The following is a 56,516-nucleotide window of genomic DNA, read 5'->3' as shown; positions in this document are numbered from 1 at the left end:
CTTGATGCCGAACAGCGGTTCGATGCGGATCGCCTTCAGCTTCCAGCGGCGGACGATCAGCACCATGACGACGCGCACGATGGCGACGGCGGTGAACATCGAGATCGCGATGCCGAGGAACATGGTCACGGCAAAGCCGCGCACCGGGCCCGAACCGAAGTAGAACAGAAGGGCCGTGGCGATCAGCGCGGTGACGTTGCTGTCGACGATGGTCGAGTAGGCCTTATTGAAGCCCGCATCCATCGCCGCATAGACGCTGAGCCCCTTGCGGTTCTCCTCGCGAATGCGTTCGTTGATGAGGACGTTGGCGTCAACCGCGAGGCCGATGCCGAGCACGATGCCGGCAATGCCCGGCAGCGTCAGCGTCGCGCCGAGGATGCTGAGCGCCCCGAAGGTCAGGATGACGTTCAGCGCCAGCGCAAGGTTGGCGAGGAGGCCCCAGCGGCCGTAGAGCACGAACATGAACATGAAGACGAGGCCGAAGCCGACCAGCCCGGAGAGCACGCCGCGCTGGATGGCGTCGGCGCCGAGATCGGCACCGACGGTGCGCTCCTCGATCACCGTCAGCGGCGCCGGCAGCGCGCCGGCGCGCAGCAGCGCCGACAGCACCGTCGACTGCTCGACGGTGAAGTTGCCGCTGATCTGGCCCTGGCCACCGGTGATCGGCTCGCGGATGACGGGTGCGCTCAGCACCTTGCCGTCGAGCACGATGGCGAAGGGCCGGCCGACATTGGCGCGGGTGATGTCGGCGAACTGGCGCGCGCCGGCACTGTCGAAGGTGAACGAGACGATCGGCTCGTTGGACTGCTGGTTGAAGCCCGGACGCGCATCGGTCAGCCGCTCGCCGGACAGCGCGACGCGGTCCTCGATCGGATAGCTGCGGCTGCCGTCCTGGTCGGGCAGCATGGTGACGCCGGGGGCGTTCTGGTTGCCCTCGTCGGCCAGCATGTGGAAGCTCATCTGCGCGGTCGAGCCGAGCAGTTCGCGCAGCCGCGCCGGATCCTGGACGCCCGGCAGCTGGACGAGGATGCGGTCGGAACCGACCCGCTGGATCGTCGGCTCGGAGACGCCGACCTGGTCGATGCGCTGGCGGACGATCTCGAGGCTCTGCTGGATCGCGAGGTTGGTCTTGTCGGCAAGGCCGGCCTGGGTCAGCTCGACACGGAACTGGTCGGCCGTGTTGGTGACCGCGATGTCGGAATTGCTGCCGCCGAAGGAACCGCTCGACAGCGGCGTCGACAGCGCCGTGATCAGCGGCCGCGCCTTCTCGACGTCGTCGGCATTCACCAGCGTCGCAATGACCGCACTGCCGTCGTTGCGCACCGAACGGATGGGGATCTTGGCGTCGCGCAGCGCCGAGCGGACGCTGTCCTGCATGGCGCGCAGGCGGTCGGCCTTGAGGCCCGCGGCGTCCACCTCGAGCACGAGGTGCGAGCCGCCGGACAGGTCGAGGCCGAGATTGACGCCGTGCTTCGGCAGCCAGCTCGGGAAGGACGCAAGCTGCTCCTTCGAGAAGAGGTTGGGCATCGCCGCGAGGACGCCGATAAAGATGATGATCGCGTAGATCGCGAGCACCCAGCGGGATGTGCGCATGGGAGGGTCCAGACATGAAACGCCTGCCGGCTTTGGCGGCATGGCGGAGAAAAGCAGAGTGTGACGTCGCCGCCTCGGGCGGCAGGAGCGATCAGGCGGCGGGCGGTGCCCGGGCCTCGAAGGCGAGGCGCGCGATGCGGCCAGGCGCGATCTGCTCGGCGGCAGCCGGTACTGTCGCGGAGGCCAAGGCACAGAGCGAAGCGCCAGCGGCGGCAACGAAAGCCGGATCCCCACCGGCCGGCGCGGTTTGCTGCTTGCCGTCCTTGGCCCGAAGTTCCGTGCCCGCCAGCTTGCCGGCATCGCGCAGCTTCGCCAGCGGCTGGGCCGCAAACCCACCGAAGGTCTCCCCTTGCCCGGCACGCTGCTCGATCGATTGCGCCAGCCCCGGCACGCTCCATTGCATCAGCAGCAGCAAGGCCAGCAACCACAGCGAACCGGTGCCGCGCGCAGCGCGACCCCTTCGAAGTTCCCTGAGAGCGGCGAATGGGGGCATCGGTCCTGACGGCATCTCGCCGGTTGATCGGGTTTTCCGGGCTATAGCAAAGGTTAAGCCGCTTTGCACGTCACGATCACGGCGGGCTTTCTGAAGAGCGCGCGCGGCGTCCAAGCTGCCGATCTCCCCCCTTGAGGGGGAGATGTCCGGTAGGACAGAGGGGGGCGAGCTGCCGCTAGCTCTCCATCCCCTGCACGAACCCGCTGATGTTTTGCGGTCGCGCTCTTTGGCGCCCCCCTCTGCCTGCCGGCATCTCCCCCTCAAGGGGGGAGATCAGGCGGTGGCCGGCGTCAGCGCGATCATGAAAAGGCTGGCCCGTCCCGTCAGTCTCCACTCTCCCGCCTCGACCAGCAACACATCACAAGTTGCCAGCTCTGCCGTGCCGGAGGTGCCGGACACCAGCACGCTTCCGGAGTGGCAATACATCAAGGTGGCCCCCGCGCTAGCAGTAACCACCCGCTCGCCGTCCACCACCAGCCGCTCGACGCCGTGCCGGAAGACGCCGCGCCGGGTCATCACGTTGAGATCGGTGATCGGCCCGTCGAGGAGGTCCGCCGAGGTCGGCACGTCGGCGGGGAAGGCGAAGGGCGCGGAGTTTTGCGTCAGCCGCCGGCCGGGCGCGTCGCCGACGAAGAGCGTCAGGCCTTCGCCCTCCAGGATGCTCAGCGTCCGGTCGATGCCGGGGAAGGCGGAGAAAGGACCGTCGGCGGCGACGCGGGCCATGCTCACCCGCCAGCCGAAATCCTCGATGCCGGCGCCCGGCGGATAGACGGCGATCTCGGTGGTCGAGCCGAGGCCGTTCTTCCACGGCATCACGCGATGCCCGCCGGCGCTCAGATGCCGCATCCGCGCGCCCTCCCCGGTCAGCCGAGAATGCCCGGCAGGTTCAGCTGCATCTCGCGGGCGCAGTCGAGCGCGGTCTCGTAGCCGGCGTCGGCATGGCGCATCACGCCGGTCGCCGGGTCGTTCCACAAAACCCGCTCCAGCCGGCGCGCCGCGTCGTCGGTGCCATCGGCGACGATGACCATGCCCGAATGCTGCGAGAAACCCATGCCGACGCCGCCGCCATGGTGCAGCGACACCCAGGTGGCCCCCGACGCGGTGTTGAGGAGGGCGTTCAGCAGCGGCCAGTCGGAAACGGCATCCGAGCCGTCCTTCATCGCCTCGGTCTCGCGGTTCGGCGAGGCGACAGAGCCGGAATCCAGGTGGTCGCGGCCGATCACCACCGGCGCCTTCAACTCGCCGGTCCGAACCATCTCGTTGAAGGCGAGACCGAGCTTGTGGCGATCGCCGAGGCCGACCCAGCAGATTCGCGCCGGCAGGCCCTGGAAGGCGATGCGCTCGCGTGCCATGTCGAGCCAGCGGTGCAGATGCGCGTTATCCGGCAGCAGCTCCTTCACCTTGGCGTCGGTCTTGTAGATGTCCTCCGGATCGCCGGAAAGAGCCGCCCAGCGGAAAGGACCGATGCCGCGGCAGAACAGCGGGCGGATATAGGCCGGCACGAAGCCCGGAAAGGCGAAGGCGTTCTCGAGCCCCTCGTCCTTGGCGACCTGGCGGATGTTGTTGCCGTAGTCGAGCGTCGGCACTCCGGCGTCCCAGAAGGCGACCATCGCCTCGACATGCTGGCGCATCGAGGCGCGGGCGGCCACCTCCACCGACTTCGGATCGCTCTCGCGCGCCGCCTTCGCCTGCTCGACCGTCCAGCCGACCGGCAGGTAGCCGTTGCGCGGATCGTGCGCCGAGGTCTGGTCGGTGACAATGTCGGGGCGCGCCCCGCCGGCCTTCATCCGCTCAACCAGTTCCGGGAAGACCTCGGCCGCATTGCCGACGAGACCGACCGATTTTGCCTCGCCGGCCTTGGTCCACTGGTCGATCATCGCCAGCGCCTCGTCGAGCGTCTGGGCCTTCGCGTCGACGTAGCGGGTGCGCAAACGGAAATCGATGCGGGTCTCGTCGCACTCGACCGCAAGGCAGCAGGCGCCGGCCATGACGGCGGCAAGCGGCTGGGCGCCGCCCATACCGCCGAGGCCACCGGTCAGGATCCATTTTCCCTTCAGGCTGCCGCCATAGTGCTGGCGGCCGGCTTCGACGAAGGTCTCGTAGGTGCCTTGCACGATGCCTTGCGTGCCGATGTAGATCCATGAGCCGGCGGTCATCTGGCCGTACATGGCCAGCCCCTTCTGATCCAGCTCGTTGAAATGATCCCAGGTGGCCCAATGCGGCACGAGGTTGGAGTTGGCGATGAGCACCCGCGGTGCATCCGCATGTGTACGGAACACGCCGACCGGCTTGCCCGACTGTACGAGCAGCGTCTCGTCGGACTCCAGCAGGCGGAGCGCCGCGACGATCTTGTCGAAATCATCCCAGGTCCGCGCCGCCCGGCCGATGCCACCGTAGACGACGAGCTCCTGCGGGTTCTCGGCGACGTCGGGATCGAGATTGTTCATCAGCATGCGCAGTGGCGCTTCGGTCAGCCAGCTCTTGGCGGTGAGCGTGCTGCCGTGGTCGGCGCGGATGGTGCGGGTGTTGTCGATGCGGGTCATCAGGCGATCCTCGGCGTCGGACGGGTGGGATGGTGCGAAGGCGTTTGTGGCTCAGGGCTCGACGGAGGGCAGCGCCATCGGCGCCACGGCATCGGCCAGCGCGCCGCTCTGCACGAGCGCCAGCGCCGCCGCGATGTCCGGGTGGAAATGCCGGTCGTCGTCGAGCCGCGGCACAAGCGCCCGGATCAGCGCGCGCACCGCTTCGAGCGGAGCGCTCGACGTCAGCGTGCCGCCGAGGTCGCAGCCTTGCGCAGCCGCCAGCAACTCGATGGCGATGACGCCAAACGCGTTCTCTGCCATGCCCGGCAGCCGCCGTGCGCCGTGCGCGGCCATCGAAACATGGTCCTCCTGGTTGGCGGAGGTCGGGATCGAGTCGACGCTGGCGGGATAGGCCTGCTGCTTGTTCTCCGAGACCAGCGCCGCGGCGGTGACCTGCGGGATCATGAAGCCCGAGTTGAGGCCGGGCTTCGGCGTCAGGAAGGCCGGGAGACCGGACAGCGCGGGGTCGACCAGCATGGCGATGCGGCGCTCGGCGATCGAACCGATCTCGCAGATCGCGAGGGCGATCATGTCGGCGGCAAAGGCCACCGGCTCGGCATGGAAATTACCGCCCGACAGCGCCTCGTCGGTGTCGGCGAAGATCAGCGGGTTGTCGGAGACACCATTCGCCTCGATCTCCAGCGTCTTTGCTGCTTGCCGGAGAACGTCGAGCGCCGCGCCCATCACCTGCGGCTGGCAGCGCAGGCAATAGGGATCCTGCACCCGCGGATCGTCGGTGCGGTGCGCGGCGCGGATCGCCGAGCCGTCCATTAGGGCGCGCAGCGTCGCCGCCGTCTCGATCTGTCCGCGGTGGCCGCGCAAAGCGTGGATGCGCGGGTCGAACGGCGTGTCGGAGCCGCGCGCGGCATCGGTCGACAGCGCCCCGGTGACGAGCGCCGAGCGGAACAGGCGCTCTGCCTCGAACAGGCCGGCCAACGCATTGGCGGTCGAGAACTGCGTGCCGTTGAGGAGCGCAAGGCCCTCCTTGGCGCCGAGCACCAGCGGCGACAGGCCGGCATCGGCCAGCGCCTGCATTGCCTCCACCTCGACGCCGCCGACGATGAACGCGCCGACGCCGATCATCGCCGCCGTCATGTGCGACAGCGGCGCGAGGTCGCCGGAGGCGCCGACCGAGCCCTTGCACGGCACGACCGGCGTCAGGCCCTTCACCAGCAGCGCCTCTAGCAGCGCGATCGTCGCCGGCTGGACGCCCGAGGCGCCCTGCGCAAGGCTTGCCAGCTTCAGCGCCATCATCAGCCGGGCGATCGGCACCGGCATCGGCGCGCCGACGCCCGCGGCGTGCGACAGGACGATGTTGCGCTGGAGGGTCTCCAACTCGTCGTCGCCGATGCGCACGCTCGCGAGCTTCCCGAAGCCCGTATTGATGCCGTAGACCGGCTCGCCGCGGGCAAGGATCCGCGCCACCGCGGCGGCCGAGGCCTCGACGCCCGGCAGGCAAGCGGGATCGAGCCGCGGCACGACGCCGCGGTAGATCGCCCGCCAGTCGTCGAGGGTTGCTGAACCGGGCGTCAGGACGAGCCCGGGCGTCGATACGGGTGTGGTCACTGGCCTCTCCAGATGCGTTGATGAAGCGGGTTGAAGCCCATGCGGTAGACGAGTTCGGCCGGCCGCTCGATGTCCCACAGGCAGAAGTCGGCGCGCTTGCCGGCCTCCAGCGTGCCGGTCTCGTGCTGCAGCCCCAGCGCCTTCGCGGCCTCGCGGGTGACGCCGGCGAGGCATTCCTCGACGGTCATGCGGAACAGCGTGGCGCCAAGGTTCATCGTCAGCAGCAGCGAGGTCAGCGGCGAGGTGCCGGGATTGCTGTCCGTCGCCAGCGCGATCGCAACGCCATGCTGGCGGAACAGGTCGAGCGGCGGCAGCTTGGTCTCGCGGATGAAATAGTAGGCGCCCGGCAGCAGCACCGCGACGGTGCCGGCCGCGGCCATCGCGAGCGCTCCCGCGCCGTCGGTATATTCGAGGTGATCGGCCGACAGTGCCTTGAAGCGGGCGGCGAGCGCCGCGCCGTGGAGGTTGGAAAGCTGGTCGGCATGCAGCTTGACCGGCAGGCCGAGCGCCGTCGCGGCGGTGAAGACCTTCTCCATCTCCGACGGGGAAAACGCGATGCCCTCGCAGAAACCGTCGACGGCATCGGCAAGGCCCTCGGCCGCGATCGCCGGGAGCATGGCGCAGACGGCATCGATATAAGCTGCCTTGTCGCCTTCGGCCTCGGGTGGCAACGCGTGCGCGCCGAGGAAGGTGGTGCGGATGTCGATCGGCCGCTCCTGCCCCAGCTGGCGTGCCGCGCGCAGCAGCTTCTGCTCGTTCGCAAGGTCGAGGCCATAGCCGGACTTCACTTCGGCGGTGGTGACGCCTTCTGCCAGCAGCGCATCGAGCCGCCGCAGCGACTGCCGGACGATCTCGTCCTCGGACGCCGCGCGCACCGCTTTCACCGAGGAGACGATGCCGCCGCCGGCGCGCGCCACTTCCTCGTAGCTTGCGCCGGCGAGCCGCTGCTCGAACTCGCGCGCGCGGTCGCCGGCGTAGACGAGGTGGGTGTGGCAGTCGATCAGGCCCGGCGTGATCCAGCGCCCCTCGGCATCGACGACCTCGGCGCCGTCGGCCGTTTCCGCCGGCAGCACCGCCGCGGGGCCAGCGTAAAGGATGCGCTCGCCCTCGATCGCCAGCACGCCGTCCTCGACGAGGCCGAGGCCATGCCCCACCATCGTCGCCAGCCGCGCATTGCGCCAGACGCGGCGACGGGAAGAACCGTGTGCCTGATCGTTCGGCATGGGGAACACTCGCTTAAAAATATCTCGCTTGCGATCATGTATAGACATATTATGCCGGCGCGCAAGACGAGACGCCGCGGGAAAGGACCCTTCGATGACGACGATCCACGCAGAGCATGCCCTCCTCCCGGACGGCTGGAAAGCCGATGTGCGGCTTGAGATCGCGGAAGGCCGCATCGCCGCGGTCACCGCCGGGGCGCGGCCGGGGGCGGGCGATGCGCGCCATGCCATTCTCGTGCCGGCCATGCCGAACCTCCACAGCCACGCCTTCCAGCGCGGCATGGCCGGCCTTGCCGAAAGCCGCGGCCCGGGCGTCGACAGCTTCTGGAGCTGGCGCGAGACCATGTACCGCTTCGTACTGTCGATGACGCCGGACGACGTGGAGGCCGTAGCAGCCCAGCTCTACGTCGAGATGCTGGAGGCCGGCTTCGCCCGCGTCGGCGAGTTCCACTATCTCCACCACGACACCGACGGCCGCGCTTACACCGACATCGCCGAGATGGCCGCCTCGATCGCCGCGGCCGCCTCCGCCACCGGCATCGGCCTGACACTGCTGCCGGTCTTCTACGCGCATTCCGGCTTCGGCGGCGCCGCGCCGAACGAGGGCCAGCGCCGCTTCGTCAACAATCTCGACGGCTTCTCCCGCCTGCTGGACGGCTGCTCCGCTGCGCTGAAACCCCTGCCGACCGCCGTTCTCGGCGTCGCCGCGCACAGCCTGCGTGCCGTCACGCCCGAAGAACTCGCCGACATCAGTCGCCTCCGCCCAGACGATCCCTTCCATATCCACGTCGCCGAGCAGGTGAAGGAAGTCGAGGATTGCCTCGCCTGGTCCGGCCAGCGTCCGGTAGAATGGCTGCTCGCCCACGCCGACATCGACCGCCGCTGGTGCCTGATCCACGCGACCCACATGACGGAGGTCGAGGCCCGCGGCATGGGCGAGAGCGGTGCCGTCGCCGGCCTCTGCCCGGTCACCGAGGCCAATCTCGGCGACGGCATTTTTCGCGCCGGCGATTTTCTTGCCGCTGGCGGGCGGTACGGTGTCGGCTCGGATTCGAACGTCTTGATCGGCGTCCCCGACGAGCTGCGCCAGCTCGAATACTCGCTCCGGCTGGAACAGCGCAGCCGCAACGTCCTTGCCGCGCCGGGCGGCTCCACCGGCCGGGCGCTGTTCGATGCGGCGCTCTCCGGTGGCGCTGCGGCGCTCGGCGGCGGCGCGGCCGGCCTCGCGACAGGCGCAGCGGCCGACTTCGTGACGCTGGACGCGAACCACCCTGCCCTCCTCGGCAAGACGGGCGACCAGATCCTCGACGCCTGGATCTTCGCCGCCTCGCGACCGGCGATCGAAAGCGTCTGGGTGGCCGGCTGCCTGCAGGTCGAAGGCGGCCGCCACCGTCACCGCGACACCATCTACCGCCGCTTCAGGGCGACCATCGTGGCACTCCAGGCGCGGCACTGATCGGAGCGAACCTCGAAGGTCATCAAGTGCCGCATTGGGTTTCGTCATCCTCGGGGCTTCAGCCCCGGGGATCCCTGCCGCTGCGTCAAACTTCGCTGAACCAAGCCACGAGAGCAGAGCCATGGGCCACGGGCAAATGCGCGAGGATGACGGAATTGAAAACCCGAGGATCGTCGACGAGGTTCTGCGGCCGAACGCTCAACCCGCTGATGAAATTTTTCGCGTTTTTCCATCTGCTCAATGATTGACATCGCCATTCGTCCCCGCTTGTTATGTCTAGGCTTAATCCGCCAGTTTTCTGGCCTCCCGCTCACCTGGCCGCCTCCCCGGCCCTTGCACTCCACCGGAGACCGCCATGAACAAACGCTTCCTGATGAAAGCCGTGCTCGGCCTGTCGCTGGCCTTGTCCCTGCCGGCGGTCTCGGCACAGGCCGAGGATGCGCTGGTGCGGGTCAAGGCCGCCGGCGTGATGAAGGTCGGCACCGAGACCGCCTTCGCGCCGTTCGACTTCATCGACGAGGCGGGCGAGCATGCCGGCCTCAACGTCGACCTGTTCGAGGAGATCGGCAAGGAACTCGGCGTCAAGATCGAATGGGTCGAGCTGCCGTGGGATGGCGTCTTCCCGGCGCTCGAGGCCGGCCAGTTCGACATGGTCGCTGGCCCCGCCACCATTACCAAGAAGCGCTCGGAGACCTTCCGCTTCCTGTCGCCTATCGCCGAGGCGACCGTCGCGCTGCTGAAGCAGAAGGGCAACACGGCCGTGATGAAGCCGGAAGACATCGCCGGCAAGCTGGTCGGCGCCGGCAAGGCGACCTCGCAGCTCGAGCAGGTCAAGACCTTCGGCGCCACCTTGCCGGGCGGCGTCGAGACGCGTGAATATGTCGGCTTCAACGAGGCCTATGCCGATCTCGCCACCGGCCGCATCGCCGCCGTCGCCAACTCGCTGCCGAACATCGCCTACGTCGCCTCGCAGAAGCCCGACACGTTCGAGGTCGTGCTGCCTTCCTTCGGCACCAAGACCTATTTCGGCTTCATCGGCACCAAGAAGCCCGAGGACGCCGCCCTGCTCGACGCCGTCCAGGCCGCGCTGGTCAAGATCAAGGCCGACGGCCGGATGAAGACCGCTCAGGAGAAGTGGTTCGGGACCGCGTTTGATACGCCGAACGAAGTGCCGACCCCCGCCCTCTGATCACCACTGCAGGGCCGCGCGGGCTTTCCCGCGCGGCCCTTTTTCCGACCGACCGAGCGAGAGGGTCGTAGGCGCATGCCCCCAAAACTGTTCGAGCTGATGCTCTGGGCCGCCGGCTACACCGTCGTCATCAGCTTTGTCTCGATCGCCATCGGCCTGGTGATCGGCATCGGTGTCTGCGCGGCCAAGCTTTCCGCCAGCCGCTGGCTGAGCGTGCCCGCGACCGTCTTCATCAGCTTCTTCCGCGGCGTGCCGATGCTGGTGCAGCTGCTGCTGATCTACAATCTTCTGCCGACGCTGGGCCTTTCCGTGCCGAGCGTCGTCGCGGCGATCGTCGGCATGTCGCTCTGCACCGCCGCCTACCAGGCCGAAAACCTGCGCGGCGGCTTCAACAGCGTGCCGAGGGGCCTGCTCGAGGCGGCCGAGATGGTCGGCCTGTCGCCGGCGCAGCAGCTGCGCCGCATCCGTGCGCCGATCGCCATCCGCCTGACGCTGCCCGCGCTCGTCAACGAGGCGATCCTGATCCTCAAGGCGTCCTCGCTGATCTCGGTGGTCGGCGTGATCGAGCTGACCCGCATGGCGCAGAACCTCTCCGCCAGCACCTACAAGCCGCTGCTCTATTACGCGGTCGCCGGCGCCTTCTACTTCCTGATCAACTGGGTGGTCTCCTCGGGCGGCTTGGCTCTCGAACGCCGCCTGCGGACGGAGCGCGCATGACCCTCGACGTCGCCCTGATCGGCCAGGAGATGCCGGCGATCCTCGCCGGTCTCTCGGTGACCATCGGCCTCTGGCTCGTCTCCACCTTTCTCGGTCTGGTGCTCGGCTTCGTCGTGGCGGCACTGCGCCGTTTCGGACCGCGACCGCTCGACTGGCTGCTGAAGGCCTATGTCGACGTGTTCCGCGGCACGCCCTTCCTGGTGCAGCTGTTCCTGCTCTATTTCGGCGGGCCCTTCATCGGCATCTCGCTCGACCCGATCCCTTGCGGACTGCTCGGCCTGACCGTCTACGGGGCCGCCTATTTCAGCGAGATCTTCCGGGCCGGTTTCAAGGCGGTGCCGAAGGGCCATGTCGAGGCGGCCGAATGCGTCGGCCTCAGCCAGATGCAGATCCTCCGCCGCATCCTGGTGCCGGAGATGACGGTGCTCGTCCTGCCGCAGCTGGTGAACCTTGCCATCATCCTGATCAAGGAGACCGCGGTCCTCTCGATCATCACCGTTCCGGAGATGACCATGGTGATCTCCGCCATCGGTTCGCAGCAATATGCCTTCGTCGAGGCGCTGTTCCTGCTCGCCCTCTTCTACTGGGCCCTGGTCGAGATCACCGGCGCCCTCGGCCGGCTGGCGGAAGGCCGACTGTCCAAATTCAGGTTCGCGCACTCATGATCTCCGCCCCTTCCGCCTCCGGCACCCCGGCCGTTCCCGCCGTCTCCGTCGCCAACCTCAGCAAGCGCTATGGCGCGACCGAGGTACTGCACGGCATCGACCTCGAGATCGCCGAGGGCGCGACGACCTGCCTGATCGGTCCCTCCGGCTCCGGCAAGAGCACGCTTCTGCGCTGCATCGCCTTTCTCGAGGAGGCGACGTCCGGCTTCATCACCGTGCATGGCCAGCCACTTGGGTTTTCGGAAGGACCGGGCGGCAAGCGGGTGAAGCTTCCGGCGCACAACGTGCGCTCGGTGCGCTCGCAGATCGGCATGGTGTTCCAGCAGTTCAATCTCTGGCCGCACATGACCGCACTCGGCAATGTCTGCGAGGCGCTGGTGACGGTGCAGAAGATGTACCGCAAGGACGCCGAGGAGCGCGGCATGGAACAGCTGAAGAAGGTCGGCCTCGAGAACCGCGCCCACCATCTGCCCTCGCAGCTCTCCGGCGGCCAGCAGCAGCGCGTCGCCATCGCCCGCGCCCTGACGCTGCAGCCGCGCATCCTCCTGTTCGACGAGCCGACCTCCTCGCTCGACCCCGAGCTCACCGGCGAGGTGCTGAACGTCATGCGCGCGCTCGCCGCCGACGGAATGACCATGGTCGTCGTCACCCACGAGATCGGTTTCGCCGCCTCGGTCGGGCAACGCATCGCCTTCCTCGACCACGGCAAGCTCCTGCTCAACGGCACGCCGCAGGACGTGTTCTCCAAGCCGCAGCATCCCCGTCTCCAGCAGTTCCTCGAAACCTATCTGGACAGGGGCGCCGCGACGCTCCTGTGAGGGAGGTCGAGGGCACGCCCCCACAGGAACGCGCCGACGGAGGATCGCGCCATGGACGCCGCAGCACCAACATGACCGCCGCCGAGGTTACCGCCGAGGCCACCGCCGACAAGGCGAAGCCGGAATCGCTGCACCAGCGCATCCTCGCCGATATCGAGGGCCGGATCCTCTCGGCCGAATGGCCGCCAGGACGGCAGATCCCGTTCGAGCAGGACCTTGCCGTCCACTACGGCTGCTCGCGGATGACCGTCAACAAGGTGATGACCCAGCTTGCCGCCGCCGGGCTGATCGAGCGGCGGCGCAAGGCCGGCAGCTTCGTGCGCCGGCCGCAGTCCTACTCCGCCGTGCTGGAGATCATCGACATCGGCAAGGAGGTCGAGGCGCTGGGCCTTCCCTATCGCTTCGAGATCACCCGCGCGGACCGCCGCGCCAGCACCCGGCTCGATGCGTCCCGGCTGGAATTGCGGGCGCCGGCGGAGATGCTCGATATCGTCTGCCGCCACTTTGCCGCCGACCAGCCGTTCTGCGTCGAGGACCGCCTGATCAATCTCGACGTCGTGCCGGACGCAGCCGCAGCCGATTTCACCACGCTTTCACCCGGCGCCTGGCTGGTCGCGGAGGTCCCGTGGACGATGGCCGAGCACAAGATCCGTGCCATCGGGGCCGACAAGGCGGCTGCCGAGGCGCTCGGCATTGCCGTCGGCACGCCGTGCCTGTCGATCGAGCGCCGCACCTGGCGCACCGACCGGCCCGTCACCTTCGTCCGCCTGACCTATCCTGGCGACGGCCACGAGGTGCTCGCCCGTTTCGCGCCCTCGCAGGCCTGAACCGGCCGCGTCAGCCGCCAGCGAGCACCGCCAGCGCGCCACCGGCGCCCGGCCGGATCGCGGCACAGAGCGCGACCAGCAGCGCCGGCTCGCTCAGCACGGCGGCGACTGCCTCGGCATCCCGTCCGGGCTCGCGGTCCTCCGTCATCACCGGCACTACGCCGCGGATCGCCGCGAACAGCGCCTGCGTCGCCGGCGCCAGTTGCGGCAGACCGCGGAGGTCGACGGCCTGTGCCGCCGTCAGGGCCTCGATCGCCATCAGCAGATGGAACAGGGCCAGCTGCTCTTCCAGCTTGCGGATGGCGAGGTGGGTGTGCGGCGCGTGATCCTCGACCCCTTCCGACACCGGCAGCGCGTCGAGGCTGGCGGGCATCGCCTTCAGGCGGATCTCGGCGTGCAGGGCGGCCGCCGTCTTCTGCAGCGAGTTCAGCCCGTTCGACGCCCCACCGACCGGCGACAGGTATTTCGGCAGGCCCGACAGCGCGGGGTTCATCAGCTTGGTCGTGCGGTAGAAACTGGCGGTCGCCAGATGCGTCACCGCGATCGCCGCCGTATCGAAGGCCAGCGCAATCGACGGCGTGTGAAAATTGCCGGATGAGAGAATGAGCCCGTCCTCCACCAGCACCAGCGGGTTGTCCGGCGCACCGTTGATCTCGGTTTCGACGGCGATGACCGCCGCCTTGAGGCTCGCCAGCATCGGCCCGGTGATCTGCGATAAAACGCGAAAGCTCAGCGCGTCCTGGATCTTGCGCGCGGCACCCGGCTCGCCGAGCGCGCTGCCGGCGAGGATCGCCCGGAACACGGCGGCCGCCCGCGCCTGCCCGGCTGCCGGCCGGGCGGCGGCGAGGCGGGCGTCGAAGATCGCGGGATTGCCGGCATAGCCTTCGAAGGACAGGCCGGCGGTCACGCTGGAGAGGAGCACGAGGTCGGCAAGGTCGCGCAGCACGGCCGCGCCGTAGGCGGCAGCCGGTGCGCTGCTGTTGAGGAGGCCGAGCCCATCCTTCGGCCCGAGCACGGCCGGCGCGAGTCCGGCAGCCGCCAGCGCCTCGGCCGCGGGGGTGCGGACGCCGCCGACCCAGAATTCGCCGAGGCCGATCACCGCCGCGGCCATGTGGGCGCAGAGGCCGAGATCGCCGCCGCCGATCGAGCCGCGGCCGGGGATCACCGGCGTCAGCCCGACATCGTACATCGCCATCACCGCATCGAGCACTGCCGGCGAAATGCCAGCGCCCCCGGTCGTCAGCCCGATGATGCGGCAGAGGAACATGCCCCGCGAGACGGCTTCACCGAAAGGCTCGCCCATGCCGATGCAGCGGCCGCGCACCACCTGGACCTGAAAGGCGTCGACCTCCTCGCGCGACAGGCGGAAGCCGAGATTGCCTCCAAGGCCGGTGTTGAGGCCGTAGATCGGCTCGTCGCCTTCGGCATAGCGGTCGACGATCGCCCGCGCCGCCGCCACCCGCGCCCGCGCCGCCGGATCGAGCGCCAGCCGCGCCCCCGGCGCGGAGGCCCGTGCCAGCCATGTGAGGTCGACCGGTCCGCCGCCGATGGTGAAAATGCTCATGCCGCTGCTCCCTGTCGGCTGTTCCCGCGTCGCCAGCCTTGCCCGGCGGTCCTCGCAGCACGGCGAGCCTGCTACGGCCGATCCGGCGAACGACCGCCGAGTTCTGTCGGTCATTGCCGCGCTGCCGGCAGGCATACGACCAGTCGGCAGGACCCCGCAACTTGCGCACGCTCGGCCTTGGCAGATCAGGCCAGGAACGCTCTGCGAAAGGCGGCGCCCTGTCCCGTCTCGCACGCCCTTGCTATGCTGATCAAACGAACATCTGTTGCGGAATAGAACCATGATCTCAGCGGCCGACAAGCCGGCGACGTCCGATCTCTTCCGCCAGCGGCTGCAGCAGGTCATCGCCCGCTCCGGACTGAACCAGGCCGCCTTCTCGCGCTTCACCGGCGTCGACCGCTCGACGCTATCGCAGCTTCTCACCGCCGACAGCCCGCGCCTGCCGCGGGCCGACACGCTGATCGCCATCGCCTCGACCTGCCGCATCTCGGTCGACTGGCTGCTCGGCCTCACCCAGCGCGAGGAGGTGGGCGCCGAGATCATCGAGGCCATGTTGCAGATCGAGCCGCACACCCGCGGGCCGATCGACGAGCAGTTCGTGCTCTGGCTGCGCGAGGCCGAGGGCCTGCGCATCCGCACGGTTCCGGAGACCTTTCCGGACTTCCTGAAGACCGAGGACGTGCTGCGCTACGAATACCGCAGCAGGAGTTTCGGCACGCCCGACAATGCGGTGGAGGCGGTGGACGCGCGGCTGTCGGTGATGCGGCGGCCGGACAGCGAGCTGGAGGTCTGCACCTCGGTCCAGGCATTGGCGACGCTCGCCACCGGCCAGGGCAAGTGGGACGGCCTGCCGCGGGCGATGCGCCGGGCGCAGCTCGAGCACCTGATCGCACTCTATGCCGAGTTCTACCCGAGCCTTCGGATTTACTGCTACACGCTGAGCGAGGTCTATTCGAGCCCGTTCACGGTGTTCGGGTCAAAGCGCGTCGCCCTGTTTCTCGGCAACAGCTACCTGGTCCTCAACTCGGTCGATCACGTCCGCCTGTTCGGCCGCCGCTTCGACGAGCTGATCCGGCTGGCCGTGGTCCAACCGCACCAGATGACCGCCTTCCTGACCGAACTGATCGGCGAGGTGAAATAGCGCTTCCGGCAGGCGAGCGGGCTGACACGCTGCCTCCAACGCCGGCTGCCTCGGCTACGCCGCCCTGATTGCGCGCGGATGCACGACGCTGTCATGCCCGCTGAGGAGGAAGCGGCGGGCGACGTCGGCGTAGCCGTCATAGACGTGGCCGCCGTTTTCGCGGATCAGCCGGTCGCGGTTCGCCCGGTACCAGGCGGGGATCTCGTACCAGGGCATGGCCGGCCGCTCGTGGTGCACCGCGTGCAGGTTGTTGAACAGGAAGAGCGGCCCGAGGATCCAGGAATTCTCGACGATGGCCGTGCGCTCGGCGACGCCATCCGCGGCCTTGTGCTCGGCGAAGGACCGGATCAGGAGGAGCGAGATCGCGGGATAAATCACGAGACCGAGATAGGTGCCGAGCGGGAGGTCGCAGACGGCGACCAGCCAGAACACCACCGCGGCGACGCCGATGAGATGCTCGCCCCAGGCCCGCACGGCGACCTTGTCGCCTTGGCGCAGCTTCACCGCCTCGTCGGCAAGGAAATGGCCGACCGCCCAGACCGGGCCGATCACCAGCCGGCCGAGCAGCGTCTTCTGCAGCTTCAGGAGATAGCGGCCGAATGGGCCGAGCGTCGCAAAATCTTCGGCGGTGACGTAGCGCGATTCCGGATCGTCCAGCGGATCGGTCAACCGGTCGTCGCAGTGATGGCGCAGATGCGCCAGCCGGTAGGTCTCGTAGGGCATCCACAGAGAGAGCGGGATCACCGCCAGCATCTTGTTGATGGTCCGCGACCGGGTGGGATGGCCATGCAGGATCTCATGCTGCAGCGAGGAATGCCAGGCCACCAGCCAGGCGCACAGCGGCGCGAAGACGAAGAGCGGCATTTTTGCGTGGAAGAAGGTTAGTCCCAGGAAACCGCCATAGATGAAGGCCGCCAACGCTACCGTCGGCCACTCCACTCCGCGCCGCGCCGCTACCCGTCCCATTCGAATCGTTCCATCCATGAGTCACACTTTCCCGTGAGGTCAATGTCAGGGTGCAGTGCGGGGCATGGGGACGCAACGATGATACGGCGACATCTCGATACGTTAAGAGCGGTAAACCATCTATCTGATGGAATAATATCAATTTGTATGGCTTTGTAATCAATCGTGGATGTTCAGACCGGGTCCCGCACTGGCGCGTCAGCACCGCGCAAGGCAGATCGAGGCGGATTTGCCGTAGACGGGGGCGGTGGCGGGTTGCCGCTCTTCCGTTCCTGCCGGACGCGCGGCATGTTCAGCGGAACAGACCGCACCGGGAGCTCTTCGATGACCGTCAGTGCCCCGTCTGCCCCGGCATCCGCTTCTCACCCGGCAACCGCGGTCGCCAATGCGCGGATGTATGCGTCATCGCCCGGCATCGAGGACGCCTGGCGCGCGCTGCTCGTCCACGTCGCCGAGGATGCGGGCGTGCCGCTGGCCTACCTGCCCTATCCGGCACCGGCGCCGATGGACGTGCTCTGGTCCCGTCCCGATCTCGGTTGCGCGCTGATGTGCGGCTACCCCATCGCCCTCGGCCTGTCGCCGGTGGTGCCGATCGCCGCGCCCGTACCCTCGGCGTCTTGGGCCGCCGGGCGCGCGGTCTACCGCACCGACCTGATCGTCCGGCGCGACGCCCCCTTCCGCACGCTGGAGGACAGCTTCGGCGGCCGCATCGGCTGGACGGTCGAGCACTCGCATTCCGGCTTCAACGCCGTACGCCACCACCTTCTCGCCTACCGCACGCCGGCGCGCCCGGCGCTCTACAAAGTCTCGGTCGGCCCGCTCGTCACCCCGCGCGGTGTGCTCGACGCCGTGCTCGCCGGCACGATCGATGTCGGCCCGCTCGACGCCTACTGGCACCTTCTCATCCGCCGCGCCGACCCCGCGCTGCTCGACGGCATCCGCGTCATCGCCTCCACCGCGACCGCGCCGATGCCGGCCTTCGTCGCCGCCGCGGGGACCGACCCGGCCGCCATCGCCGCCCTTCGCACGGCCCTCGTCGGGGCCTCGGCCCGGCCTTGGTTCGCCGAACTCGCGCTACCGCTCTGCCTCGACGGTTTCGCCGCGGTCGACCAAGCGACCTTTGCCCCGACGCTTGCCTGGGATGTCGAGGCCCGCGCTGCCGGCTATGACCGGCCTGACTGAATCAATCGATCCGGCCGAACGATACCACTTAACCAATCCATTGGATCGATTGACCCCAAGGCTCTAGCATCTTTGAATATCGAGGAGCCTTGCATGTCCGTCCCACGCCCCGTCCAAGCCCGTTCCAGCTTCCTCGCCGGCATCGACTGTCCGATGGAGATCATCCGCCAGTTTACGCCCAACTGGTTCGCGGTCCCCATGGGCACCGGCATTCTTGGCCTGGCGCTGGCGCAGCTCGGCGGGCTCCACCGTTTGATGCCGCTCCTCGGCGAAGCGCTCTGGATCGCCGCCACGCTGCTCTTTCTCGTTTCCTGCGGTCTCTACGCCGCGCGCTGGATCCTCTTCACCGCAGAGGCCCGGCGCGTCTTCGGCCATTCCATCGTATCGATGTATCTCGGCTGCATCCCGATGGCGCTGGCGACGGTGATCAACGGCATCCTGGTCTTCGCCGTGCCGCATGTCGGCGACGTCGCGGTCGCTGCCGCGCATGCGCTGTGGTGGGTCGATGCCGCCCTTGCCGTCGCCGTCGGCATCGCCGTGCCTTTCCTGATGTTCACCCGCCAGGTCCATTCGGTCGAGCAGATGACCGCGGTCTGGCTGCTGCCGGTGGTGGCGTCCGAGGTTGCCGCGACGTCCGCCGGCCTCCTCGCCCCGCATCTTAACGACCCGCAGGCGGCGCTCGCGGTGCTGGTCGCCGGATACGCGCTCTGGGCGCTGTCGGTGCCGATCGCCTTCAGCATTCTCGTGGTGCTGCTGCTGCGAATGGCGGTGCACAAGCTGCCGCCGGCGGCGATGGCCGCGTCGAGCTGGCTGGCGATGGGGCCGATCGGCACCGGGGCGCTGGCGCTGATGCTGCTCGGCGGGGCGGCACCTGCGATCTTCGCCGCCAGTGGCTCGGCGCCACTCGCTGCCGCAGGTCCCGTCGCCGAGGGCATCGGCCTCGTCGGCGGCCTGCTGCTCTGGGGCTACGGCCTGTGGTGGCTGGCGATCGCGCTGCTCGTCAGCGCCCGCCATTTCGGCGAAGGCCTGCCGTTCAACCTCGGCTGGTGGGGCTATGTCTTCCCGCTCGGCGTCTACACGCTGGCGAGCCTGAAGCTCGCCGCCCTCCTGCCGATCCCCGCTCTGCACGGTTTCGGCGTCCTCCTGGTCTGCCTCCTCGCCGCGATCTGGCTCATCGTCGCGGCCCGCACCCTCAACGGCGCCTGGCGCGGCGATCTGTTCAAGGCGCCTTGCCTTGCGGCCGCGCCGTGATCGACCGGTCGCGGAACGAAAAGCACAGTCTCAGCCGCTCTCCGCCACCGCGGCGAGGAACGCCGTCGCCGCCCGGCTTTCATGCCGCCGCACCGGCCGAACCGCGTGGAAGCCCCGCTCTGGCAGCGCGATCGGCAGCACCGCCAGCGTCCCCGCCCGCACCTGCGCGGAGACGACGAGGCTGAAGAGCAGGCTGATGCCCGCCCCCGCCTCCACCGCCGCCCGCACCGCCTCGTTCGACGGCAGTTCCAGCGCGACGGTGACCGGCGGAACACCCCAGCCCGCCAGCGCCGCTTCGAGGATAGCGCGGGTACCCGAGCCCCGCTCGCGCATGACGAAGTCCTCCCCGGCGAGATCGCTGGGTTCGATCGAGCGGCGCTGAGCAAGCCGGTGGCCGGCCGCCACCACCAGCGCCAGCCGGTCCACCGCCACGCGCTCCAGCTGCAGCTCGGGCGAGGCCACGGCATCCTCGATGAAGCCGAGGTCGGCCTCGCCCTCCGCCACCGCGGCGCAGACCCGGCTGGTGTTGGCAATGACCAGCGTCGCCGCAATGCCGGGATGCCGCTGGCGAAAGCGGTGCATCACCGCCGGCAGGACATAGTTCGCCACCGTCTGGCTGGCCGCGAGCGCCAGCTGTCCGCGGCGGAGGCCGGTGAGATCGTCGAGCACCAGCGCTGCCTCCTCCGCCCGCGCCAGCACCGCGCGCGCCTCAGCGAGGAACAACCGGCCGGCCTCGGTCAGCGCGATCCGCCGGCCGATCCGGTCGAACAGCTTCACGTCGTGCCGCTCCTCCAGCGCCGCCACCGCGCTGGAGGTCGCCGACTGCGTGAGGTTCAGACGCTTCGACGCCTCGGTCACATGCTCGAGTTCGGCGACGGCGACGAAGATCCGCAGCTGCTCCAGCGTCATGGCGTGCTCCTGTCCGGTGTCCGCTCACCGCGTGGCGAAACGCCGAAACGGTCGCGGTAGCTGCGGGAGAAATGGCTGGCGCTGGCGAAACCTGTCGCGAGGCCCACCTCGGTCACCGGCAGGCTGGTCTGGCGCAAGAGGTCGCGCGCCCGGTCGAGCCGGAGGCCGAGGTAGAAGCGCTCGGGGCTGGTATCGAGATGCGCCTGGAACAGCCGGTCGAGCTGGCGCAGCGACAGCCCGGCCGAGGCCGCCAGCGCGGCGCGGGGAAGCGGCGTCTCCAGCGCCGCCTCCATCTTCTCAACGACCGCCTCCAGCTTGCGGTTGACGATGCCGAGCCGGGCGCGGGGTCCCAGCCGCTGGTCGCCGCTCCCCGGTCGCACATGCGCCTGCAGGAACCAGTCGCTCACCGCCCGCGCGAGCGCCGGCCCGTGCGCCGCGGCGATCACCGCATGCATCATGTCGAGCGCCGCGACGCCCCCGGCAGAGGTCATCCGCCGTCCGTCGATCGCGTAGAGCGAGGCGACCAGTTGCACCGCCGGAAACGCCTCGCGAAACGACGGCGCATGCTCCCAGTGCACCGTCGCCCGCCGGCCGTCGAGCAGGCCGGCCTTGGCGAGAATGTACGGCCCGCCCGAGACGCCGCCGATGACGGCGCCGCGGCTGGCCATCGCCCGCAGCCAGGCGAAGGCCGCCGCCTCCTCGTACGCCGCCGGATTGCCGCCGGCGCAGACCAGCACCATGCCGGCATCCTCGCGCGGATCGAGGCCACCATCGACGGCAAATTCCATCCCGTTCGAGGCCGCGACCGGCTGCCCGTCGATCGAGATATGCCGCCAGCGGTAGAGGTCCCGCTTCGCCAGCGTATTGGCGGCGCGCAGCGGCTCCAGTGCCGCAGCATAGGACATCAAGGCGAAGCCCGGCACGAGCAGCAGCGTCACCCGCTCCTGCGCTGGCGCCGATGCTGCGGCGACGAACCGCGCCTCGTCGGTTTCGATGTCTTTCTGGATCAAGGAAGCGGCGCTCCTGAGCAAGATCTCCTTCTGAAGTGCCGCATGATGGCAGCCAGCACAAGCACGATCTCCGGGGACGGCCCGCATGCGCTATTCCATCTTCTCGCTCGCGCTGAATGCGCTGAGCGGCCACCGCCGCTGGCAGCCGGCATGGCGAAAGGCCGCGCCGCAAGCGGAATACGACGTCATCATCGTCGGCGGCGGCGGCCACGGCCTCGCCACCGCGCATTATCTGGCGCGGAACCACGGGATCACCCGCGTCGCCGTCCTCGAGAAGGGCTGGATCGGCTCCGGCAATGCCGGGCGCAACACCACCATCATCCGCTCCAACTACATGCTGCCCGGCAATTCCGCCTTCTACGAGCTGTCGATGAAGCTCTGGGAGGGGCTGGAGCAGGACCTCGACTACAACGCCATGGTCTCGCAGCGCGGCGTCATCAACCTCTTTCACTCGGACGCGCAGCGCGACGCCTACATCCGGCGCGGCAATGCGATGATGATGGAGGGGATCGACGCCGAGCTTCTGGAACGCCGCGACCTACAGCGCGAACTACCCTTCCTCGCCTTCGACGATGCGCGATTTCCCATCAAGGGCGGCCTCGCCCAGCGCCGCGGCGGCACCGCCCGGCACGACGCGGTAGTCTGGGGCTATGCGCGCGCCGCCTCCGACCGCGGCGTCGACATCATCGAGAACTGCGAGGTCACCGGCTTCATCCGCAACGCCGCCGGCGCGGTCACCGGCGTCGAGACCAGCCGCGGCGCGATCCGCGCGGGAAAGGTCGGCATGGCCGTCGCCGGCAACTCCTCGCGGGTCGCCGAGATGGCCGGCCTGCGCCTGCCGATCGAGAGCCACGTGCTGCAGGCCTTCGTCTCCGAGGCGATCAAGCCGTTCATCGACACCGTCGTGACGTTCGGCGCCGGACACTTCTACATCTCGCAGTCGGACAAGGGCGGCCTCGTCTTCGGCGGCGACATCGACGGTTACAATTCCTACGCCCAGCGCGGCAACCTGCCGACCGTCGAGGATGTCTGCGAGGGCGGCATGGCGCTGATGCCGGCGATCGGCCGGGTGCGGATGCTGCGCTCCTGGGGCGGCATCATGGACATGACGATGGACGGCTCGCCGATCATCGACAAGGCCCCGGTCGAGGGCCTCTACGTCAATGCCGGCTGGTGCTATGGCGGCTTCAAGGCGACGCCCGCCTCCGGCCACTGCTTCGCCCAGTTGATCGCGACCGGCGCGCCGCATCCCGTCGCCAGCGCCTACCGGCTCGACCGCTTCGCGCGCGGCTACACCATCGACGAGAAGGGCCAGGGCGCCCAGGCGAACCTGCATTGACCGGGCGCGCCGCGACTTGGCCCCGCCCCTCCTGTTCCCGTTCCTGGGGAGTCCTGACATGCGCTTAGACTGTCCCTATTGCGGCCCGCGCGACCTGCGCGAGTTCAGTTTTCTCGGCGATGCCGAAGCCGCCGGAACCGGTCTTCCCGACGCCACCCCGGCTGCCGGAGAGGCAGGCGCTGACGAGGCGGCGCGGGTCTATCTCCGGGCCAATCCGGCCGGCCGGCACCGTGGCCTCTGGTATCACGAGGCCGGCTGCCGGGCCTGGCTCGCCGTCGAGCGCGACACCCGCACGCACGAGATCTACAGCGTCGAACTCGCCCGGCGGGAGACATCGGCATGAACGCCAGACGGGATATAAGCCGGCTTAGCACGGACGGCCTCGTCGACCGCAGCCGGCCGCTCGGCTTCACCTTCGATGGCAATTCCTATCGCGGCTATGCCGGCGATACGCTGGCCTCCGCCCTGTTGCGCTCGGGCGTCAAACTCGTCGGCCGCTCGTTCAAGTATCACCGCCCGCGCGGCGTGATGACGGCCGGCCCCGAAGAGCCGAACGCGCTGGTCGAGCTGCGCGAGGGCGCGCGCCGCGAGCCGAACTGCAAGGCGACGACGGTCGAGCTCTACGACGGCCTCGTCGCCCGCAGCCAGAACCGCTGGCCCTCGCTCGCTTTCGACGTCGGCGCGGTCAACGGCCTCGCCTCGCCGCTGCTGGTGGTCGGCTTCTACTACAAGACGTTCAAATGGCCGGCCGCCCTGTGGGAGAAGCTCTACGAGCCGGCGATCCGCCGCGCCGCGGGGCTCGGCCGCTCGAGCGGGCTCGCCGATCCCGACGTCTACGAAAAGGCCTTCGCCTTCGCAGACGTGCTGGTCATCGGCGCCGGCCCGGCGGGCCTTGCCGCAGCGCTCGCCGCCGGCCGCGCCGGTGCCCGCACGATCCTCTGCGAGGAGGATTTCGTGCTCGGCGGCCGCCTTCTCGCCGAGCGCGACACGGTGGATGGACAGTCCGCCGCGGCCTTTGCGAGCCGCGCGGTGGAAGAGTTGCAGGCGCTGCCGAACGTCACGCTGATGCCGCGCACCGCGGTATTCGGCGCCTATGACGGCGGCACTTTCGGCGCCCTCGAAAAGGTCTCGGACCACCTTCCGGTCCCCGCCGCCGGCCAACCGCGGCAACGACTCTGGCAGATCGTCGCCCGGCGCACGGTGCTCGCGAGCGGCGCCGTCGAGCGGCCGCTGGTGTTTGCCGGCAACGACCGGCCCGGCGTCATGCTGGCCTCGGCGGTGCGGACCTATCTCCAGCGCTTCGGCGTCGTGCCGGGCCGGCAGGCCTCGGTCTTCACCAATGGCGACGACGGCTGGCGCACCGCCTTCGACCTTGCCGAGGCCGGCGCTACCGTCGAGGCGATCATCGACGTCCGCGGCGAGGTCGACCCGGCGCTGATCGAGCGGGCGGGCCGCCTCGGCGCGCGGATCGTTCTCGGCGGCCGGGTGACGGCGACGCACGGCGGCAAGACGCTCGACGAGATCGCCATCACTGGCGCCGACGGCGTGAGGCGGCGCATCCCGAGCGACCTCCTCGCCGTCAGCGGCGGCTGGAACCCGATGCTGGCGCTCTCGACCCATCTCGGCGGCCGTCCCGCCTGGTCGGACAACGCCGCCGCCTTCCTGCCGGGCGCCGCCCTGTCGAAAGGGATGGCGGTCGCCGGCGCTGCCAACGGCACGATGTCGCTCGGGCGCGGCCTCGCCGAAGGACATGCCGCTGGCGTCGACGCTGCCCGGAGCCTCGGCTTCGGCGCCGATCCGGGCGACGCCCCGACGGCGGCCGATGAATCCACCGCGCTCACCGCCTTCTGGCACGTCGCCGGCAAGGGCAAGGCCTTCGTCGACTTCCAGCACGACGTCACCGCCGACGACATCGCCCTCGCTCACCGCGAAGGATTTCGCTCGGTCGAGCTGCTCAAACGCTACACGACGCTCGGCATGGCGACCGACCAGGGACGGCTGTCCAACGTCAACGGCCACGCCATCTTGGCCGAGCTTGCCGGGCGCCCGATCCCCGAGGTCGGCACCACCGTCGCGCGGCCGCCCTATGCGCCAGTGGCGATCGCCGCCTTCGCCGGTCACGCCCGCGGCCGGCACTTCAAGCCGACGCGCATCACGCCCGGCCACGCCCATGCCGCCGAGCAAGGCGCCAGCTTCGTCGAGACCGGTCTCTGGCTGCGGCCGCAATGGTTCGCGCGGGCTGGCGAAAAAGACTGGCTGGAGACGGTGACGCGGGAGGCGCGGAGCGTGCGCGCGGCCGTCGGGATCACCGATGTCTCGACCCTCGGCAAGATCGACGTCCAGGGGCCCGACGCTGCCATTTTCCTCGACCGGCTCTACATCAACGACTTTGCGGGCCTTGCCGTCGGCCGGGCGCGCTATGGCGTCATGCTGCGCGAAGACGGCTTCGTGCTCGATGACGGCACCACCGCAAGGCTCGGCGCCGAGCATTTCCTTGTCTCGACCACCACCGCCAATGCGGCGCGGATCATGAAGCACATGACCTTCGCCTCCGACGTGCTGTGGCCGGACCTCGACGTCCAGCTGGCCTCGGTCACCGACGCCTGGGCCGCCATGGCCGTCGCCGGCCCGAAATCCCGCGACCTCCTGGAGCAGCTGTTCGGCGACACCATCGATCTCTCCAACGCGGCCTTCCCCTTCATGGCGGTCGCCGGCTTCGACTGGGCCGGCGTGCCGGTCCGGCTGTTCCGCATCTCCTTTTCCGGCGAGCTCGCCTACGAGGTTGCCGTCCCCGCGAACTACGGCGACGCCCTCTCCCGCCGTCTCCTGCAGGCCGGCGAGCCTTTCGGCGCCATGCCCTACGGCACCGAGGCGCTTGGCGTGCTCCGCGTCGAGAAGGGGCATGTCTCCGGCAACGAGCTCTCCGGCACCACCACCGCCGGCGACCTCGGCCTCGGCCGGATGATGTCGGCGAAGAAGCACTTCATCGGCAAGCGGCTCGCCGCGCGCGAGGGCCTCGTCGCCGAAGACCGCCTGCGCCTTGTCGGCTTCCGGCCGGTCGATCCCGCCCTTAAGGTCTCGGGCGGCGTGCATTTCGTGCGGACCGGGGCGGAGCCGACGACCGCCAACGATGACGGCTACGTCACCTCCACCGCGTTCTCGCCGGCGCTCGGGCAATGGATCGGCCTCGGACTCCTCAAGCGCGGGCCGGAGCGGATCGGCGAGCGGATGCGCGCCGTCGATCTCCTGCGCCGGACCGAGGTCGAGATCGAGATCTGCTCGCCGCATTTCGTCGACCCCGAAGGGAAGCGCCACCATGCTTGAGCCGCTCGCTCCCGTCTCGGCCTTCGCCGCCCTTGCCCGGCCGACCCCGCCGAGCGGCACCGCCGGCGTCACCGCCGCCGAACGGCTCGGCCTCGGCATCGCCACCGTCACGCTGCGTCGAGGCGCCCGCGAGGGTCTTGCCGATACCCTCGCTGCGGCACATGGCCTGACGCTGTCCGACGGACCGAGCGTCTCGGTCGGCAGAGACCTCGCCCTCATCGGCACCGGGCCGCGCAGCTGGCTCGCTTTGCAGCCGGGCGGTGGCTGGCGTTTTGCCCGCAGTCTCGCCGCAACGCTCGACGGGGTCGCCGCGGTCGCCGACCAGTCCTCCGGCTATGCCGTGCTGCGGCTCACCGGACCGAGCCTGCGTGCCACGCTCGCCAAGGGCGTACCGATCGACCTGCACCCCTCGGCCTTCCAGCCTCGCGACGCGGCGGTGACGCTCGCCGGCCATGTCGGCATCGTGCTCTGGCAAGTCGACGCCGCCCCGACCTTCGACATCGCGATCTCCCGCAGCTACGCCGCCAGCTTCTGGCACTGGCTGGAAGCCGGCGCCGCCGAATTCGGCCTCGCCGTCGCCAGCCAGACCGACTGACAGGCGCGGAGCAATAGTCCCCAAACACCAGGACACCCGGGATCTCGCGATCCCGGGTGTCCTCGTCTCAGATAAATCCGGCCGGAAGCCGAGACGTCAGTGCGTCTCGCCGACGGCCTTTTCCGCCGCGATGATCGTCGCGCGACGCTTCTCGATTTCGGCGCCGATCGGCGGGCCGGCGAAGCGCTTCTGCTCGAAGGCGAACCAGACGATGGCGGCGACGACGAGGAAGCCGAGGGTGATATAGAGGGCATTGCCGTTCGGCGGCTGGACGCCGAGGACGAAGATCAGCGCCATCGCGAGGATCGACAGCACCGCGACCGCCATGAAGGCGCCGCGGCCAATGCTCCAGGGGCCCATCGCCGGCCATTTGGCGGTGCCGTAGGCGAACAGGCCGCAAGCGATCGGGATGGCGAAGGAGAAGAACAGGAAGATCACCGTGCAGGAGACGACGATCGCATAGGCCGACGCCTCGCCGAAGCTGATCAGCGAGGTGCCCCAGACGAACAGCACGGAGGCGATCGAGCCGGCCCAGATCGCCGCCACCGGCGTGCGGAAGCGCGGATTGACCTTGGCCAGCGCCCGCGAGGCCGGCAAGCCGCCGTCGCGCGAGAAGGCGAAGATCATCCGCGAGACCGAGGTCACCGTGGCGAGGCCGCAGAGGAACTGCGAGAGGAAGATCGCGGCGTAGAGCACGTTGCGGATCGCCGCGGGTACCTGGGTGTCCATCGCCCAAAAGAACACGTTCCAGCCCTGCGCTGCCGCCGCGTCCATGTCGGGGATCAGCAGCACGAAGGAGCAGAGCATGATGTAGCCGGCAAGGCTCGACCAGACGACGGCCGAGATCATGCCGCGCGGCACCGAGCGGGCGGCATCGCGGGTCTCTTCGGAGGTGTGGGCCGAGGCGTCATAGCCGGTGATGGTGTAGATCGGCAGCAGCAGGCCGAGGAGGAAGGCCCAGCCGGTCGAGACCTCCGGCCAGACATTGCCGCCGGCCGCACCGGAGTAGTTGTGGAAGGTGAACAGCCGGGCCACGTCGTACGACGGCGCGAAGGCGAGGCAAGCGATCGACAGCGCGATCGCGGTGACGAAGATCAGCGATCCCGAGAAGTCGATCAGTTTCGCGGTCAGGCCGATGCCGACATGGTTGATCACCGCCTGCAGGCCGGTGATCACCACGATGAAGCCGATGCGGGTGCCGATCGTGTCGACCATCCCAAGCATCGGGCCGAAAGAGCCGAAGAAGAAGTAGTAGGTGCCGACGTTGATGGCGCCCAGCACGGTGACGAGGCCGAGCAGGTTGAACCAGGCGGTCAGCCAGCCGATGAAGCGGTTTCCGAGAATCGAGCCCCAGTGGTAGAGGCCGCCCGCGGTGGGATAGGCCGAGGCGATCTGCGCCATGGCGATGGCGAAGACCGCCGAGATCAGGCAGCCGAGCGGCCAGCCGATGCCGATCGCCGCGCCGCCGGCGCCCGAGGTCGCCTGCGCCAGCGAGTTGATGCCGCCCGACAGGATGCAGATGATCGAGAAGGAGATCGCGAAGTTCGAGAAGCCGCCCATCCGGCGCTCCAGTTCCTGCGCATAGCCCATCGAATGCAGGACCTGCATGTCGGCGTGCTTCTCCTTGTCGGAATAGCCCCTCGGTTCCACGATATCCGCCATGCTGCCCTGCCCTCGAAGGAGTGAAACGATCGGGCAAGGCCGCGGAGAAGCCCCTTTCCAGAGACGTTCCCCGCCGCCACTTTTTCGCCCGAATTGGATCAAATCAGAGTTATCTGGGGAATCCAAGCGATCCAACAGCGCCGCAGGCGGTTACGCGGCGATTTATTCGGCAGCCGGAAATTCTGCCTTAAATATCATCATTCTCAGGCGAAGAATTGGGGCGGCTAGACCCGACCATCGGCCATTCCGGGAAGCGTGGCACCCGCAGCTGGCCCTCAGCCCGCCTGCCGCGAGAGGCCGGCGTGGCTACCCTAGCTCTCGCGTTCGCCGGCGCGGCGCGGTGCAACCTCGGCCTGGCGTGCGTCGTCGACTTCGACCTCGATGGAATCCGCATGCCGCTCGGGCGCTGCGGCGTCCGCCTCCACGGTGCGGTAGCCGAGAGCCTCCTCCTCCTCCCGGTTCACCGGGTCCTGCACCAGGAAGTCGTCGAAGCTGGTGCCACCCGGCCGCACCAAGGCCGAGCGACCTCGCCGCCGCCCGGCCCGATCGGCGACGAGGCTGGCACGACCGGTACCGGACGGGCCTGGGCTCGGCGCCGGCACGAACAGCGCCGAGCGGTCGACGCGGCTCTCGGCGGGCGAATGATGGTCCTTCCGGGTGCCGCCCGGCACCGTCCGCCGGTCGCTCGCCCCAAGGCTGCGCCATTTGTCGACGCTCGCCGGCGTCTCAAGGGCACCGCGTTCGCCGAGAATGTCGCGGACCCTGCCGAGACCGGCCGCATGTGCCTGCAGCGTGACAATATAGCCGGTCCGCTGCCCATCCTCCGCACCCGCCTCGCGCTCGTCATGCGGCATGAACAGGTCGCCGAGCATTTCGAAGAAGCCCTTGCGGTGTCGCTCGCCCCGCGTGTCGGCACCTTCGACCAACATGATCTCGTCGCGGGAAACGCCCGCGTCGACGATCCGGGCGATGGCGATCTCGGCGTCCATGCGGCTGCCGAAAAAGGCGGTCAGCATCTGGCTATTGGGGGTATCGGATGGGGACATGGCAGAATCCTCGTGGGGTTGAGAAATCGCGCGGCGTCGTCGACGCCCGCCTGCTGCACTGTGAAAACGTCGATACCCCCGACCGGCTGGACTGGTCCTTCCCGGACGCCCGGACGGGAAGCGGTCAGCGGTAAAGATGGCCGGAACGCCGGGTCATGCTACGCGGGATACTGCCTGCCTGCCCTCGAAGCGCGCGGCGCGGTGGTGAGGTCCCCGCCCGAGGCCGCTGGCCTCCCAGATCGCCGAACCTGTTGCGTCTCGCCGTCTGCGCTCGCCTGTCGCCGGCCCGCCGCAACCCGCGCGGACTGCCGGAACGAACCGTCAAAAGGCTCGTGAACGAGGTGATTCGGCACCGGTGAATGACGGTAACATAAAATTAATAGCCGGCATCTCATCGCCGGAAAAAAACCTGCGCTGGGATCCGACCGGATGCCGAGACGGCCGCGATTTACCGGATCTTAACCATGAAAGGCGACCTTGAAGGCCGAGCGAATCGGAGATTTCAGTCGTGAGGACCATACATCTGGAAGAGAGCCTGCGGATCCGGTTTCCGGGGCAGGACGAGAAGTTCGCCGCCGGCGTCGAGATCGGCATGCTCGGCGCGATGATGGTGCAGGGCCTGCGGGATTTCGCCCGCCAGATCGGCGCCGACAATGTCGACCAGGCCCGCGCGCTCGGCCAGAAGCTCGGCTACCACCTCGCCGATATCGAGACGGTGACGCCGGATGCTGTCCGCGTCACCTTCCGCAACCGCGCGCACGGCCCGAAGCTCACCCTCGTCAAGTAAGCGCGACGCGCGACCTGCCTCAGCGCAGGCCGCGCACCAGATCGACCAGCGCCGCGATCTCGGCCTCGTCGTTGTAATAGTGCGGCGATGCCCGCACGAGGTTCGGCAGCCCGCGCGCCCGCGCATCGAGCCAGGTGCTCGACGGCGCGGAGACGCTGACATTGATCCCCGCCGCCCGCGCCCGTGCCTTCACGGCATCGGCCTCGACGCCCGCGACGGAGAAGGTGACGATGGCCGCCGGGCGCGGCCCGAGATCGTGTACGGTCACCCCCGGAAGCGCGCCGAGTCCTTGGCGCAGTTCGCCGCCAAGCCCCGTCGCCCGCGCCTCGATCGCCTCCAGTCCGATCGCCAGCGCGTAGTCGGCCGCAGCCTTCAGTCCGAGGCGGATCGCGTGGCTGCTCTCCCAGGTCTCGAACCGCCGCGCGTCCGCCCGCAGCTCAAAGCGATCCGGTGCAACCCAGGGCGCGCCGAAATGGTCGATCATCGCCGGCGCCAGCTGCTGGAGCATCGCCCGCCGGACATAGAGGAAACCGCTCCCCCGCGGCCCCCGCAGAAACTTTCGCGACGTCGCCGCCAGCATGTCGCAGCCGAGCACCGCCACGTCGACCGGCATCTGCCCGACCGCCTGGCAGGCGTCGAGGAGGTAGGCAATGCCGTGCGCCCGGGCGATCCGGCCGATGGCTGCGGCGGGATTGACGAGGCCGCCATTGGTCGGCACCCAGGTGACGGCGATGAGCTTGACGCGGCCGTCGATCATCCGCTCCAGCGCGCCAGGATCCAGCACGCCATCCTCATCGCTCGGGATGATCTCGATCACCGCCCCGCTGCGCTCGGCCACCTGCAGCAGCGCGACGTAGTTGGCCGCATATTCCGCCCGCGCGGTCAGGATCCGGTCGCCCGGCCGGAACGACAGTGCGTAGAAGGCGCGCTGCCAGGCGACCGTCGCGCTCTCGGTGAGGGCGATCTCGTCGCGCGCCGCACCGATCAGCCGGGCGACGCTGTCGTAGACGCCATCCAGCGCCCCGGCGCTTTCCTCGGCCGCCTCGTAGCCGCCGATCTGACCTTCCCGCGTCAGATAATCCGTCATCGCCGACAGAACCGGCGCCGGCATCAGCGCCGCGCCGGCATTGTTGAGGTGGATGCGGTGGGCGACCCCCGGGGTGTCGGCGCGAAGGCGGGCGAGATCGATCGGCATGCGGGCTCCTGACGGCGGCGGCGAGCGCTCATTCTGCACGAGACGCCGATGCGAGGCCATGCCGTGCCGGCTTTCGCCGCCGGACCGACAGGGCTGTCCCCCGGCAAGAAGATCGTGGTCCTATGGCGCAGAACAGGGCGATTCGGCACGGCACACGAGGCGGCCGGCGGATCGGAGGCCCCGCAGGCCTTGCCGAAGAGCCCCTTCTATACCGGAGGAAACATGGCCCGCATCACCCGCGTCGAATGCCTGATGGTCGATCTTGTCCCGAAGGTGAAGCGGGTGGACGCGATCCAGTCCTTCGTCAGCCAGGAGACGCCGATCGTGCGGATCACCGATGCCGACGGCGCGGTCGGGACCGGCTATTCGTACACCATCGGCACCGGCGGACCGTCGGTGATGGCGCTTTTGAAGCGGACCCTTGCCCCGGCGATCGTCGGCCGCGAGGCGGAGGGCATCGAGCAGATCTGGCGGGACCTTCTATTCCTGACCCACGCCACCACCGTCGGCCCGCTCACCGCCATCGCCATGGCGGCGATCGACACCGCGCTCTGGGACCTGCGCTGCCGACGCGCCGGGCTGCCGCTGCATCTCCTCGCCGGCGGCGCCCAGACATCCGTGCCGCTCTACACCACCGAGGGCGGCTGGCTGCACCTCGAAACGGAAGCGCTCGTCGAGGACGCGCTGGCGGCGAAGGCGAAGGGGTTCGGCGGCTGCAAGCTGAAGGTCGGCCGGCCGCTGCACGAGGACATCGCCCGCATCGCCGCCGTGCGCGAGGCCGTCGGGCCAGGCTTCGAGATCCTCACCGACGCCAACCAGGCTTTTACCGTCGACGAAGCGATCCGCCGGGCGCGGCAGTATGAGCGGCTCGACATCGGCTGGCTCGAGGAGCCGTTGCCCGCCGACGACATCGACGGCCACCGCCGCCTGTCGCAGTCGACCTCGATCCCGATCGCCGTCGGCGAGAGCCTCTACAGCCCCTCGCATTTCCGCGAATATCTGCAGCGCGGGGCGTGCTCGGTGGTCCAGGTCGATGCCGGCCGCATCGGCGGCATCACACCCTGGCTGAAGGTCGCGCACCTTGCCGAGTGCTTCAACGTCGCGGTCGCGCCGCACTTCCTGATGGAACTGCACGTCTCGCTGGCGGCCGCCGTGCCGAACGCGCGCTGGGTCGAATACATCCCGCAGCTCGACGAGATCACCACGTCCCGGCTGCAGATCGAGGCCGGGCGGGCAGTGCCGCCCTCTACGCCGGGCCTCGGCATCGACTGGAATTTCGCCGAGATCGACCGCCGCCGGATCGACGGCACGACGAGCGTTGCCCGCTGATTTTATCCCCCAACGGCAGCGGGCATGTCGCATTCGATGGCACGCAAACGGTCAGCGGGCTTGACGATGCGACATTTCGCCCGCAGTCTCCGGTCAAATGGTTTGACCAATTGGCCGGAGAGCCAGGTCGGATCGGGAGGAGTCTCGGCGACATGCCGATCACCATCATTCAGCCGCGACGGCTGTATCAGCAGATTGCCGACCAGTTGCGCGGCCTGCTCGATACCGGCGAATATCGCCCGGGCGACCGATTGCCGGCCGAGCGCGAGCTGGCGGAACGCCTCGGCATTTCCCGCCCGACGGTGCGCGAGGCGCTGATCGCGCTGGAGGTCGAGGGGCGGATCCGCATCAAGGTGGGCTCGGGCATCTTCGTCACCGAGCCGGTCGCGACGAAGGCCCGCCGGGAAAGCCCGATCGAGGGTCCGTTCGAACTCTTGCGGGCGCGCGAGCTGGTCGAGGGCGCCGTGGCGGAGGAAGCCGCCAAAGCCGCGTCACCGGACGACATCGCCCGGCTCGACGACGTGCTCCTGCGGATGCAGCGCTCGCAGCACCCCTCGCCCCAGACGCTCCAGCTCGACCGTGAATTCCACACCACAGTCGCCGCCATTCTCGGCAATGCGGTCCTGGTGCGGTTCATCGGCGAGCTCTTCGACGAACGCATCAACCCGTATTTCGAACGGCTCTCCAGCTACTTCGAGAACCCCGGGACATGGGAACAGGCGCTGGCCGAGCACGGCCGGGTGCGCGACGCCATCGCCGCGGGCGATGCGGATGCCGCCAAGCGCGCCATGCAGCAGCACCTCCAGCTCTCGCAGAAACGCTTCTCGCTGAATTTCGGCGAGCCGGAGGACGCCCACCACACCGCATCATGACAAGGGCCGGCGCTGGGAGGCGGACGGCTCGGATTTACCCTGGGAGGAATAGCATGAAGACCTTGATCACCAGCCTTGGCATCACCGCAATGATGGCGCTCGGCCTCGGCACGGCCGCGGCGCAGACGACGCTGAAGTGGGCCCATGTCTACGAGACGTCCGAGCCCTTCCACACCGAGTCGGTCTGGGCCGCCGGCGAGATCGAGAAGCGCACCGAGGGCCGCTACCACATCGACGTCTACCCGGCCTCGCAGCTCGGCAAGGAAGCCGATCTCAACCAGGGCCTGACGCTCGGCACCGTCGACATCATCATCTCCGGCTCGAGCTTCCAGGCGCGCGAATATCCGCCGATCGGGGTCACCTACTTCCCCTACATCTTCCGCAACGCCGACCACCTTCTCGCCTACGCCAAGTCCGACGTCTTCAAGCGTCTGGCGGCCGGGTACGAGCAGGCCTCCGGGCACCACATCACGGCGGTCAGCTATTACGGCGCCCGGCACGTCACCTCCAACAAGCCGGTCAAGACCTGCGCCGACCTCAAGGGCGTGAAGATGCGCGTGCCGGACGTCCCGGCCTATCTCGCGATGCCCCGCGCCTGCGGCGCCAACACCGCGCCGATCGCCTTCGCCGAGGTCTATCTCGCGCTGCAGAACGGCACGGTCGAGGCGCAGGAGAACCCGCTGACCACCATCGAGGCGAAGAAGTTCTACGAGGTGCAGAAGAACATCTCGCTGACCGGCCACATCGTCGACCACCTGAACACCGTGGTCTCCGGCACGCTCTGGGGCCAGCTCTCCGACGCCGACAAGGCCATCTTCACCGAGGTGACGCAGGAAGCCGCGGCCCGCACCGCGAAGATCATCGTCGAGCGCGAGGCGGCTCTCGTCCAGACCTTCAAGGACCGCGGCGTGACGGTGACCGAGGTCGACAAGGCGGACTTCGAGAAGAACGTCATGGAGAAGACCGACATGGAAGCCCTCGGCTACGTCAAGGCCGACTGGGAAGCCATCCGCGCCGTCCAGTAAGGCGCTCGCCGGCGCCCTTCCCCGGGCGCCGGCGGTCTTCCCGCCCGTCTCGCATCTCCCCTTCGCAAGGCACCGTCATGGCCGAAGAAAAACACACCACCACCACGGCCGAGGAACTCGCCCACTTCTTCGAGGAGGAAGGCGCGGGCGAGGTCGATCTGAAACCCTATGCGATCGAGGACTGGATCGTGCAGGCGGTGTTCTGGGGAATGGCGCTCTGCGTCTTCCTGCAGTTCTTCACCCGCTACGTGATGAACGACAGCCTGGCCTGGACCGAGGAGATCGCGATCAATTGCCTCGTCGTCGTGGTCTTCCTCGGCGCCGTGATGTGCGTGCGCCAGTCGCGGCACATCCAGGTCGACGTCCTCTACCACTACATCCCGAAACGCGTCGCCAAGGTGCTGTCGATCCTCGTCGACCTCATCCGCATCGGCTTCTTCATCTTCGCGACCATCCTGTTCTGGCGCTACGTCTCGGTGGTCTACCGGGAGCGCATGGTGACCGTCGACCTGCCGCGCTCGATCGTCTTCTACGCCGTCTTCGCCGCCTTCGCGCTGATGCTCGTCCGGTCGATCCAGGTGTTCGTCCAAAATCTCAGGCGCGGCTATTCGGTGCTCGAGCGGCCCGAAATGTTCGACGGCATCGGAGAGTGACATGCTGCTACTGATCGGTTCCTTCCTCGTCTTCATGCTGATCGGCGTGCCGGTGGCGATCGCCATGGCCGTCGCCTCGGTGCTCTACATCACCGTCTTCGGCGTCGCGCCGAACATCATCGTCGCCCAGCGGATGATCGCCGGCGTCGAGAGCTTTCCGCTGCTGGCCGTGCCGTTCTTCATCCTCGCCGGCAACCTGATGAACATCGCAGGCGTCACCGGCCGCATCTACGCCTTCGCCGTCGCGCTCGTCGGCTGGATGAAGGGCGGCCTCGCGCAGGTCAACATCATCGGCTCGGTGATCTTCTCCGGCATGTCCGGCACCGCGCTGGCGGACGCCGCCGGCATCGGCACGATCGAGATCAAGGCGATGAAGGACCACGGGTACCCCATCGAAGCGGCGGTCGGCGTGACTGCGGCTTCGGCGACGCTCGGCCCGATCTTCCCGCCGTCGCTGCCCTTCGTGATCTACGGCATGATGGCCAACGTCTCGATCGGCGCGCTGTTCATGGCCGGCATCCTGCCGGGCATCGTCATGACGGTGCTGATGATGATCACCGTGGCGATCTTCGCCTACAAGAAGAACTGGGGCTCCGACGCGCCGTTCGAGATCCGCAAGCTGCTCGCTGCCGGGGTCGAGATCCTCATCGTCCTCGCCTTCCCGGCCGCGATCTACGTCCTCGTCACCCTCGGCATGTCGCTGAACCTTGCCGTCGGCCTTGCGCTGGTCGCCCTGATCGCGGTCGACTGGTACTACGACTTCTCCGCCGTCATGGCGCTGATGACGCCGATGATCCTCATCGGCGGCATGACGCTCGGCTGGTTCACGCCGACGGAAGCGGCCGTCGCCGCCGTCATCTGGTCGCTGTTCCTCGGCCTCGTGCGCTACCGCTCGATGAGTTTCAAGGCGCTGGCGAAGGCCGGCTTCGACACCATCGAGACCACCGCCGCCGTGCTGTTCATCGTCACCGCCGCCTCGGTCTTCGCCTGGCTGCTGACGGTCAGCCAGGCCGCGCAGGCGCTGTCGGACCTGATCCTCTCGATCACCGACAACAAGTGGGTGTTCCTGATCCTCGTCAACATCCTGGTGCTGATCGTCGGCTGCTTCCTCGACACCATCGCGGCGATCACCATCCTGGTGCCGATCCTGCTGCCGATCGTCCTGAAGCTCGGCATCGATCCCGTGCAGTTCGGCCTGATCCTGACGCTCAACCTGATGATCGGGCTGCTGCACCCGCCGCTCGGCATGGTGCTGTTCGTCCTGTCGCGGGTGGCAAAACTCTCGGTCGAGCGAACGACGATGGCGATCCTGCCCTGGCTGGTGCCGCTGTTCATCGCGCTGCTGGTGATCACCTTCGTGCCGGCCGTCAGCCTCTGGTTGCCGACGCAGATGGGCCTGATCAAGTGACAAGACGCACCCACGCACAACGGCCTGCGGAGGCGATGCCCCGACCGGGCTGATCCGGGGAACGACGAGCGCCGCGCGGCCTGTGCCCAGCGCGGCGCTCAGCCTTGCGGCATGAAGCGCTCGACGAGGCTGCGGACTCGCAGGAAGGCGGTGTTGGCGCCGTCGACCACCGCGGCCTCGCCCGCCGCATCGAGCGCCACGCCGTCGAGTGCGGCGGTAAAGGTGCGCCAGTGCAGGCCGCGGCCCTCCGGAGCGCCCGCCAGATGCCGGGCGCCGAAGGTCTCGCCGAGGCCGAGCTTCATCGCCTCCTTGAGCAGGATGGCCGCGCCGAGGTTGGAGCCTTCGGCGACGTAGAGCCAGCCGAGCGCCTTCGGAACCTCCACATCGGCGGAAAACGCCGGAGCGGCGTCCGTGGGCGCCGCCGCGAGGCCGAGGTCGGCAAGGTCGTCCTCGATCTTGCCGAGGCGCCGGCGACCGGCAAGGTCGGGCAGCAGCCGATCGAGGGCGGGATCGGCATAGAGCGCATCGATGTCGCCATAGAAGGCGTGCTGCACCTGCAGGAACAGGCCGTAGCGTTCCCGGCTCTCGAACGGCCGGCTGGCCATGATCCGGTCGTCGAGCGTCGCGTGCGCCGCAGTGGTGCGGCTGCGCAGAACCTTCGATCGTGTTTCGCCGGCCGGGGTCTCGCTCATCGACTGTTCCCATTCATCGGCCGTCCGGGCCGCATCCACCGTCGTTTAGGGTGAAATCGACCGCTGCCGCAACGCTTTTCGAGCGTTAGACATCGATCGCCGCAGGGCTGTCGCATGGCATGGGCGAGCCTTGCACCTGCCGCTCGCTGGCTTCACGGCAGCCATGCACAAATGGCTGTGGTGACGAAGACGCGAACCGATTAGATAATGGTCATCGAAGCAACGGAACACACCGTTTGAAGCTTCGGCGAGATCAAGAGAAAAGTCGTTACGATGAACATCGTCCGCTCCTTCAGCAACTGGCGCCGTTACCGCGAGACTTGCGGTGAGCTGAACCGTCTTTCGCAGCGCGAACTGGCCGACCTCGGCCTGTCCCGCTCGGATATTCCGGCGATCGCCCGTCAGGCTACTCTCTAAACACCAGATTTCGCGAGGGCCTTTTCCTCCCAGGGCCCGAGCGAATACGACCTGCGGTTCCTCCCACCGCAGGTTTCCAAACAGCGCCCGCCGGTCCTCCCCCGGCGGGCGTTGCTGTTTCTATTATCTCTCAGCCGTGCCGATGCGGCCCAGATCAGCCGGCTTAGATCAGTCGGCGTAGAACGCAGGGCGATCCGGCATGGTCACCGGCTCGATCGCGCCCGAGCCTTGCGCCTTGACGCAGGCGTCGGCTGCGACCGCCGCCGCATAGCCGTCCCAGGCGGTCGGGCCCGAGGCAGTGCCGCGCTCCACCGCTTCGATGAAATCACGTAGCTCGACGTCGTAGCTGTCGATGAAGCGGTCCTTCCAGTCGGTGAGGATCTCGGTCGAGAGCCTGGCGCCGCTGCGCACCGGGATCGCCATCGGATCCGGTAGCTTCGCGATGCCGGTCTCGCCGACGATCTCGCACTGGATGTCGTAGCCGTAGACGCAGTTGACGAAAACCTCGACGTCGATGCGCACGCCCTTCACCGTCTCCAGCATCACCACCTGCGGATCGCGCACGCCTTCGCGGGCATGCGGCGTGCGGCGGGGGAAGACCACCTGCACGCTTCTGTAGTCGTCCGCCAGCAGCCAGCGCAGCACGTCGATCTCGTGGATCAGCGTGTCGTGGATGGCCATGTCGGTGGTGTAGTTCGCCGCGACCGAGGCGTTGCGGTGGGCGGCATGCACCATCAGCGGGGCGCCGATGCCGCCGCTGTCGATGACATCCTTCAGAAGGCGGTAGCCCGCATCGTAGCGGCGCATGAAGCCGACCTGGACGAGCCGCCGGCCGCCGGCGATCTCGGCGTCGACAATGTTGCGGCAGGCGGTGGCGGTGGTGGCGAGCGGCTTCTCGCAGAACACCGGCTTGCCGGCGCGGACGGCGGCGAGGACGTCCGGCTCGTGCGCTCCGCCCCACGAGGTCACCAGCACGGCGTCGATGTCCGGCGAGGCAATCAGCGCGGCACCCGTATCGAACACCCGGGCGTCGAGGCCGAGCGGCGGCAGCGAGGCTTCCGCGGACTGCCGGTCAACGTCGCTGACGCCGGCGATGCGCGCGCCCGACAGCGTGCGGGTGATGCGGCGCATGTGGTCGCGCCCGATGGCGCCGGTCCCGATGAGGCCGATGTTGAGGGTCATGTCATCTCTCCCAGACGCCTTTCGGCGCGATCATGCAGTGGTCTGTGGGCCGCTTTTTGGGCAAGCCCCTGGAGCAAGCGCTCAGCTTCTGTCGAGGCCGGCCTCTTGGGCGAAGGCCTTCAGCGAGCGGTGGCCGAGCGACTGGTATTCCAGCGGGTTGCGCACCGCTGAATCCTGTTCGGCCTCGATCACCAGCCAGCCGTCATAGCCATGCTCGGCGGCGATCTTCAGGACCGGCAGGAAATCCACCGCGCCTTCCGGGTCGCCGGGCACGGTGAAGGCGCCGCGGCGCACGCCCTCGAGGAAGGAGAGGTTCTCGGCTTCCACCGCATCCGCGATCTCCGGCCGGACGTTCTTGCAGTGGATGTGGCGCACCCGGGCCATGTGCTTGCGGGCGAGCTCGGCGGGATCGGCGCCGCCGAAGAAAGCATGGCCGGTGTCGAGCAGCAGCTTCGTCGCCGGGCCGGTGCTCGCCATCAGCATGTCGATCTCCGCACCGGTCTGGACGATCGAGCCCATGTGGTGGTGGTAGACGAGGTCTATCCCTTGCCCCGCGCAGTAGGCGGCGAGTTTTTCGAGCTTCGCGCCGAAGGCAGCCATCGCATCCTCGGACAGCACCGGCCGGTCGCGGAACACCGCCTTCTCGTCGTCCCCGTGCACGGTGTTGGAGCATTCGCAGACGATGCAAACGGTCGATCCGTTGGCGCGAAGAAGATCGAGATGCGGCTGGATGGCGACCATCTCGGTCTCGACATCGTTGACGAGCAGATGGACCGAGTGCCAGCCGGAGACGAAGACGAGCCCGTAATCGGCGAGCTTCTCTTTCAGCGCCGCCGGGTCGGACGGCATCAGATGGCCCTTCTCGATGCCGTCGAAGCCGATGGTTCGGCAGTCGGCGAGACAGTCGTCGAGGGTCAAATGGGCGCCGATCGAAACGTCGTCGTCGTTCGTCCAGGCGATCGGATTGGTGCCGTAGCGGATCATGGGTTCACCTGGCTCGCGAAAATGAGGGGCTGCACAAAAAGACGCGGCATGGTGCTCAGCCCAGCCGCTGCGACAAGCGGGCGGCATCGTAGCCGTCGCGGGCGGCGTTGACGGCGGCGCGGTCAGACACCTCGGGCACCGCGACATCCCACCAGTGACCGCCGGCGGGTGTGGTGCGCAAATGATCGGTCTCGATCACGATGACGGTCGGGCGCGTGGCCTGCCGCGTCTCGGCCAAAGCGCGCTCCAGCTCGGCGATCGAGCCGACCTTCCGGGCGTCGGCGCCGAGCGCGCGGGCGTGCGCGGCGAAGTCGATCTTCGGCAGTTCGACATGGTGGGCGTCGCTCAGCATGTTGTTGAAGTTGGCGCCGCCGGTGGCCATCTGCAGCCGGTTGATGCAGGCGTAGCCGGCATTGTCGAGGAGGACGACGGTGAACGCCGCGCCGGCCATGACGGCGGAGGACAGCTCCGAGTTCAGCATCATGTAGGAGCCGTCGCCGACCATCACGACGACGTCGGCGTCCGGGCGCGCCAGCTTGACGCCGAAGCCGCCGGCGATCTCGTAGCCCATGGTCGAAAAGCCGTATTCCATGTGATAGCCGCCGGGCGCCTCGGCCTGCCAGAGCTTGTGCAGCTCGCCCGGCAGCCCACCGGCGGCGCAGACGAGGATGGTGGCGTCCGAGTTTCGCGCCCGGTGCACGGCGCCGATCACTTCAGCGTCGGAGGGCAGCACGGCATTGGTCGGCGCGGTCGCAGCGTCCGCAGCCTCCGTCCAGCGCGCCTTGCCGGCCTCCGCTCGTCCCGTCCAGGCGGCGTCGGCACGGTAACCCGCCAGCGCCGCGCCGAGCGCTTCAAGGCCGACCTTCGCATCGCAGACGAGCGGCGCCGCGTCGTGCTTGCCGGCATCGAAGGCCTGGACGTTTAGCCCGACGATCCTGACGCCCTCCGCCTGGAACAGTGCCCAGGAGCCGGTGGTGAAGTCGGCGAGACGGGTGCCGACGGCGAGCACGACGTCCGCCTCGGCGGCGAGCTCGTTCGAGGCGGAGGAACCGGTGACGCCGACGGCGCCCATGTTCAGCCGGTGCGAATGCGGCAGCGACGACTTGCCGCCATGCGTCTCGGTGACCGGAATGCCGTGCGCCTCGGCGAAGGCGGCAAGGCCGACGCTCGCCTCGGAATAGAGGACACCGCCACCGGCGACGATCAGCGGCTTCTTCGCTCCCCGCAGGAGCGCGACCGCCGCCGCCAGCTCGGCCTCGTCGGGGCGGCTGCGGCGCGGCATCCAGATCCGCTCGGCAAAGAAGCTCTCGGGATAGTCGAAGGCCTCGGCCTGCACGTCCTGGCAGAGGGCGAGCGTCACCGGGCCGCAATCGGCGGGGTTGGTCAGCACCTGCATGGCGCGGCGGAGCGCCGGGATGATCTGCTCCGGCCGGGTGATCCGGTCGAAATAGCGCGAGACCGGGCGGAAGCAGTCGGTGGCAGAGACGGTGCCGTCGCCGAAATCCTCGACCTGCTGCAGCACAGGATCGGGCCGGCGGCTGGCAAACACGTCGCCGGGCAGCAGCAGGACCGGCAGGCGGTTGGCATGGGCGAGCGCGGCGGAGGTCACCATGTTGAGCGCGCCGGGGCCGATGGAGGTGGTGCAGGCCATGAAGCGGCGGCGGAAGCTCGCCTTGGCGAAGGCGACGGCAGCGTTCGCCATGCCCTGCTCGTTCTGGCCGCGATAGGTGGTGAGCGTGTCGCGGACGCCGTAGAGCGCCTCGCCGAGCCCCGCGACGTTGCCGTGGCCGAAGATCGCGAAGACGCCGCCGAAGATCGGCACGGTCTCGCCGTCGATCACGGTCATCTGCCGCGTCAGGAACCGCGCCACGGCCTGCGCCATGGTCAGCCGCACCGTCTTGTCCGCCATGTCCGTCTCCTCCCGTCGGCGACGCTTCGTCGGCCGCTCCTTTTTCGTCGCTCGTACCGCCGCTCGTACCGGCGCCCGCGACCTCCCGCCGGCGGCCTCACGCTGGCGTAGATCCGCCCATCAGCCCGTTGTCGGCTCCCCGGCGGCCTGCCAGGTTGCGCAGAGCCGGCCGAAGCGCCCGGCCATCTCGGCGACCGCCGCCGCATCGTCGATCTCGCCCGCCAACCAGCGCCGGGCGGCATCGGCCCAGATCGTGCGCCCCACCGCGAAGCCGCGCACCGACGCCGACGCGCGGGCGGCAGCGAAGCCATCCTGCAGCGCCTTGACCGAGGCCTCCAACCCGAGCAGGAGGACGCCGCGGCAATGCGCATCGTTCTCGGCGATGACCGCGTCGATCGCTGTCCAGGCCGTCGTGCTCGCCTGCGGCTCGAGCTTCCACCAGTCGGGCTTCAGGCCCTGATCGTAGAGCTCCTGCAGCGCCCGCGCGATGGTGTCGTCGCCGATCGGCCCGTTCTTGCCGGCAATGATCTCGATCAGGATCTCGCGGCCGACCTTGCGGGCGGCGTCATAGGCCGCACGGAGGGTTTCGATCTGCTCGGCCTTCAGCGCGGCGGGATCGTCGGGGTGGTAGAAGCAGAGCACCTTGATGCAATGGTCGACGGGCCAATCGACCAGCCGGCTGCCAAGATCCTGGCTGAACTCGAAGCGAAGCGGCCGCGAGCCCGGCCGCTCGACCGGCTTCGCCACCCAGAACGCCGGCAGCTTCGCCGCGGCAAACAGCGCCTCGCGGCCGTACTTGTCGTCGATCAGCATACCGAAACCAGGCCGCCCGGCGGCGACCTCGGCGGCGGCGCGGACGGCGAGGAGCTTTAGCGCCGGCAGCCGCGCGAGCTTTGCGGGATCGCCTGCGGCGAGATCCTCGAGCTGCGAGCGGTGGTCGATGGCGAGCGCGCAGAGCGCCGGGATCGCGCGGCGGCGGGTCGTCGCCCAGTGGATGTGGTTGATCGCCTCGTCCTGGCGCAGCGCGCGGTGCGGGCTGCCCTCTGCCAGGAAGTATTCGAGCTCGGCCCAGGTCGGGATCTCCGGCGCGCAGAGAAGGCGCGACACGGCGAAGGCGCCGCAGGCGTTGGCCCAGGTGGCGGAAGTCGCGTGCGGCTCGCCGCGCAGCCAGCCGCGGAGGAAGCCCGACATGAAGGCGTCGCCGGCGCCGAGCACGTTGTAGACCTCGATCGGAAAACCCTTGCCGACGATGCCGTCCTCGAGGTCGGCGGGAATGGCCGCGTCATAGACGATGCAGCCCATTGGCCCGCGCTTCAGCACGATCGTCGCGGCGGAATGGTCGCGGATCGTCCTCAGCGCGGCGACGAGGTCGCTTTCGCCGGACGCGATCAGCACCTCTTCCTCGGTGCCGACGATCAGGTCGCAGTCGGCAAGCACCGTCAGCATCTTGGCGGAGACAGCGGCTGAAGCGATGTAGCGGTTGTCGCCGGCATCGTGGCCGGCGAGGCCCCAGAGGTTGGGCCGGTAGTCGATGTCGAGGATCACCCGGGCGCCGCTCGCCTTGGCGATCCGCATCGCCTTGCGCTGCGCGGCCTCGGCGTTCGGCTTTGCGAAATGCGTCCCGGTGACGAGCACGGCGCCGGCCGAGCGGATGAAGGCCTCGTCGACATCGGCCTCGCCCAGCGCATTGTCGGCGCAGTTGTCGCGGTAGAACAGCAGCGGGAACGAGGTGTCGCTCTCGACCGACAGGATGGCCAGCGCCGTCAGCCGCTCGGGGTCGGTGACGATGCCGGCGGTCTCGACGCCCTCGCGCGCCAGCTGCTCGCGGATGAACCGGCCGAACTGCTCGTTGCCGACGCGGGTCAGCAGCGCCGAGCGAAGGCCGAGCCGCGCGGTGCCGACGGCGATGTTGGTGGGACAGCCACCGACCGATTTGGCGAAGGAGGAAATGTCCTCCAGCCGCGAACCGATCTGCTGGCCGTAGAGATCGACCGACGACCGGCCGATGGTCACCAGATCCAGCGTGCGCTCCTGCGGCATGGCCCCTCCCCCGGATGCCACCAGGCATCCCGATTTCCACCGACATGACGAAACATAAATGCCGGAGTGTCGTCAAATGGAATATTTATTCCATGCCAGCCAGCTCCGATCGCCGCTGCCGCTCCTCGGCGACGGCGACGGTCAGGGCCATGGCGAAGGCCATGGAGGCCGAGAGCAGACGGAAGCCGGCATGGTCGGCCTCGGCGAGCTCGAACCAGGCCTCTGACGATTCGACCAGCGGCGAGAAAGCCGAGTCGGTCAGCGAGACCACCGGGATCTGCCGCGCGGCGAGGCTTTTTGCCTGCGCGACGGTTTCGGACGCGTAGGGCGAGAAACTCACGGCGAACGCAGCGTCGCCTTGTCCGGCAAAGCGCAGGATGTCGTCATCGAGCCCCGCCGCCGAGCCCGCCATCTGGCAGCGGATGCCGAGCTTGCCGAAGGCGTAGGCCATGTAGCTGCCGATCGGGTAGGACCGCCGCTTCGAGACGAGATAGATCGTCTCGGCCGATGCAAGGATCGCCACCGCCCGCTCGAAGGCTGCGGGATCGATGGCGGTCTCCAGCGTATCGAGCGACCGCCGCGCGGCGGCGGTGAAGCCGGAGAGGATAGCGGAGGCCCCTTGCTCCGGCGTCCGGCGCAAGGCGCTCAACCGGTCGCCATAGTCCGGCCGCCGGTCGCGCAGCCGGGCGCGGAAAAGTGCCTGCAGACTGGAAAAACCCTCGAAGCCGAGGTTCTGGGCAAAGCGCACCAGCGTCGAGGGCTGCACGGCGGCAGCGAGAGCGATGCTGTTGACGGTGCCGAAGGCGATGTCGTCGGGATGGTCGAGCGCGAACATCGCGACCTGACCGAGCCGCTTCGGCAGGCGCGCCTTGCGCTCCAGGATGAGGCTCTTCAACGCCTCGAACGTCTCAGGCAGCGGGGGCGTCTCGGGCGAGAAGGGCGCTTCGCTCATCGATCTGGCTTTCCGCGCGGAATTACGGCGGGACCGCCACGGGCGGAATAAATACTCTGCCTGGCCAGCCCCATCAATCGTTCATTCCAGAAAGCACTCGAAACGTTTGAACCAGCGCGGTAGAAGGAAGCTGAGCCGCGTGGCTGCGTGCGGGCCGTTCGAGCATCGCGATCGAGCAGAGCCGGTCATCGGGAAGAGGCGGCCGGTTCAAAAGAGGTAGCGTCCTGGTGCATCCTGTCGGATGCGTGGCGTTGGGAGGAGAGCGACATGGCGGGTTTTAAGGTGCGGCCCTCGGCGGCCGAGGGACAGGTGCACGACGTGACGCCGGCAAACGCCGGCTGGACCTATGTCGGCTTCGCGCTGCACCGGCTGGCGCCGGGCGACAGGCTGGAAGCCGCCTGCGGCGACCGCGAGGTCTGTCTCGTCCTGGTCTCCGGCAAGGCGATCATCTCCGCCGACGGACAGTCGTTCGGCGAGGTTGGCGAGCGGATGACGCCGTTCGAGGGCGCGCCCTTCGCTCTCTACGTGCCCGCCGGCGGCCATTGGCAGATCGAGGCGACGACGGCGCTGGAGCTCGCAGTCTGCTCGGCCCCGGGCGGCGGCCAGCATGCAACCCGGCTGATCCCGCCCGGCACGCACCCGCAGGCGATGCGCGGCAAGGACACCAACACCCGCTATGTCACCAACATCATGCCGGAGGACGACGGTGCGGCGCACTCTCTGCTGGTCGTCGAGGTGATCACGCCGGGCGGCCACACCTCCTCCTATCCGCCGCACAAGCACGACCGGGACGCGCTGCCCGAGGAGAGCTATCTCGAAGAAACCTACTACCACCGCTTCGACCCGCCGCAGGGTTTCGGCTTCCAGCGTGTCTATACCGACGACCGCGCGCTCGACGAGGCGATGGCGGTCGAGGACGGCGACGTGGTGCTGGTGCCGCGCGGCTATCATCCGGTGGCAGTGGTGCACGGCTATACCGGCTACTACCTCAACGTGATGGCCGGCCCGCAGCGGGTGTGGAAGTTCCACAATGCGACCGAGCATGCCTGGCTGTTCACCGGCGTCTGAGACGCGCCGCCTGCAAAATGAAGCGGCGACCGCCGCAGAAAAGGCGAACTAGCGCCCCTCGCCCGCGGCCTCGCGCCTTCGCAACTCCAGCTCCTCGCTGTAGCGGCGCAGCGTATGGCTCTCGGTGAGGAGGCCGAGCACGGTCTTGGAGGCGACGTCCTCGACCACCGCCAGCGCCTCGCTCTCCGACTTGTCGAAGCTTGCCGCCGCCTCCTTGGCGCTCATCTGCGGCAGCAGCATCACATCCTTCAGCCGGACAAGGCCCTCGATCCCTTCGTCGAGATCGGTGATCGCGTCGGAATAGGCATCGGGCACCAGCACCATGCCGGCATAGGCGCCGGCGGCGTCGGTGATCACCACGCGCTGGGCGGAGCCGAGCGGGAAGTCGCGGCGGAACACCTTCAGCGTGGTGTCGAGCGCTGCGGTGCGCACGTCGCGGCGCATCATCCGCCCGACGGTGAGGCTGCGGATCCAGCCGACATCGTGGGCGCTGCGGATGCTCTCGCCGCGCAGGTGGAAACGCCAGGTCGCGAAGGAGTAGCCAAAGGTCTTGCGCACCGTCAGCGAGGCGGTGACCGACGCCGTCAGCACCAGCGCGGTGATCGGGAAGTCGCCGGTCATCTCCAGCGCCAGGAAGGTCATGGTCAGCGGCCCGCCGATGATCGAGACCGCAAGCGCCGACATGCCGACGATCGAATAGACCACCGGGGTCAACGTCGCCCCGGTGAAGACGATCGGGGCGAACAGCGCGAAAAGCTTGCCGAGCAGCGCGCCGAGGAAGAGCGAGGCGAAGAACAGGCCACCGCGAAACCCGCTGCCGATCGAGACCGCCGACGCCAGCGCCTTCAGGAGCAGGAGAAGCAGTACGGCCGAGGCGCTGGCCGGGAGGTCGAGGTTGACGTGCAGCGCGCCATGGCCGGAGGAGAGGACCTGCGGCGTCACGAGCGCGAGGCCCGCCAGCACGCAGCCGCCGAGCACCGGCCGCAGCGGCACCGGCAGGCGGGTGCGGCGGATACCGGTCTCGATCATCGTCACGCCCTGCATGATGGCGATGCCGAGGCCGGCGGCGAGCACGGCGAGGAGGATCGCCGGCGGATAGTCGGCATTGACGACGGCTCCGGGCTCGCCGAGGTCGATGAGGAAGGTGTTGCCGACGAGAAGGCGCGCGACGAAGCTGCCCGACAAGGCCGCCGCGACCACCGGCGTCAGCGTGGCGATGGAATAGGTGCCGATGATCAGCTCGAAGGCATAGAAGGCGCCGGTCAGCGGCGCATTGAAGGCGGCGGCAATGGCGGCCGCGGCGCCGCAGCCGACAAGCGTGCGCAGGTCGCTGCGGCGCATCTCGAACGAGATGCCGATGCGCGAGGCGACGCCGGCCGAGAGCTGCGTATAGGCGGCCTCCAGCCCGACCGAGGCGCCGAACCCGTTGGAGATGAGGTTCTGGACGACGATGGTCACGCTGTCGCGCAGCGACATGCGCCCGCCATGCAGGGCGTTCGCCTCGATCGGATCGACCAGCGGGCGCTTCTTTTGCAGCGACAGGAAGAAAAGCAGCAGGCCGAGCACCACCCCGCCCGCCACCGGCACGAGGACGAGCCAGGGCGAGGACAGCGCGGTCAGCCCGCTCAGGCGCTCGCCCACGGAAAGCTGGAAAAGGACGATGTGCAGGGCTTGCGCCGCCCAGCTCATCGCCGTCACCATGCCCCCAGACAGCGCGCCGACGACGACCGCGACCAGCACGAGCGCCACCTCGTTGCCGCGCACCATCGCCCGGAAACGGCTCGATGGCTGGATGACGGGGGCATCGATGGCGGGGGCGGCGTTGGGCGCGGGGGTCTGCGACATGATCGTCCAGTTTCGAGGCAGGCCCTGCCGTATAGACCGGGCCGAACGGGCGCAACGGTCCTTCGTTTGTCGCCCGCCATCTTTGCCGCCGCGCGGGCCTTGCCGGACGCGGCACGGCATAGGGAAAACCCATGACGCTTGATCAGATGATGGCCTTCGGCATCATTGCCCTGATGATGCTGGCCTTCATCTGGGGCCGCTTTCGCTATGACGTCGTCGCCGCCGGCGCTCTGCTGGCGGCACTCGCCGTCGGCCTGGTGAAACCCGCGGACGCGTTTTCAGGCTTCTCCGACGACATCGTCATCATCGTCGGCAGCGCGCTGATCGTCAGCGCGGCGATCGCCCGCTCTGGCATCATGGATCTCGCCTTGCAGCGGTTCGCGCCCGAGGTTTCGTCACCGCGCGCCCAGCTGATCGTGCTCGTCGTCATCGTCACCGTACTCTCGGCCTTCGTGAAGAACATCGGGGCGCTGGCGATCATGCTGCCGATCGCCTTCCAGATGGCCAAGCGGTCGAGCGTCTCGCCCTCGATGTTCCTGATGCCGATGTCGTTCGGCTCGCTGCTCGGTGGCCTGATGACGCAGATCGGCACCTCGCCGAACATCATCGTGTCGCGGCTGCGCGGCGAGATCACCGGCACGCCCTTCACCATGTTCGACTTCACCCCCGTCGGCGCGATCCTCGCCGCCGTCGGCGTCGTCTTCCTCGCGCTGTTCTACTGGCTGCTGCCGGCCCGCAAGGCGGCGGGCGGTGCGCTGGAGGAGGCGATCGAGATCAAGAACTACACCACGGAGGCGAGGGTGACGGCACAGTCGGCTATCGCCGACAAGACCGTCGCCGACCTGCAGAAACTCGGCGGCGGGGACGCCATGGTCACCGCCATCGTCGGCGCCAACGGCAAGCGGCGCACACCGCTGCCGGACGCCACCCTTCACGCCAGCGACGTGCTGATCCTCGAAGGCGACCCGGAGGCGCTGGAACGGCTCGTCGCCCAAGGCGCACTGACGCTCGACGGTCGCTCTTCGCGGGGCGCCGACATCGGCACGGTCGAGGCGATCGTCGGCCAGAACTCCGGCTTCATCGGCATGACCGCGCAGCGCCTGGTGCTGTTTCACCAGACCGGCCTGACGCTGCTCGCCGTCAGCCGGCGCGGCAAGCGCTTCACCGAGCGGCTCGGCGAGATCACCTTCCGGCTGGGTGACGTGCTGGTGTTGCAAGGCGATGTCGAGCGGCTGCCGGAACTCCTGCGCGAATGGGACTGCCTGCCTTTGGCCGAGCGTCGCCTGCAGCTCGGCAGCGTTCGCAAGCGGATCCTGCCGGTCGCGATCCTGGCGGCCGCCATGGCGGCGACGGCGACGGGCATCGTGCCGGTGGCGGTCGCGTTCTTCGCCGCCGCAGTGCTGATGGTCGCCACCAAGGCATTGCCGCTGCGCGAGGTCTACGGCCATCTCGACGCGCCGATCCTCTTGATGCTCGCGGCGCTGATCCCGGTCAGCGAGACGCTGAGCCGCACCGGCGGCACCGACCTCATCGCGGTCTGGCTGTCGGGCGTCGCGGTATCGCTGCCGCCTTACGGCGCGCTGGCGCTGATCATGATCGTCGCCATGGCGGTGACGCCCTTCCTCAACAACGCCGCGACGGTGCTGGTGATGGCGCCGATCGCGGCCACCTTCGCGAGCTCGCTCGGCTACCGCCCCGACGCCTTCCTGATGGCGGTGGCGATCGGCGCCGGCTCGGATTTCCTGACGCCGATCGGCCACCAGTGCAACACGCTGGTGATGGGCCCCGGCGGCTACCGTTTTGGCGATTATGCGCGGCTCGGCCTGCCGCTGTCGTTTCTGGTGGTGGTGGTCGCGGTGCCCGCGCTGCTGCTGGTCTGGCCGCTGAACTGAGCCTCTGCGCCACTCTGCTGCGCCACCCCGCTGCGCCGGCGACGGGACGGCGCGGACCCGCCATCGCCGGCCGTCATCGACCTGTCAGCTGGCGGGGCCCGCTGTCGGAAACCGGGCGCCGGCGAGCAGCGTGTCGGCGATCGCCAGCGCCCGGCCGGTGGTCTCGGCCATCTGCGGCAGCAGCAGCCATTCCAGCGTCCAGGCGGCGCCCGAGCGCTCGTTCTCGTGGATCATCGACTGGGCCATCGTGCCGAGCAGCCCGGCGTTGAAGCGTCCGAGGGCGACGAGCACCTCGGCGCCGACGGGGTTCTGCTTGTGCGCCATGGCCGACGAGCCGCCGCCATCGGCAAGGACCACCGTGGCGATCCCGGTCTGTGCCATCAGAGCCAAATCCTGGCCGATCTTGCCGGTGGTGCCCGACACCAGCGCGAAGGCCTGGGCGATGTCGAGGATCACGCTCCGGTCGGACTGCCAGGCCGCGGCGTCGACGAGGCCGAGCTGCGCCGCCAGCGCGCGTCGGAGGCCGGCATAGTCCGGGCCGAAGCTTTCGCCGTTGCCGATCGGGCCGCCGAGCTGCAGGGGAAGCGCGGCCTGCAGCGCGGAGAGGCGTTCCCGGTGCTTCTCCAAAGGGCGGCGCCAGTTGGCCAGCCGGTCGGCGAGGGTAAATGTCAGCGCCGCCTGCATGCGCGTCTGCGCCATCAGCGGCTGCGATCCGGCCCCGTCCGACAGGCGCTGAAGCCGGTCGGAGAGTTGCCCGAGCCGGGCGTCGAGCAGGGAGAGAACGCCGCGGAGCCGCAGTATCAGGCCGGTGTCGATCGCGTCCTGGCTGGTCGCGCCGAGGTGGACGAAGCGATCGTACGGCGCGCCGACGGCCTTCCGGAGCGCGGCCACCAGAAACGGCACGCTGACGCCGTCCCGCACCATGGCGATCCTGAGCGCCTCGGTGTCCGGGCGCAGCCCTGCCGCCGCCTCGGCAATGCGGGCGGCCGCCTCGGCCGGGACCAGGCCGAAACCGACCTGAGCCTTCGCCAAGGCCGCTTCGAAACTCAAGATCGACGCCAGCTCGGCCGCCGCCGAAAACGCCGCGGCGATCTCGGTATCGCCGCAGAGCGCTCCAACGAGCGTCGTCGTGGTCATGTCAGACCCGCTCCAGCGCGACGGAAATCCCCTGGCCGACGCCGATGCACATGGTGGCGAGTGCCCGGCGCTGGTTGGTGAGAGCAAGCTCCAGCGCCGCCGTCCCGGTGATCCGCGCGCCCGACATGCCGAGCGGATGGCCGAGCGCGATCGCCCCGCCGTTCGGATTGACCCGCGCGTCGTCGTCGGCGATGCCGAGGTCGCGGAGCGTCGCGAGGCCCTGGCTGGCGAAGGCCTCGTTCAGCTCGATGACGTCGAAATCGGCGGCCGAAAGTTTCAACCGGTCGAGGAGCTTCTTCGTCGCCAGCGCCGGGCCGAAGCCCATGATGCGCGGCGCAAGCCCGGCGGTCGCACCGCCGAGGACGCGGGCGATCGGCGTCAGGCCATGGCGGCGGGCGGCGGCCTCGCTGGCGATGATCAGCGCCGCCGCGCCGTCGTTGACGCCAGAGGCATTGCCGGCGGTGACCGAGCCGCCCTGGCGGAACGGCGTCTTCAGCGCCGCGAGGCCCTCGAGGGTCGTGTCGGCCCGCGGATGCTCGTCGCGCTCGACCAGCTTCGGATCGCCGCGCTTCTGCGCCACGGAAACGGGCGTGATCTCTTGTGCAAGGCGCCCATTGGCCTGCGCGGCGACAGCCTTCTGCTGCGAGCGCCAGGCGAACAGATCCTGGTCCTCCCGTGACACGGCAAAATCCTCGGCGACGTTCTCGCCGGTCTCCGGCATGGAATCGACGCCGTAGAGGGTCTTCATCATGGGGTTGACGAAGCGCCAACCGATGGTGGTGTCGTGGATTTCCGCCTGGCGGGAGAAGGCAACATCGGCCTTCGGCATGACGAACGGCGCCCGGCTCATGCTCTCGACGCCGCCGGCGATCATCAACTCGGCCTCGCCGGCCTTGATGGCGCGCGCCGCGGTGATCACGGCATCCATGCCGGAGCCGCAGAGGCGGTTGATCGTCGTGCCCGGCACGCTGTCGGGCAAGCCCGCCAAGAGCAGCGACATGCGCGCGACGTTGCGGTTGTCCTCGCCGGCCTGGTTGGCGCAGCCGAAGACCACCTCGTCCACCGCGGCGAAATCGACGCCGGGATGGCGCTCCATCAGCGCCTTCAGCGGGATCGCGCCGAGATCGTCGGCGCGGACGGAGGAGAGCGCGCCGGCATAGCGGCCGATCGGGGTGCGCACATAGGCGCAGATATAGGCTTCTGGCATCTCAGATCTCCGGCACGACGAGGTCGAGGACGGGGCCATCGACATGCAGCGTCGCCCCGGTCATCGCCTGCAGCTCTTCCAGCGACAGCGCCGCCAGCTTCTCGCGCAGGACGAAGCGTCCGGCCTCGATGTCGACGACGGCAAGGCTGGTATAGACCCGCGTGACGCAGCCGACACCGGTCAGCGGCAAGGTGCAGCGCTCGACGAGCTTTGGCTTGCCGTCCTTGGTGACGTGATCGGTGATAACGGCGACGCGCTTGGCGCCGTGAACGAGGTCCATCGCGCCGCCGACCGCCGGCACGCCTCTCGGCCCGGTCGACCAGTTGGCGAGATCGCCGGTCTCGGCCACCTCGTAGGCGCCGAGGATCGCGACGTCGAGATGGCCGCCGCGCACCATGGCAAAGCTGTCGGCATGGTGGAAGAAGGCGGTGCCGGGCTTCAGCGTCACCGCCTTCTTGCCGGCATTGATCAGGTCCCAGTCCTCCTCGCCCGCTTGCGGCGCCTCGCCGAAGCCGAGGATGCCGTTCTCGGTGTGGAAGATCGCCTGCCGGCCCGGCGGCTGGAAGCGCGCCACCATCTCGGGAAAGCCGATACCGAGATTGACGTAGGCGCCGTCCTCGATGTCCTGCGCGGCGCGCCAGGCGATCTGGGTGGAGGTCAGTCGGGAACTCATCGGGCGGTCTCCGGATAGGCGGCCTTGGCGCGGTTCAGGACTTCCTCCTGGGCGGGATCGGCCACCTCGACCAGACCTTGCACGAAGATGCCGGGCGTCACCACGTGCTCGGGGTCGATCTCGCCGGGCGCGACGATCTTCGAGACCTGCACGATGGTGACGGCCGCCGCCATGCACATCAGCGGGTTGAAGTTGCGGGCGGCCTTATTGAAGGTGAGGTTGCCGAGCGTGTCGCCGAGATGCGCCTTCACCAGCGCGACGTCGGCCTTCAGCCAGCGCTCGCGGATATAGGAGCGGCCCTCGAACACCTCGACCGGCTTGCCCTCGGCAAGGTCGGTGCCGTAGCCGGTGGGCGTATAGAAGGCCGGGATACCGGCGCCGCCGGCGCGGATGCGCTCGGCGAGCGTTCCCTGGGGCACCAGTTCCAGCTCGATCTCGCCGGCAAGATACCTGTCGGTGAAGACCCGCGGGTCGGCCGAGCGCGGGAAGGAGCAGATCAGCTTGGCGACCATGCCCTGCGCGATCAGCGCGGCGAGGCCGACATCGCCATTGCCGGCATTGTTGTTGACGACCGTGAGGTTCGTCGGCCGGCCCGTTTCGATGAAGCGGTCGATCAGGGCGTGGATCAGTTCGATCGGCGCACCTGAGCCGCCGAAACCGCCGATCATCACCGTCGCCCCGTCCTCGATGCCCGCAACGGCCTCGGCAAGGCTGCTCAGCGTCTTGTCCATGTCACTCCTTTGCGGGGACAGCCCCGCCGCGTGCAGAAAGAAAGGGAGCGCCGTCCCGCAGCGCCGAGGCGCCGGGAACAAGCGTCCTCAGATGTCGAGAAAGACCGTTTCGCTCTCGCCCTGCAGGCGAATATCGAAGGTGAAGACCGGCAGCCCGTCGCGCTCGGTCCGCGGGGCGATCAGCGTCTCGCGGCGTTCCGGCGACGGAATGCGCTGGAGCAGCGGATCGGCGGCATTCGCTTCTGCCGCGTCGGCGAAATAGAGCCGGGTGTGCAGGCCGAGATTGATGCCGCGGGCAACGATCCAGACGGTGATGTGCGGCGCCTGCAGCCGACCGTCCGGCATCGGCACCGGGCCCGGGCGGATGGTCTCGAAGCGGAACGTGCCGTCGACGTCCGAAACCGGCTGGCGTCCCCAGCCGGAGAAGGCGGGGTCGGCCTGCCCCCTGGTCTCGGCGGGCGACGGATGAAGGCCGGCGGCGTCGGCCTGCCAGATCTCGATCAGCGCGTCGCGCACCGGGGCCCCCGCCCCGTCGGTCAGCCGGCCCTCGACGAGAATACGCTCGCCCTTCGTTTCCGGGCCGACGAGAACCAGGCCGAGATCGTCCCGCCAGACGCCGGCGATCTCGACCCAGTTCGGGTTGGTGCCGATGTGGACGTAGGGACCCGCGGTCTGCGACGGCGACTCGTTGAGATAGGCGAGCGACTGGACCATCAATTGCCCTCCATCCGGTTCTCGAACATCGTCGACCGCCGGCCGCGCAGGACGATGTCGAACTTGTAGGCGAGACTGTCCATCGGGATCGTCGCATGGCGATCCAGCGCGGCCACCAGCTGCTCGATCGCGGACCTGTCGGGGATGGTGCGCACGATCGGGCACTGCCAGATCATTGGGTCGCCCTCGAAATACATCTGCGTCACCAGTCTCTGCGCAAAGGCATGGCCGAACACCGAGAAATGGATATGCGCCGGGCGCCAGTCGTTGACGCCGTTCGGCCAGGGATAGGCGCCCGGCTTCACCGTCCGGATGGCATAGCCGCCCTCGGCATTGGTGATCGCCCGCCCGCAGCCGCCGAAATTCGGGTCGAGGGCGGCACGGTAGCCCTCGTTCTTGTGGCGATAGCGCCCGCCGGCATTGGCTTGCCAGAACTCCAGGAGGGCGCCCGGCACCGGCCGCCCGGCCTCGTCGAGTACCCGGCCGTAGACGACGATGCGCTGGCCGATCGCCTCGCCGCCGTCCTGGCTGAAATTACGGATCAGGTCGTTGTCATCGGGGCCGAGGATGTCCCGGCCGAAGACCGGCCCGGTCTCCTCCGAGAGCGTCGTCGGCATCGACAGCAGCGCGTGCTGCGGGGCGCGCAGGACGGAGGTCTTGTAGGTCGGCGTCAGCGCCGGCGGATGCCAGGACCGGTCGCGCGGGAAATAGCCGCCGCTCATCGGTCTTCTCCCGCCGCGCCCATGTCGGACAGCGTCGCCTTGGCGATCTTGATGGCGTGGTTGGCGGCGGGAACGCCGGCATAAACCGCGACATGCATCAGCGCCTCGGCGATGTCCTCGGCCGTGGCACCGGTATTGGCGGTAGCGCGCACGTGCATCGCCACCTCCTCGTCCTGGCCGAGCGCGGCGAGGAGCGCGATCGTCACGATCGAGCGCTCGCGCCGGGTGAAATGCGCGCGCGACCAGACGGTGCCCCAGGCGCCCTCGGTGATGAAGCGCTGGAAGGCGGCGTCGAACGGCGTGATGCCGGCGGTGGCGCGATCGACATGGGCGCTGCCGAGAACCGCGCGCCGCACCGCCATGCCGGCGTCATACGCCGTAGCGCCGGACCTCTCCGCCGGGCTCTCGGCCGCCTCCGTCGACGCCTGCCGAGGGGTCGCCGACAGCGCGAGATGACCGCGGATCGCCGCGGCGACCTCGGCGGGATGCTCGAGGCACGGCAGGTGACCGGCACCGGCAATGGTCTCGAAGCGCGCGCCCGGAATGCGCCGCGCCGTTGCCTCGACGGTGTCGGGCGGGGTGGCGAGATCGCCGTCGCCGACGAGCACCAGCGTCGGGGCGCGGATGCCGGCGACGTCTTCGGTGAGGTCGGCATCGCGCAACGCCGAAGCGATGCCGGCATAACCGGCGGTGCTCGTCTGCGAGAGCATCGCGCGCCAACCGGCCAGCACCGCCGGCTGCGCCTTGGCGAAGGCCAGCGAGACCCAGCGTGCGGCAACAGCCTCGGCGATCCCCGTCACGCCGCCTGCCTCGACGGCGGCGATGCGCTCGTTCCAGCCCTCCGCGTTGCCGATCTTCGCCGCCGTATCCATCAGCACCAGCGCATCGACGCGCCCTGGATGGCTGAGCGCAATGCCTTGCGCCACGAGGCCGCCGACGGAGAGGCCGACCAGCGATGCGCTCGGCCAGTCCAGCACGTCGAGGAGACCGATGGCGTCCGCGACGAGGCGGTCGAGGCTGTAAGGGGCGGGCGTCGCCTCGCTCAGACCGTGCCCCCGCATGTCGTAGGTCAGGATCTCGCAATGTGGCGCGAGGAGCGCCGCGACGTCGTCCCAGATCCGGAAGTCGGAGCCGAGCGAATTGAGGAAGAGGATGCGGCGCCCTCCCGGTGTCCCGGCCAGGCGGTAGTGCACGGCGATGCCGTCGACCGTCGTGAATGCCATGTGCCTCCCCCCTCTGCTGCCGGGATCTTGTATAATCGGCAGGCGCGGTGATGCAAAATGAGGATTGCGACGCCGGATATAACCGGGGAGTTATGGTGCATGCTGACATCCTCGATTCGCCTTCGCCATCTCCGCACCTTCGTCACCGTCGCGCGGGAGGGCAGCATCGGGCGCGCCGCCGGGGTGCTCTCGGTCACCCAGCCGGCGGTGTCGAAGACCTTGAAGGAGCTGGAGCTGATCCTCGGGGTGACGCTGCTCGACCGGTCGCGGCGCGGCGGCTTCCTCCTGCCGGCGGGCGAAATGTTCCTGCGCCACGCCGAGACGAGCCTGTCGGCCCTGCGCCAGGGGGTGGAGGAGCTCGAGGGCCTCGGCGCCACCGAGGCTTTGCCGGTGCGGGTCGGCGCGCTGCCGACGGTCTCGGCGCGTCTGCTGCCGCCCGCCATCCAGCGCTACCGCGCGCATGGGCCCCGCGCCGCGCCGCGCATCGTCACCGGGCCGACCGCCTACCTGATGGCACAGCTGCGGCAAGGCGACCTCGACATCGTCATCGGCCGCATGAGCGCCGCGGAGGAGATGACCGGGCTGCTGTTCGAGCATCTCTACTCCGAGCGGATCGTGTTCGCCGCGCGGGCGGGCCACCCGCTGGCGGGGCTCGCCTCGCCCGGCGCGGAGATCGGCCGGTTCGAATGCCTGATGCCGCCGCCGGGCTCGGTGATCCGCCCGACGGTGGACCGGCTCTTC

At 68.8% G+C, this 56,516-nt stretch carries 50 protein-coding genes (2 of these 50 only partly in view); 23 read left to right on the top strand and 27 right to left on the bottom strand.

The window, feature by feature from the left end; translation table 11 throughout:
* The 6 genes from secD to hutI all read right to left on the bottom strand — a co-directional run.
* On the bottom strand, nt 1-1,593 hold the 5' portion of the coding sequence (secD, locus tag ACZL02_RS01305) for a protein translocase subunit SecD (protein ID WP_472938392.1). It extends 942 nt beyond the left edge of the window; only the first 1,593 of its 2,535 coding nucleotides appear in the window; the start codon lies at nt 1,591-1,593; the stop codon falls past the left edge of the window.
* A gap of 91 nt (nt 1,594-1,684) precedes the next feature.
* Complete coding sequence (locus ACZL02_RS01300; RefSeq protein WP_472938391.1) at nt 1,685-2,200, bottom strand: hypothetical protein; 516 nt, start codon at nt 2,198-2,200, stop codon at nt 1,685-1,687.
* A gap of 159 nt (nt 2,201-2,359) precedes the next feature.
* Nucleotides 2,360-2,932, bottom strand: coding sequence for a HutD/Ves family protein (locus tag ACZL02_RS01295; protein ID WP_472938390.1), 573 nt, complete (start codon nt 2,930-2,932; stop codon nt 2,360-2,362).
* 17 nt (nt 2,933-2,949) lie between these two features.
* Nucleotides 2,950-4,629: a urocanate hydratase gene (gene hutU, locus ACZL02_RS01290; protein WP_472938389.1), complete on the bottom strand. Its 1,680-nt coding sequence runs from the start codon at nt 4,627-4,629 to the stop codon at nt 2,950-2,952.
* A 51-nt stretch (nt 4,630-4,680) separates the two neighbouring features.
* The gene (gene hutH / locus ACZL02_RS01285) at nt 4,681-6,234 is read right to left on the bottom strand and encodes a histidine ammonia-lyase (protein WP_472938388.1); all 1,554 of its coding nucleotides are present in this window, start codon (nt 6,232-6,234) and stop codon (nt 4,681-4,683) included.
* A complete protein-coding gene (gene hutI / locus ACZL02_RS01280) occupies nt 6,231-7,457 on the bottom strand; it encodes an imidazolonepropionase (protein ID WP_472938387.1) in 1,227 nt (408 codons plus the stop codon). The genes hutH and hutI overlap by 4 nt, the downstream gene beginning before the upstream one ends.
* A 94-nt stretch (nt 7,458-7,551) precedes the next feature.
* On the opposite strand from hutI, the gene ACZL02_RS01275 reads away from it, so the two are divergent.
* From ACZL02_RS01275 to hutC, 6 genes are all read left to right on the top strand, one after another.
* Entirely contained in the window at nt 7,552-8,913 is a 1,362-nt protein-coding gene (locus ACZL02_RS01275) for a formimidoylglutamate deiminase (RefSeq protein ID WP_472938386.1), read from the top strand.
* A gap of 355 nt (nt 8,914-9,268) precedes the next feature.
* Complete coding sequence (locus ACZL02_RS01270) at nt 9,269-10,102, top strand: transporter substrate-binding domain-containing protein (protein ID WP_472938385.1); 834 nt, start codon at nt 9,269-9,271, stop codon at nt 10,100-10,102.
* Nucleotides 10,103-10,177: 75 nt separating this feature from the next.
* Entirely contained in the window at nt 10,178-10,819 is a 642-nt protein-coding gene (locus ACZL02_RS01265; protein ID WP_472938384.1) for an amino acid ABC transporter permease, read from the top strand.
* Entirely contained in the window at nt 10,816-11,484 is a 669-nt protein-coding gene (locus ACZL02_RS01260; protein ID WP_472938383.1) for an amino acid ABC transporter permease, read from the top strand. Before ACZL02_RS01265 ends, ACZL02_RS01260 begins: the two co-directional genes overlap by 4 nt.
* Nucleotides 11,481-12,302 carry an amino acid ABC transporter ATP-binding protein gene (locus ACZL02_RS01255; RefSeq protein WP_472938382.1) on the top strand — a complete coding sequence of 274 codons (822 nt, stop codon included), beginning with the start codon at nt 11,481-11,483 and terminating at the stop codon, nt 12,300-12,302. Before ACZL02_RS01260 ends, ACZL02_RS01255 begins: the two co-directional genes overlap by 4 nt.
* Nucleotides 12,303-12,373: 71 nt before the next feature.
* The gene (gene hutC / locus ACZL02_RS01250; protein ID WP_472938381.1) at nt 12,374-13,129 is read left to right on the top strand and encodes a histidine utilization transcriptional repressor HutC; all 756 of its coding nucleotides are present in this window, start codon (nt 12,374-12,376) and stop codon (nt 13,127-13,129) included.
* 10 nt (nt 13,130-13,139) lie between these two features.
* Here hutC and ACZL02_RS01245 read toward each other — a convergent pair whose 3' ends face one another.
* Complete coding sequence (locus ACZL02_RS01245; protein ID WP_472938380.1) at nt 13,140-14,693, bottom strand: HAL/PAL/TAL family ammonia-lyase; 1,554 nt, start codon at nt 14,691-14,693, stop codon at nt 13,140-13,142.
* 280 nt (nt 14,694-14,973) lie between these two features.
* Here ACZL02_RS01245 and ACZL02_RS01240 point away from each other — a divergent pair, with 280 nt between their 5' ends.
* Nucleotides 14,974-15,834 (top strand): helix-turn-helix domain-containing protein, encoded by an 861-nt coding sequence (locus tag ACZL02_RS01240; RefSeq protein WP_472938379.1) that lies wholly within the window; start codon nt 14,974-14,976, stop codon nt 15,832-15,834.
* Between the two features lie 54 nt (nt 15,835-15,888).
* Here ACZL02_RS01240 and ACZL02_RS01235 read toward each other — a convergent pair whose 3' ends face one another.
* Nucleotides 15,889-16,800 carry a fatty acid desaturase gene (locus tag ACZL02_RS01235; RefSeq protein ID WP_472938378.1) on the bottom strand — a complete coding sequence of 304 codons (912 nt, stop codon included), beginning with the start codon at nt 16,798-16,800 and terminating at the stop codon, nt 15,889-15,891.
* 324 nt (nt 16,801-17,124) lie between these two features.
* On the opposite strand from ACZL02_RS01235, the gene ACZL02_RS01230 reads away from it, so the two are divergent.
* Nucleotides 17,125-17,982 (top strand): phosphate/phosphite/phosphonate ABC transporter substrate-binding protein, encoded by an 858-nt coding sequence (locus ACZL02_RS01230; RefSeq protein WP_472938377.1) that lies wholly within the window; start codon nt 17,125-17,127, stop codon nt 17,980-17,982.
* A gap of 93 nt (nt 17,983-18,075) precedes the next feature.
* Nucleotides 18,076-19,233 (top strand): TDT family transporter, encoded by a 1,158-nt coding sequence (locus tag ACZL02_RS01225; RefSeq protein ID WP_472938376.1) that lies wholly within the window; start codon nt 18,076-18,078, stop codon nt 19,231-19,233.
* 30 nt (nt 19,234-19,263) lie between these two features.
* On the opposite strand, the gene ACZL02_RS01220 is transcribed toward ACZL02_RS01225, so the two are convergent.
* A complete protein-coding gene (locus ACZL02_RS01220) occupies nt 19,264-20,142 on the bottom strand; it encodes a LysR family transcriptional regulator (protein WP_472938375.1) in 879 nt (292 codons plus the stop codon).
* Nucleotides 20,139-21,152 (bottom strand): GlxA family transcriptional regulator, encoded by a 1,014-nt coding sequence (locus tag ACZL02_RS01215; protein ID WP_472938374.1) that lies wholly within the window; start codon nt 21,150-21,152, stop codon nt 20,139-20,141. The genes ACZL02_RS01220 and ACZL02_RS01215 overlap by 4 nt, the downstream gene beginning before the upstream one ends.
* Nucleotides 21,153-21,237: 85 nt before the next feature.
* Here ACZL02_RS01215 and ACZL02_RS01210 point away from each other — a divergent pair, with 85 nt between their 5' ends.
* The 4 genes from ACZL02_RS01210 to ACZL02_RS01195 are packed head-to-tail and all read left to right on the top strand — an operon-like array spanning nt 21,238 to nt 26,410.
* Nucleotides 21,238-22,491, top strand: a complete 1,254-nt coding sequence (locus ACZL02_RS01210; RefSeq protein ID WP_472938373.1) for a sarcosine oxidase subunit beta family protein — start codon at nt 21,238-21,240, stop codon at nt 22,489-22,491.
* A 58-nt stretch (nt 22,492-22,549) separates the two neighbouring features.
* Complete coding sequence (locus ACZL02_RS01205; RefSeq protein WP_472938372.1) at nt 22,550-22,834, top strand: sarcosine oxidase subunit delta; 285 nt, start codon at nt 22,550-22,552, stop codon at nt 22,832-22,834.
* Nucleotides 22,831-25,815 (top strand): sarcosine oxidase subunit alpha family protein, encoded by a 2,985-nt coding sequence (locus ACZL02_RS01200; protein ID WP_472938371.1) that lies wholly within the window; start codon nt 22,831-22,833, stop codon nt 25,813-25,815. The genes ACZL02_RS01205 and ACZL02_RS01200 overlap by 4 nt, the downstream gene beginning before the upstream one ends.
* Nucleotides 25,808-26,410 (top strand): sarcosine oxidase subunit gamma, encoded by a 603-nt coding sequence (locus ACZL02_RS01195; protein WP_472938370.1) that lies wholly within the window; start codon nt 25,808-25,810, stop codon nt 26,408-26,410. Before ACZL02_RS01200 ends, ACZL02_RS01195 begins: the two co-directional genes overlap by 8 nt.
* Nucleotides 26,411-26,506: 96 nt before the next feature.
* Here the strand turns inward: ACZL02_RS01195 and ACZL02_RS01190 are convergent, their stop codons facing one another.
* Both ACZL02_RS01190 and ACZL02_RS01185 read right to left on the bottom strand, forming a co-directional pair.
* Nucleotides 26,507-28,072 carry an amino acid permease gene (locus ACZL02_RS01190; RefSeq protein WP_472938369.1) on the bottom strand — a complete coding sequence of 522 codons (1,566 nt, stop codon included), beginning with the start codon at nt 28,070-28,072 and terminating at the stop codon, nt 26,507-26,509.
* Between the two features lie 311 nt (nt 28,073-28,383).
* Nucleotides 28,384-29,118: a hypothetical protein gene (locus tag ACZL02_RS01185; protein WP_472938368.1), complete on the bottom strand. Its 735-nt coding sequence runs from the start codon at nt 29,116-29,118 to the stop codon at nt 28,384-28,386.
* A gap of 508 nt (nt 29,119-29,626) precedes the next feature.
* Between ACZL02_RS01185 and ACZL02_RS01180 the strand changes: the two genes are divergently transcribed.
* Nucleotides 29,627-29,905, top strand: coding sequence for a hypothetical protein (locus ACZL02_RS01180; protein ID WP_472935286.1), 279 nt, complete (start codon nt 29,627-29,629; stop codon nt 29,903-29,905).
* 19 nt (nt 29,906-29,924) lie between these two features.
* Here ACZL02_RS01180 and ACZL02_RS01175 read toward each other — a convergent pair whose 3' ends face one another.
* Complete coding sequence (locus ACZL02_RS01175) at nt 29,925-31,100, bottom strand: aminotransferase class V-fold PLP-dependent enzyme (RefSeq protein ID WP_472938367.1); 1,176 nt, start codon at nt 31,098-31,100, stop codon at nt 29,925-29,927.
* Between the two features lie 222 nt (nt 31,101-31,322).
* Here ACZL02_RS01175 and ACZL02_RS01170 point away from each other — a divergent pair, with 222 nt between their 5' ends.
* The 5 genes from ACZL02_RS01170 (at nt 31,323) to ACZL02_RS01150 (ending at nt 36,387) form a co-directional block, all read left to right on the top strand.
* Nucleotides 31,323-32,429, top strand: coding sequence for a mandelate racemase/muconate lactonizing enzyme family protein (locus ACZL02_RS01170; RefSeq protein WP_472938366.1), 1,107 nt, complete (start codon nt 31,323-31,325; stop codon nt 32,427-32,429).
* Between the two features lie 152 nt (nt 32,430-32,581).
* Entirely contained in the window at nt 32,582-33,301 is a 720-nt protein-coding gene (locus ACZL02_RS01165; RefSeq protein ID WP_472938365.1) for a FadR/GntR family transcriptional regulator, read from the top strand.
* Between the two features lie 53 nt (nt 33,302-33,354).
* Nucleotides 33,355-34,326: a sialic acid TRAP transporter substrate-binding protein SiaP gene (locus ACZL02_RS01160; RefSeq protein WP_472938364.1), complete on the top strand. Its 972-nt coding sequence runs from the start codon at nt 33,355-33,357 to the stop codon at nt 34,324-34,326.
* A 77-nt stretch (nt 34,327-34,403) separates the two neighbouring features.
* A complete protein-coding gene (locus ACZL02_RS01155) occupies nt 34,404-34,979 on the top strand; it encodes a TRAP transporter small permease (protein ID WP_472938363.1) in 576 nt (191 codons plus the stop codon).
* 1 nt (nt 34,980) lies between these two features.
* Entirely contained in the window at nt 34,981-36,387 is a 1,407-nt protein-coding gene (locus tag ACZL02_RS01150) for a TRAP transporter large permease (protein WP_472938362.1), read from the top strand.
* A 98-nt stretch (nt 36,388-36,485) separates the two neighbouring features.
* Here ACZL02_RS01150 and ACZL02_RS01145 read toward each other — a convergent pair whose 3' ends face one another.
* Entirely contained in the window at nt 36,486-37,079 is a 594-nt protein-coding gene (locus ACZL02_RS01145; protein WP_472938361.1) for a biliverdin-producing heme oxygenase, read from the bottom strand.
* A gap of 273 nt (nt 37,080-37,352) precedes the next feature.
* Between ACZL02_RS01145 and ACZL02_RS01140 the strand changes: the two genes are divergently transcribed.
* Nucleotides 37,353-37,496, top strand: a complete 144-nt coding sequence (locus tag ACZL02_RS01140) for a DUF1127 domain-containing protein (RefSeq protein ID WP_472935278.1) — start codon at nt 37,353-37,355, stop codon at nt 37,494-37,496.
* A gap of 168 nt (nt 37,497-37,664) precedes the next feature.
* Here the strand turns inward: ACZL02_RS01140 and ACZL02_RS01135 are convergent, their stop codons facing one another.
* The 5 genes from ACZL02_RS01135 to ACZL02_RS01115 form a co-directional block, all read right to left on the bottom strand.
* Nucleotides 37,665-38,678 carry a Gfo/Idh/MocA family oxidoreductase gene (locus tag ACZL02_RS01135; protein ID WP_472938360.1) on the bottom strand — a complete coding sequence of 338 codons (1,014 nt, stop codon included), beginning with the start codon at nt 38,676-38,678 and terminating at the stop codon, nt 37,665-37,667.
* Between the two features lie 81 nt (nt 38,679-38,759).
* Complete coding sequence (iolE, locus tag ACZL02_RS01130) at nt 38,760-39,662, bottom strand: myo-inosose-2 dehydratase (protein WP_472938359.1); 903 nt, start codon at nt 39,660-39,662, stop codon at nt 38,760-38,762.
* A 55-nt stretch (nt 39,663-39,717) separates the two neighbouring features.
* Nucleotides 39,718-41,571, bottom strand: coding sequence for a 3D-(3,5/4)-trihydroxycyclohexane-1,2-dione acylhydrolase (decyclizing) (iolD, locus tag ACZL02_RS01125; RefSeq protein WP_472938358.1), 1,854 nt, complete (start codon nt 41,569-41,571; stop codon nt 39,718-39,720).
* Nucleotides 41,572-41,691: 120 nt separating this feature from the next.
* Nucleotides 41,692-43,611 carry a bifunctional 5-dehydro-2-deoxygluconokinase/5-dehydro-2-deoxyphosphogluconate aldolase gene (locus ACZL02_RS01120; protein WP_472938357.1) on the bottom strand — a complete coding sequence of 640 codons (1,920 nt, stop codon included), beginning with the start codon at nt 43,609-43,611 and terminating at the stop codon, nt 41,692-41,694.
* 85 nt (nt 43,612-43,696) lie between these two features.
* Complete coding sequence (locus ACZL02_RS01115; RefSeq protein WP_472938356.1) at nt 43,697-44,563, bottom strand: MurR/RpiR family transcriptional regulator; 867 nt, start codon at nt 44,561-44,563, stop codon at nt 43,697-43,699.
* Between the two features lie 267 nt (nt 44,564-44,830).
* Here ACZL02_RS01115 and iolB point away from each other — a divergent pair, with 267 nt between their 5' ends.
* Nucleotides 44,831-45,631, top strand: a complete 801-nt coding sequence (gene iolB, locus ACZL02_RS01110) for a 5-deoxy-glucuronate isomerase (RefSeq protein WP_472938355.1) — start codon at nt 44,831-44,833, stop codon at nt 45,629-45,631.
* Nucleotides 45,632-45,679: 48 nt separating this feature from the next.
* Here the strand turns inward: iolB and ACZL02_RS01105 are convergent, their stop codons facing one another.
* Entirely contained in the window at nt 45,680-47,398 is a 1,719-nt protein-coding gene (locus ACZL02_RS01105) for a chloride channel protein (protein ID WP_472939083.1), read from the bottom strand.
* Between the two features lie 209 nt (nt 47,399-47,607).
* Between ACZL02_RS01105 and ACZL02_RS01100 the strand changes: the two genes are divergently transcribed.
* Nucleotides 47,608-49,368 (top strand): SLC13 family permease, encoded by a 1,761-nt coding sequence (locus ACZL02_RS01100; RefSeq protein WP_472938354.1) that lies wholly within the window; start codon nt 47,608-47,610, stop codon nt 49,366-49,368.
* An 84-nt stretch (nt 49,369-49,452) separates the two neighbouring features.
* On the opposite strand, the gene ACZL02_RS01095 is transcribed toward ACZL02_RS01100, so the two are convergent.
* The 7 genes from ACZL02_RS01095 to pcaDC all read right to left on the bottom strand — a co-directional run bounded on the left by ACZL02_RS01095 (nt 49,453) and on the right by pcaDC (nt 55,775).
* Entirely contained in the window at nt 49,453-50,505 is a 1,053-nt protein-coding gene (locus ACZL02_RS01095) for a 3-carboxy-cis,cis-muconate cycloisomerase (protein WP_472938353.1), read from the bottom strand.
* A gap of 1 nt (nt 50,506) precedes the next feature.
* Entirely contained in the window at nt 50,507-51,712 is a 1,206-nt protein-coding gene (pcaF, locus tag ACZL02_RS01090) for a 3-oxoadipyl-CoA thiolase (RefSeq protein WP_472938352.1), read from the bottom strand.
* A 1-nt stretch (nt 51,713) separates the two neighbouring features.
* Nucleotides 51,714-52,385 carry a 3-oxoacid CoA-transferase subunit B gene (locus ACZL02_RS01085; RefSeq protein WP_472938351.1) on the bottom strand — a complete coding sequence of 224 codons (672 nt, stop codon included), beginning with the start codon at nt 52,383-52,385 and terminating at the stop codon, nt 51,714-51,716.
* Complete coding sequence (locus ACZL02_RS01080; RefSeq protein ID WP_472938350.1) at nt 52,382-53,116, bottom strand: 3-oxoacid CoA-transferase subunit A; 735 nt, start codon at nt 53,114-53,116, stop codon at nt 52,382-52,384. The genes ACZL02_RS01085 and ACZL02_RS01080 overlap by 4 nt, the downstream gene beginning before the upstream one ends.
* An 87-nt stretch (nt 53,117-53,203) precedes the next feature.
* Nucleotides 53,204-53,830: a protocatechuate 3,4-dioxygenase subunit alpha gene (gene pcaG / locus ACZL02_RS01075; protein ID WP_472938349.1), complete on the bottom strand. Its 627-nt coding sequence runs from the start codon at nt 53,828-53,830 to the stop codon at nt 53,204-53,206.
* A complete protein-coding gene (gene pcaH / locus ACZL02_RS01070; RefSeq protein ID WP_472938348.1) occupies nt 53,830-54,552 on the bottom strand; it encodes a protocatechuate 3,4-dioxygenase subunit beta in 723 nt (240 codons plus the stop codon). Before pcaH ends, pcaG begins: the two co-directional genes overlap by 1 nt.
* On the bottom strand, nt 54,549-55,775 hold the full coding sequence (pcaDC, locus tag ACZL02_RS01065; protein WP_472938347.1) for a bifunctional 3-oxoadipate enol-lactonase/4-carboxymuconolactone decarboxylase PcaDC: 1,227 nt from the start codon (nt 55,773-55,775) through the stop codon (nt 54,549-54,551). Before pcaDC ends, pcaH begins: the two co-directional genes overlap by 4 nt.
* Nucleotides 55,776-55,874: 99 nt before the next feature.
* Between pcaDC and pcaQ the strand changes: the two genes are divergently transcribed.
* Nucleotides 55,875-56,516 carry the 5' portion of a pca operon transcription factor PcaQ gene (pcaQ, locus tag ACZL02_RS01060; protein WP_472938346.1) on the top strand. The gene runs 297 nt beyond the window's last position, so the window shows 642 of its 939 coding nt (coding positions 1-642); the start codon lies at nt 55,875-55,877; the stop codon falls past the right edge of the window.

It is taken from the genome of Mesocryomonas fontinalis, assembly GCF_055730125.2.
Note: the sequence above shows the minus strand (reverse complement) of the source record. Positions and strands in the feature narration are given on the sequence as shown.

Bases quoted from the DNA above. Each gene is read 5' to 3' on its own strand.
- ACZL02_RS01235 (WP_472938378.1), bottom strand. From the start codon at position 16,800: ATGGGACGGGTAGCGGCGCGGCGCGGAGTGGAGTGGCCGACGGTAGCG.
- ACZL02_RS01275 (WP_472938386.1), top strand. From the start codon at position 7,552: ATGACGACGATCCACGCAGAGCATGCCCTCCTCCCGGACGGCTGGAAA.
- ACZL02_RS01095 (WP_472938353.1), bottom strand. From the start codon at position 50,505: ATGACCACGACGACGCTCGTTGGAGCGCTCTGCGGCGATACCGAGATC.
- ACZL02_RS01170 (WP_472938366.1), top strand. From the start codon at position 31,323: ATGGCCCGCATCACCCGCGTCGAATGCCTGATGGTCGATCTTGTCCCG.
- ACZL02_RS01185 (WP_472938368.1), bottom strand. From the start codon at position 29,118: ATGTCCCCATCCGATACCCCCAATAGCCAGATGCTGACCGCCTTTTTC.
- ACZL02_RS01245 (WP_472938380.1), bottom strand. From the start codon at position 14,693: ATGAGCATTTTCACCATCGGCGGCGGACCGGTCGACCTCACATGGCTG.
- ACZL02_RS01150 (WP_472938362.1), top strand. From the start codon at position 34,981: ATGCTGCTACTGATCGGTTCCTTCCTCGTCTTCATGCTGATCGGCGTG.
- ACZL02_RS01100 (WP_472938354.1), top strand. From the start codon at position 47,608: ATGACGCTTGATCAGATGATGGCCTTCGGCATCATTGCCCTGATGATG.
- ACZL02_RS01195 (WP_472938370.1), top strand. From the start codon at position 25,808: ATGCTTGAGCCGCTCGCTCCCGTCTCGGCCTTCGCCGCCCTTGCCCGG.
- pcaH (WP_472938348.1), bottom strand. From the start codon at position 54,552: ATGAGCGGCGGCTATTTCCCGCGCGACCGGTCCTGGCATCCGCCGGCG.
- ACZL02_RS01225 (WP_472938376.1), top strand. From the start codon at position 18,076: ATGTCCGTCCCACGCCCCGTCCAAGCCCGTTCCAGCTTCCTCGCCGGC.
- ACZL02_RS01175 (WP_472938367.1), bottom strand. From the start codon at position 31,100: ATGCCGATCGATCTCGCCCGCCTTCGCGCCGACACCCCGGGGGTCGCC.
- hutU (WP_472938389.1), bottom strand. From the start codon at position 4,629: ATGACCCGCATCGACAACACCCGCACCATCCGCGCCGACCACGGCAGC.
- ACZL02_RS01120 (WP_472938357.1), bottom strand. From the start codon at position 43,611: ATGCCGCAGGAGCGCACGCTGGATCTGGTGACCATCGGCCGGTCGTCG.
- ACZL02_RS01240 (WP_472938379.1), top strand. From the start codon at position 14,974: ATGATCTCAGCGGCCGACAAGCCGGCGACGTCCGATCTCTTCCGCCAG.
- ACZL02_RS01295 (WP_472938390.1), bottom strand. From the start codon at position 2,932: ATGCGGCATCTGAGCGCCGGCGGGCATCGCGTGATGCCGTGGAAGAAC.
- hutC (WP_472938381.1), top strand. From the start codon at position 12,374: ATGACCGCCGCCGAGGTTACCGCCGAGGCCACCGCCGACAAGGCGAAG.
- iolD (WP_472938358.1), bottom strand. From the start codon at position 41,571: ATGGCGGACAAGACGGTGCGGCTGACCATGGCGCAGGCCGTGGCGCGG.
- ACZL02_RS01270 (WP_472938385.1), top strand. From the start codon at position 9,269: ATGAACAAACGCTTCCTGATGAAAGCCGTGCTCGGCCTGTCGCTGGCC.
- ACZL02_RS01145 (WP_472938361.1), bottom strand. From the start codon at position 37,079: ATGAGCGAGACCCCGGCCGGCGAAACACGATCGAAGGTTCTGCGCAGC.
- ACZL02_RS01190 (WP_472938369.1), bottom strand. From the start codon at position 28,072: ATGGCGGATATCGTGGAACCGAGGGGCTATTCCGACAAGGAGAAGCAC.
- ACZL02_RS01220 (WP_472938375.1), bottom strand. From the start codon at position 20,142: ATGACGCTGGAGCAGCTGCGGATCTTCGTCGCCGTCGCCGAACTCGAG.
- pcaDC (WP_472938347.1), bottom strand. From the start codon at position 55,775: ATGGCATTCACGACGGTCGACGGCATCGCCGTGCACTACCGCCTGGCC.
- iolE (WP_472938359.1), bottom strand. From the start codon at position 39,662: ATGATCCGCTACGGCACCAATCCGATCGCCTGGACGAACGACGACGAC.
- ACZL02_RS01165 (WP_472938365.1), top strand. From the start codon at position 32,582: ATGCCGATCACCATCATTCAGCCGCGACGGCTGTATCAGCAGATTGCC.
- ACZL02_RS01135 (WP_472938360.1), bottom strand. From the start codon at position 38,678: ATGACCCTCAACATCGGCCTCATCGGGACCGGCGCCATCGGGCGCGAC.
- ACZL02_RS01115 (WP_472938356.1), bottom strand. From the start codon at position 44,563: ATGAGCGAAGCGCCCTTCTCGCCCGAGACGCCCCCGCTGCCTGAGACG.
- ACZL02_RS01260 (WP_472938383.1), top strand. From the start codon at position 10,816: ATGACCCTCGACGTCGCCCTGATCGGCCAGGAGATGCCGGCGATCCTC.
- pcaF (WP_472938352.1), bottom strand. From the start codon at position 51,712: ATGCCAGAAGCCTATATCTGCGCCTATGTGCGCACCCCGATCGGCCGC.
- ACZL02_RS01085 (WP_472938351.1), bottom strand. From the start codon at position 52,385: ATGAGTTCCCGACTGACCTCCACCCAGATCGCCTGGCGCGCCGCGCAG.
- ACZL02_RS01210 (WP_472938373.1), top strand. From the start codon at position 21,238: ATGCGCTATTCCATCTTCTCGCTCGCGCTGAATGCGCTGAGCGGCCAC.
- ACZL02_RS01155 (WP_472938363.1), top strand. From the start codon at position 34,404: ATGGCCGAAGAAAAACACACCACCACCACGGCCGAGGAACTCGCCCAC.
- hutI (WP_472938387.1), bottom strand. From the start codon at position 7,457: ATGCCGAACGATCAGGCACACGGTTCTTCCCGTCGCCGCGTCTGGCGC.
- ACZL02_RS01080 (WP_472938350.1), bottom strand. From the start codon at position 53,116: ATGGACAAGACGCTGAGCAGCCTTGCCGAGGCCGTTGCGGGCATCGAG.
- ACZL02_RS01255 (WP_472938382.1), top strand. From the start codon at position 11,481: ATGATCTCCGCCCCTTCCGCCTCCGGCACCCCGGCCGTTCCCGCCGTC.
- ACZL02_RS01230 (WP_472938377.1), top strand. From the start codon at position 17,125: ATGACCGTCAGTGCCCCGTCTGCCCCGGCATCCGCTTCTCACCCGGCA.
- pcaG (WP_472938349.1), bottom strand. From the start codon at position 53,830: ATGGTCCAGTCGCTCGCCTATCTCAACGAGTCGCCGTCGCAGACCGCG.
- ACZL02_RS01200 (WP_472938371.1), top strand. From the start codon at position 22,831: ATGAACGCCAGACGGGATATAAGCCGGCTTAGCACGGACGGCCTCGTC.
- ACZL02_RS01160 (WP_472938364.1), top strand. From the start codon at position 33,355: ATGAAGACCTTGATCACCAGCCTTGGCATCACCGCAATGATGGCGCTC.
- ACZL02_RS01140 (WP_472935278.1), top strand. From the start codon at position 37,353: ATGAACATCGTCCGCTCCTTCAGCAACTGGCGCCGTTACCGCGAGACT.
- iolB (WP_472938355.1), top strand. From the start codon at position 44,831: ATGGCGGGTTTTAAGGTGCGGCCCTCGGCGGCCGAGGGACAGGTGCAC.
- ACZL02_RS01265 (WP_472938384.1), top strand. From the start codon at position 10,178: ATGCCCCCAAAACTGTTCGAGCTGATGCTCTGGGCCGCCGGCTACACC.
- ACZL02_RS01105 (WP_472939083.1), bottom strand. From the start codon at position 47,398: ATGGTGCGCGGCAACGAGGTGGCGCTCGTGCTGGTCGCGGTCGTCGTC.
- ACZL02_RS01205 (WP_472938372.1), top strand. From the start codon at position 22,550: ATGCGCTTAGACTGTCCCTATTGCGGCCCGCGCGACCTGCGCGAGTTC.